At 65.8% G+C, this 54,390-nt stretch carries 57 protein-coding genes and 1 pseudogene (1 of these 58 only partly in view); 40 read left to right on the top strand and 18 right to left on the bottom strand.

The features are described from left to right. Positions 1–286: 286 nt before the first annotated feature. From K2Y42_RS02745 to K2Y42_RS02715, 7 genes and pseudogenes are all read left to right on the top strand, one after another. Complete coding sequence (locus tag K2Y42_RS02745) at positions 287–1,237, top strand: LysR family transcriptional regulator (RefSeq protein ID WP_291148149.1); 951 nt, start codon at positions 287–289, stop codon at positions 1,235–1,237. Between the two features lie 99 nt (positions 1,238–1,336). After that, positions 1,337–1,810, top strand: a complete 474-nt coding sequence (locus K2Y42_RS02740; RefSeq protein ID WP_291150147.1) for a formate dehydrogenase subunit gamma — start codon at positions 1,337–1,339, stop codon at positions 1,808–1,810. Beyond that, on the top strand, positions 1,807–3,387 hold the full coding sequence (locus K2Y42_RS02735) for a formate dehydrogenase beta subunit (RefSeq protein ID WP_291148146.1): 1,581 nt from the start codon (positions 1,807–1,809) through the stop codon (positions 3,385–3,387). Before K2Y42_RS02740 ends, K2Y42_RS02735 begins: the two co-directional genes overlap by 4 nt. A 4-nt stretch (positions 3,388–3,391) precedes the next feature. Next, a complete protein-coding gene (gene fdhF, locus K2Y42_RS02730) occupies positions 3,392–6,268 on the top strand; it encodes a formate dehydrogenase subunit alpha (RefSeq protein ID WP_291148143.1) in 2,877 nt (958 codons plus the stop codon). Positions 6,269–6,272: 4 nt separating this feature from the next. Beyond that, on the top strand, positions 6,273–7,151 hold the full coding sequence (gene fdhD / locus K2Y42_RS02725; protein ID WP_291148142.1) for a formate dehydrogenase accessory sulfurtransferase FdhD: 879 nt from the start codon (positions 6,273–6,275) through the stop codon (positions 7,149–7,151). Continuing rightward, a pseudogene (locus tag K2Y42_RS02720) lies at positions 7,129–7,344 on the top strand (formate dehydrogenase subunit delta); the annotation flags it as partial. The gene fdhD and the pseudogene K2Y42_RS02720, both read left to right, overlap by 23 nt. Before the next feature lie 312 nt (positions 7,345–7,656). Beyond that, entirely contained in the window at positions 7,657–8,127 is a 471-nt protein-coding gene (locus K2Y42_RS02715) for a cupredoxin domain-containing protein (RefSeq protein ID WP_291148141.1), read from the top strand. Between the two features lie 32 nt (positions 8,128–8,159). Here K2Y42_RS02715 and K2Y42_RS02710 read toward each other — a convergent pair whose 3' ends face one another. From K2Y42_RS02710 to adh, 4 genes are all read right to left on the bottom strand, one after another. Beyond that, positions 8,160–8,558: a DUF779 domain-containing protein gene (locus K2Y42_RS02710; RefSeq protein WP_291148139.1), complete on the bottom strand. Its 399-nt coding sequence runs from the start codon at positions 8,556–8,558 to the stop codon at positions 8,160–8,162. A 32-nt stretch (positions 8,559–8,590) separates the two neighbouring features. Further along, positions 8,591–9,196 (bottom strand): cysteine hydrolase family protein, encoded by a 606-nt coding sequence (locus tag K2Y42_RS02705; protein ID WP_291148137.1) that lies wholly within the window; start codon positions 9,194–9,196, stop codon positions 8,591–8,593. Positions 9,197–9,266: 70 nt separating this feature from the next. Beyond that, a complete protein-coding gene (locus tag K2Y42_RS02700) occupies positions 9,267–9,617 on the bottom strand; it encodes a DUF779 domain-containing protein (RefSeq protein WP_291148135.1) in 351 nt (116 codons plus the stop codon). Positions 9,618–9,749: 132 nt separating this feature from the next. Then, the gene (gene adh / locus K2Y42_RS02695) at positions 9,750–11,270 is read right to left on the bottom strand and encodes an aldehyde dehydrogenase (RefSeq protein WP_291148133.1); all 1,521 of its coding nucleotides are present in this window, start codon (positions 11,268–11,270) and stop codon (positions 9,750–9,752) included. Positions 11,271–11,547: 277 nt separating this feature from the next. Between adh and K2Y42_RS02690 the strand changes: the two genes are divergently transcribed. After that, positions 11,548–13,080: a peptide MFS transporter gene (locus tag K2Y42_RS02690; protein WP_291148131.1), complete on the top strand. Its 1,533-nt coding sequence runs from the start codon at positions 11,548–11,550 to the stop codon at positions 13,078–13,080. 15 nt (positions 13,081–13,095) lie between these two features. Here K2Y42_RS02690 and metC read toward each other — a convergent pair whose 3' ends face one another. After that, positions 13,096–14,292, bottom strand: coding sequence for a cystathionine beta-lyase (gene metC, locus K2Y42_RS02685; RefSeq protein ID WP_291148129.1), 1,197 nt, complete (start codon positions 14,290–14,292; stop codon positions 13,096–13,098). A gap of 266 nt (positions 14,293–14,558) precedes the next feature. Here metC and K2Y42_RS02680 point away from each other — a divergent pair, with 266 nt between their 5' ends. Next, positions 14,559–15,623: an amino acid ABC transporter substrate-binding protein gene (locus tag K2Y42_RS02680; protein WP_291148127.1), complete on the top strand. Its 1,065-nt coding sequence runs from the start codon at positions 14,559–14,561 to the stop codon at positions 15,621–15,623. A gap of 12 nt (positions 15,624–15,635) precedes the next feature. Beyond that, complete coding sequence (locus K2Y42_RS02675) at positions 15,636–16,322, top strand: hypothetical protein (protein ID WP_291148125.1); 687 nt, start codon at positions 15,636–15,638, stop codon at positions 16,320–16,322. A gap of 34 nt (positions 16,323–16,356) precedes the next feature. Here K2Y42_RS02675 and K2Y42_RS02670 read toward each other — a convergent pair whose 3' ends face one another. Both K2Y42_RS02670 and K2Y42_RS02665 read right to left on the bottom strand, forming a co-directional pair. Next, positions 16,357–17,322: a hypothetical protein gene (locus K2Y42_RS02670; protein WP_291148123.1), complete on the bottom strand. Its 966-nt coding sequence runs from the start codon at positions 17,320–17,322 to the stop codon at positions 16,357–16,359. A gap of 120 nt (positions 17,323–17,442) precedes the next feature. Further along, the gene (locus K2Y42_RS02665) at positions 17,443–19,431 is read right to left on the bottom strand and encodes a VWA domain-containing protein (protein ID WP_291148121.1); all 1,989 of its coding nucleotides are present in this window, start codon (positions 19,429–19,431) and stop codon (positions 17,443–17,445) included. A gap of 187 nt (positions 19,432–19,618) precedes the next feature. Between K2Y42_RS02665 and K2Y42_RS02660 the strand changes: the two genes are divergently transcribed. Together K2Y42_RS02660 and K2Y42_RS02655 are read left to right on the top strand one after the other, a co-directional pair. Next, positions 19,619–20,191 (top strand): nitroreductase, encoded by a 573-nt coding sequence (locus K2Y42_RS02660; protein ID WP_291148119.1) that lies wholly within the window; start codon positions 19,619–19,621, stop codon positions 20,189–20,191. Between the two features lie 101 nt (positions 20,192–20,292). Then, complete coding sequence (locus tag K2Y42_RS02655) at positions 20,293–21,294, top strand: esterase-like activity of phytase family protein (protein WP_291148117.1); 1,002 nt, start codon at positions 20,293–20,295, stop codon at positions 21,292–21,294. A 4-nt stretch (positions 21,295–21,298) separates the two neighbouring features. On the opposite strand, the gene K2Y42_RS02650 is transcribed toward K2Y42_RS02655, so the two are convergent. Beyond that, positions 21,299–21,832, bottom strand: coding sequence for a Crp/Fnr family transcriptional regulator (locus tag K2Y42_RS02650; protein WP_291148115.1), 534 nt, complete (start codon positions 21,830–21,832; stop codon positions 21,299–21,301). A gap of 296 nt (positions 21,833–22,128) precedes the next feature. Between K2Y42_RS02650 and K2Y42_RS02645 the strand changes: the two genes are divergently transcribed. Then, positions 22,129–22,473, top strand: a complete 345-nt coding sequence (locus K2Y42_RS02645; protein WP_291148113.1) for a hypothetical protein — start codon at positions 22,129–22,131, stop codon at positions 22,471–22,473. A gap of 66 nt (positions 22,474–22,539) precedes the next feature. On the opposite strand, the gene K2Y42_RS02640 is transcribed toward K2Y42_RS02645, so the two are convergent. Further along, a complete protein-coding gene (locus K2Y42_RS02640) occupies positions 22,540–23,322 on the bottom strand; it encodes an NAD kinase (RefSeq protein WP_291148111.1) in 783 nt (260 codons plus the stop codon). A gap of 196 nt (positions 23,323–23,518) precedes the next feature. Here K2Y42_RS02640 and cutA point away from each other — a divergent pair, with 196 nt between their 5' ends. Next, positions 23,519–23,887, top strand: a complete 369-nt coding sequence (gene cutA / locus K2Y42_RS02635) for a divalent-cation tolerance protein CutA (protein ID WP_291148109.1) — start codon at positions 23,519–23,521, stop codon at positions 23,885–23,887. 93 nt (positions 23,888–23,980) lie between these two features. On the opposite strand, the gene K2Y42_RS02630 is transcribed toward cutA, so the two are convergent. Beyond that, positions 23,981–25,195, bottom strand: coding sequence for a hypothetical protein (locus K2Y42_RS02630; protein ID WP_291148107.1), 1,215 nt, complete (start codon positions 25,193–25,195; stop codon positions 23,981–23,983). 719 nt (positions 25,196–25,914) lie between these two features. Here K2Y42_RS02630 and K2Y42_RS02625 point away from each other — a divergent pair. The 4 genes from K2Y42_RS02625 (at position 25,915) to K2Y42_RS02610 (ending at position 29,857) form a co-directional block, all read left to right on the top strand. Then, positions 25,915–27,138: a primase-like DNA-binding domain-containing protein gene (locus K2Y42_RS02625; protein ID WP_291148105.1), complete on the top strand. Its 1,224-nt coding sequence runs from the start codon at positions 25,915–25,917 to the stop codon at positions 27,136–27,138. Between the two features lie 151 nt (positions 27,139–27,289). After that, positions 27,290–28,267: a catalase family peroxidase gene (locus tag K2Y42_RS02620; protein ID WP_291148103.1), complete on the top strand. Its 978-nt coding sequence runs from the start codon at positions 27,290–27,292 to the stop codon at positions 28,265–28,267. A 295-nt stretch (positions 28,268–28,562) separates the two neighbouring features. Continuing rightward, the gene (locus K2Y42_RS02615; RefSeq protein WP_291148101.1) at positions 28,563–29,039 is read left to right on the top strand and encodes a hypothetical protein; all 477 of its coding nucleotides are present in this window, start codon (positions 28,563–28,565) and stop codon (positions 29,037–29,039) included. Between the two features lie 113 nt (positions 29,040–29,152). Next, complete coding sequence (locus K2Y42_RS02610; RefSeq protein ID WP_291148099.1) at positions 29,153–29,857, top strand: NAD-dependent deacylase; 705 nt, start codon at positions 29,153–29,155, stop codon at positions 29,855–29,857. Between the two features lie 10 nt (positions 29,858–29,867). On the opposite strand, the gene K2Y42_RS02605 is transcribed toward K2Y42_RS02610, so the two are convergent. Then, complete coding sequence (locus tag K2Y42_RS02605; RefSeq protein ID WP_291148097.1) at positions 29,868–31,151, bottom strand: pentapeptide repeat-containing protein; 1,284 nt, start codon at positions 31,149–31,151, stop codon at positions 29,868–29,870. A gap of 53 nt (positions 31,152–31,204) precedes the next feature. Next, complete coding sequence (locus K2Y42_RS02600) at positions 31,205–33,346, bottom strand: S9 family peptidase (protein WP_291148095.1); 2,142 nt, start codon at positions 33,344–33,346, stop codon at positions 31,205–31,207. A 581-nt stretch (positions 33,347–33,927) separates the two neighbouring features. On the opposite strand from K2Y42_RS02600, the gene K2Y42_RS02595 reads away from it, so the two are divergent. After that, positions 33,928–34,335 carry a MucR family transcriptional regulator gene (locus tag K2Y42_RS02595; protein ID WP_291148094.1) on the top strand — a complete coding sequence of 136 codons (408 nt, stop codon included), beginning with the start codon at positions 33,928–33,930 and terminating at the stop codon, positions 34,333–34,335. 54 nt (positions 34,336–34,389) lie between these two features. On the opposite strand, the gene K2Y42_RS02590 is transcribed toward K2Y42_RS02595, so the two are convergent. Next, on the bottom strand, positions 34,390–34,752 hold the full coding sequence (locus K2Y42_RS02590; protein ID WP_291148092.1) for a hypothetical protein: 363 nt from the start codon (positions 34,750–34,752) through the stop codon (positions 34,390–34,392). Positions 34,753–34,997: 245 nt separating this feature from the next. Between K2Y42_RS02590 and K2Y42_RS02585 the strand changes: the two genes are divergently transcribed. Together K2Y42_RS02585 and K2Y42_RS02580 are read left to right on the top strand one after the other, a co-directional pair. Next, positions 34,998–35,498: a helix-turn-helix domain-containing protein gene (locus K2Y42_RS02585; protein WP_291148090.1), complete on the top strand. Its 501-nt coding sequence runs from the start codon at positions 34,998–35,000 to the stop codon at positions 35,496–35,498. A 33-nt stretch (positions 35,499–35,531) separates the two neighbouring features. Then, positions 35,532–36,143: a DUF6456 domain-containing protein gene (locus K2Y42_RS02580; RefSeq protein WP_291148088.1), complete on the top strand. Its 612-nt coding sequence runs from the start codon at positions 35,532–35,534 to the stop codon at positions 36,141–36,143. A gap of 33 nt (positions 36,144–36,176) precedes the next feature. Here K2Y42_RS02580 and K2Y42_RS02575 read toward each other — a convergent pair whose 3' ends face one another. Together K2Y42_RS02575 and K2Y42_RS02570 are read right to left on the bottom strand one after the other, a co-directional pair. Beyond that, positions 36,177–36,602: a SufE family protein gene (locus K2Y42_RS02575; RefSeq protein WP_291148086.1), complete on the bottom strand. Its 426-nt coding sequence runs from the start codon at positions 36,600–36,602 to the stop codon at positions 36,177–36,179. Positions 36,603–36,772: 170 nt separating this feature from the next. After that, on the bottom strand, positions 36,773–37,123 hold the full coding sequence (locus K2Y42_RS02570) for a hypothetical protein (protein WP_291148084.1): 351 nt from the start codon (positions 37,121–37,123) through the stop codon (positions 36,773–36,775). Between the two features lie 264 nt (positions 37,124–37,387). On the opposite strand from K2Y42_RS02570, the gene K2Y42_RS02565 reads away from it, so the two are divergent. Further along, positions 37,388–38,074: a peptidoglycan-binding domain-containing protein gene (locus K2Y42_RS02565; protein WP_291148082.1), complete on the top strand. Its 687-nt coding sequence runs from the start codon at positions 37,388–37,390 to the stop codon at positions 38,072–38,074. 136 nt (positions 38,075–38,210) lie between these two features. Further along, complete coding sequence (locus K2Y42_RS02560; protein WP_291148080.1) at positions 38,211–38,558, top strand: DUF1491 family protein; 348 nt, start codon at positions 38,211–38,213, stop codon at positions 38,556–38,558. 440 nt (positions 38,559–38,998) lie between these two features. Here the strand turns inward: K2Y42_RS02560 and K2Y42_RS02555 are convergent, their stop codons facing one another. From K2Y42_RS02555 to K2Y42_RS02545, 3 genes are all read right to left on the bottom strand, one after another. Further along, complete coding sequence (locus K2Y42_RS02555) at positions 38,999–39,580, bottom strand: hypothetical protein (RefSeq protein ID WP_291148079.1); 582 nt, start codon at positions 39,578–39,580, stop codon at positions 38,999–39,001. A gap of 105 nt (positions 39,581–39,685) precedes the next feature. Further along, positions 39,686–40,351, bottom strand: coding sequence for a DUF1214 domain-containing protein (locus K2Y42_RS02550; protein WP_291148077.1), 666 nt, complete (start codon positions 40,349–40,351; stop codon positions 39,686–39,688). 3 nt (positions 40,352–40,354) lie between these two features. After that, positions 40,355–42,643: a PBP1A family penicillin-binding protein gene (locus tag K2Y42_RS02545; RefSeq protein ID WP_291148075.1), complete on the bottom strand. Its 2,289-nt coding sequence runs from the start codon at positions 42,641–42,643 to the stop codon at positions 40,355–40,357. A gap of 511 nt (positions 42,644–43,154) precedes the next feature. Here K2Y42_RS02545 and K2Y42_RS02540 point away from each other — a divergent pair. From K2Y42_RS02540 to K2Y42_RS02455, 17 genes are all read left to right on the top strand, one after another. Next, on the top strand, positions 43,155–43,754 hold the full coding sequence (locus K2Y42_RS02540) for a hypothetical protein (protein ID WP_291148074.1): 600 nt from the start codon (positions 43,155–43,157) through the stop codon (positions 43,752–43,754). Next, a complete protein-coding gene (locus K2Y42_RS02535) occupies positions 43,660–45,012 on the top strand; it encodes a terminase family protein (RefSeq protein ID WP_291148072.1) in 1,353 nt (450 codons plus the stop codon). Before K2Y42_RS02540 ends, K2Y42_RS02535 begins: the two co-directional genes overlap by 95 nt. 99 nt (positions 45,013–45,111) lie before the next feature. Beyond that, complete coding sequence (locus tag K2Y42_RS21245) at positions 45,112–47,037, top strand: phage portal protein (RefSeq protein ID WP_366512330.1); 1,926 nt, start codon at positions 45,112–45,114, stop codon at positions 47,035–47,037. 3 nt (positions 47,038–47,040) lie between these two features. Then, the gene (locus K2Y42_RS02520) at positions 47,041–47,277 is read left to right on the top strand and encodes a hypothetical protein (protein WP_291148070.1); all 237 of its coding nucleotides are present in this window, start codon (positions 47,041–47,043) and stop codon (positions 47,275–47,277) included. 145 nt (positions 47,278–47,422) lie between these two features. Continuing rightward, positions 47,423–47,836 carry a hypothetical protein gene (locus K2Y42_RS02515; RefSeq protein WP_291148068.1) on the top strand — a complete coding sequence of 138 codons (414 nt, stop codon included), beginning with the start codon at positions 47,423–47,425 and terminating at the stop codon, positions 47,834–47,836. A gap of 120 nt (positions 47,837–47,956) precedes the next feature. After that, a complete protein-coding gene (locus K2Y42_RS02510; protein ID WP_291148066.1) occupies positions 47,957–48,331 on the top strand; it encodes a hypothetical protein in 375 nt (124 codons plus the stop codon). Between the two features lie 205 nt (positions 48,332–48,536). Then, the gene (locus tag K2Y42_RS02505; RefSeq protein ID WP_291148064.1) at positions 48,537–49,265 is read left to right on the top strand and encodes an HK97 family phage prohead protease; all 729 of its coding nucleotides are present in this window, start codon (positions 48,537–48,539) and stop codon (positions 49,263–49,265) included. A 28-nt stretch (positions 49,266–49,293) separates the two neighbouring features. Continuing rightward, entirely contained in the window at positions 49,294–50,541 is a 1,248-nt protein-coding gene (locus K2Y42_RS02500) for a phage major capsid protein (protein WP_291148062.1), read from the top strand. A gap of 371 nt (positions 50,542–50,912) precedes the next feature. After that, entirely contained in the window at positions 50,913–51,488 is a 576-nt protein-coding gene (locus K2Y42_RS02495; RefSeq protein WP_291148060.1) for a head-tail connector protein, read from the top strand. Next, positions 51,485–51,811, top strand: a complete 327-nt coding sequence (locus K2Y42_RS02490) for a phage head closure protein (protein WP_291148058.1) — start codon at positions 51,485–51,487, stop codon at positions 51,809–51,811. The genes K2Y42_RS02495 and K2Y42_RS02490 overlap by 4 nt, the downstream gene beginning before the upstream one ends. Then, positions 51,808–52,008: a hypothetical protein gene (locus K2Y42_RS02485; protein WP_291148056.1), complete on the top strand. Its 201-nt coding sequence runs from the start codon at positions 51,808–51,810 to the stop codon at positions 52,006–52,008. The genes K2Y42_RS02490 and K2Y42_RS02485 overlap by 4 nt, the downstream gene beginning before the upstream one ends. Next, on the top strand, positions 52,005–52,415 hold the full coding sequence (locus K2Y42_RS02480) for a DUF3168 domain-containing protein (protein ID WP_291148054.1): 411 nt from the start codon (positions 52,005–52,007) through the stop codon (positions 52,413–52,415). Before K2Y42_RS02485 ends, K2Y42_RS02480 begins: the two co-directional genes overlap by 4 nt. Before the next feature lie 188 nt (positions 52,416–52,603). Then, positions 52,604–53,017 carry a phage major tail protein, TP901-1 family gene (locus tag K2Y42_RS02475; RefSeq protein WP_291148052.1) on the top strand — a complete coding sequence of 138 codons (414 nt, stop codon included), beginning with the start codon at positions 52,604–52,606 and terminating at the stop codon, positions 53,015–53,017. 27 nt (positions 53,018–53,044) lie between these two features. Beyond that, complete coding sequence (locus K2Y42_RS02470) at positions 53,045–53,419, top strand: gene transfer agent family protein (RefSeq protein WP_291148050.1); 375 nt, start codon at positions 53,045–53,047, stop codon at positions 53,417–53,419. Next, the gene (locus tag K2Y42_RS02465; RefSeq protein WP_291148049.1) at positions 53,419–53,607 is read left to right on the top strand and encodes a phage tail assembly chaperone; all 189 of its coding nucleotides are present in this window, start codon (positions 53,419–53,421) and stop codon (positions 53,605–53,607) included. The genes K2Y42_RS02470 and K2Y42_RS02465 overlap by 1 nt, the downstream gene beginning before the upstream one ends. A gap of 6 nt (positions 53,608–53,613) precedes the next feature. Then, positions 53,614–54,201 carry a phage tail tape measure protein gene (locus tag K2Y42_RS02460; protein WP_291148047.1) on the top strand — a complete coding sequence of 196 codons (588 nt, stop codon included), beginning with the start codon at positions 53,614–53,616 and terminating at the stop codon, positions 54,199–54,201. 60 nt (positions 54,202–54,261) lie between these two features. Then, on the top strand, positions 54,262–54,390 hold the 5' portion of the coding sequence (locus K2Y42_RS02455) for a DUF2460 domain-containing protein (RefSeq protein WP_291148045.1). The gene runs 510 nt beyond the window's last position; 129 of the gene's 639 nt are visible here — the first part of the coding sequence; its start codon is at positions 54,262–54,264; its stop codon lies off the right edge, out of view.

Here is a 54,390-nt window from a genome sequence, read left to right as displayed (position 1 = left end):
TCCTCCGTTCGATGGACGTTAGAAGATGGTCTTGTTTTGGACTGAGTTAATTCCTGACGAAGCGGATCGATGGAATTGCACGGATCGGCCTGCCGGACCGGGAGGGATGTCGGCCGTGGGCCATCCCTGATGAGGGCCATTCGAGCGCTGAGCTGGAACGGTAGGCGATACATCTCAGGGCGAGCGTCCGTGGGCCTGGCCAAGCCCGACCGGAGGCCGGGCTCGGACGTGGTGCGTGCCAGCCGTTGCTGCTCTATACTAGGCTGAACGGCGGTTGCTTCAGACCATGATCGACAAACTCGAACTGCTTCTTGCCCTAGCGCGCGAACGTCACTTCGGGCGGGCGGCGGAAGCCATGGGCGTCACCCAGCCGACCCTGTCGTCGGCCCTGAAGAGTGTCGAGGACCAGTTCGGCATTCTGATCGTCGAGCGGGGATCGAGGTTTCGCTGCTTCACCCCGGAAGGGGAGCGCATCCTCGACTGGGCGCGGCGCATCGTCGGCGACGCGCGCGCCATGCGCCAGGAAATCGAGGCGCTCAAGAAGGGCCTGTCGGGCCATCTGAAGCTCGCCGTGATCCCGACATCGCTGCCGTTCCTGACCGAGCTGACCGTCCCCATCTGCGCCCGCTACCCGGACATTCGCCTCACCGTTCTGTCGATGACGTCGGATTCGATCCTGGCCCGGCTGGAAAACCTGGAGGTCGACCTCGGCATTTCCTATGTCGACACGGAGCCCCCGCCGCGGTTCGAAACCGTGCGCATGTACGATGAGCACTATGTGCTGCTGGTGGCGCCGGAAAGCCCGCTCGCCGAGCGCGACCAGGTCACCTGGGCCGAGGCCGGGGAGCTGCCGCTCTGCCTCCTGACGCCGGACATGCAGAACCGGCGCCTGATCGACCTGCATCTGGCCGAGGCCGGCGTGAAGCAGAGCCCGACGCTCGAGAGCAACTCAATGCTCGTTCTCTATGCCCATGTGCAGTCCGGGAGCTGGTCGAGCATCCTGCCGTCCCGGCTCGCCGAGACGCTGGACCGCCCCAGCCGGCTGCGATCGATCCCGCTGATCAAGCCGACCGTCACCCACAAAATCGGGCTGGTCGTGACCAAGCGGGAGCCCCACTCGCCGCTCGTGGCGGCCTTCATTGCGCATGCAAGACGCGTCGCGGGCTTGATCCAGCCCCAGTTCGCCCGCCCGGCCGCCGTCGGGGCTTTAGCGAGCAATATCAAAGACGATATCTGATAGAAAATTTCTATCATGATACGAAAGACGCCTATTGATCTTTCGGTTGCCTACGGCGATCTAGATGAGAATAACTATAAAACTATCTGGAGGACTGCCATGAGCCGTTTCGAGCCATGGAGCGAGGAGCGCACGCTCGAGATCGTCGCGGAGCACGCGACGCTGGAAGGACCTCTCATGGTCATCCTGCATGCTCTCCAGCACGCCTTCGGTCACGTTCCAAAAGAGGCAATTCCTGTGTTGGCACGGGAACTTAACCTCTCGCGCGCCGAAGTCCACGGCGTCGTCACCTTCTATCACGACTTCCGCCCTGAGCTGCCCGGCAAGCACGTCCTCAAGTTGTGCCGCGCCGAGGCCTGCCAGTCGATGGGCTGCGAAAATCTCGTGGAACGCGCCGAATCGAAGCTTGGCGTTTCCTGCGGCAACACCAGCGCCGACGGCCGCGTGACGCTGGAAGCCGTCTACTGCCTCGGCCTGTGCGCCACCGCCCCCTCGGCCATGATCGACGGCCGTGTCGTCGGCCGCCTGGATGCGGGCCGCCTCGACGCCATTATCAAAGAGACCCAGGCATGACCCTGCGCATTTTCATCCCGCGCGACGCCGCGGCAGTCTCCGTCGGGGCCGACGAGGTCGCCTCCCTCATTTCGGCCGCCGCCCGCAAGGCTGGCGCCGACGTCCAGGTCGTGCGCAACGGGTCGCGCGGCATGCTCTGGCTCGAACCCCTCGTTGAGATCGAGCGCGACGGCATTCGCTACGGCTATGGCCCCGTCAACCCGGCCGATGTCCCGGCGCTGATCAAGGCCGGACTGCTCGAAGGCAAGCTCGCAGCCGAGATCAAGAGCCCGCTGTCGATCGGCGTTGTCGACGACCATCCGTACATGAAGCGCCAGACGCGCCTCACGTTCGCGCGCTGCGGCATCACCGATCCGGTCTCGCTCTCCGATTATCGCGATCACGACGGCTACAAGGGCCTCGAACGCGCTCTCGGCATGAAGCCGATAGAAATTGTCGATGAAGTCGCCAAGTCCGGCCTGCGCGGCCGCGGCGGCGCCGGCTTCCCCACCGGCATCAAGTGGAAGACGGTCCACGACACGCCGATGGGCCAGCAGAAGTACATCGTCTGCAACGCCGACGAAGGCGACAGCGGCACCTTTGCCGACCGCATGATCATGGAAGGCGATCCCTTCCTGCTGATCGAGGGCATGACGATTGCGGGCATCGCCGTCGGCGCCACGCGCGGCTACATCTACCTTCGTTCGGAATATCCGCACGCGCAGAAGGCTTTGAACGCCGCCATCGCGGCCGCGCGCAAGGCAGGCTACCTCGGCCCGAACGTCTCGGGATCGGGCCATGCGTTCGAGCTTGAAGTCCGCATGGGCGCCGGCGCCTACGTCTGCGGCGAGGAAACCTCGCTGCTCGAAAGCCTCGAAGGCCGCCGCGGCCTCGTCCGCGCCAAGCCCCCGCTTCCGGCTCATAAGGGCCTGTTCGGCCAGCCGACCGTCATCAACAACGTGCTGTCGCTGTGCGCCGTGCCCTACATCATGGCCGAGGGCGCGAAGGCCTACGCTGACTACGGCATGGGCCGCTCGCGCGGCACGATGCCCATTCAGCTCGCCGGCAACCTGAAGTTCGGCGGCCTGTTCGAAACGGCGTTCGGCATCACGCTCGGAGAGCTGGTTGACGCCATCGGCGGCGGCACGCTCTCGGGCCGTCCCGTGAAAGCCGTTCAGGTCGGTGGCCCGCTTGGCGCCTATTTCCCGCGCAAGCTGTTCGACACGCCGTTCGATTACGAGGCCTTCGCCGCCCGCGACGGTCTCATCGGCCACGCCGGTGTCGTCGTGTTCGACGATACGGCCCAGATGGCCAAGATGGCCCGGTTTGCCTTCGATTTCTGCTCGGTCGAGAGCTGCGGCAAGTGCACGCCCTGCCGCATCGGTTCGACACGTGGCCGTGAGACGATGGACAAGGTCATGGCCGGCCAGAACGTCGAAAAGAACCTCGCCGTGATTGAAGACCTCTGCAACACGATGAAGTTCGGATCACTTTGCGCTTTGGGCGGGTTCACCCCATATCCTGTTACGAGCGCGTTGACACATTTCCCTGAAGATTTCGGCCGGCCGGCGAAGAAGCTGGCCGAGGCAGCGGAGTAGGACCATGGCCCTTATCAAAGAAACCGACTACGGGACCCCGGCTTCCAAATCCGAGAAGCTCGTTACCCTCAAGATCGACGGCGTCGAAGTGACGGTGCCGGAGGGCACGTCCATCATGCGCGCGGCGATGGAGATGGGCACCACGATCCCCAAACTCTGCGCCACCGACATGCTGGACAGCTTCGGCTCCTGTCGCCTCTGCCTTATCGAGATCGAAGGCCGTAACGGCACCCCGGCGTCCTGCACCACGCCCGTCGCCCCCGGCATTTCCGTCAAGACCCAGACCCCGCGTCTGGCCGCCATCCGCAAGGGCGTGATGGAGCTTTACATTTCGGACCATCCGCTCGACTGCCTGACCTGCCCGGCCAACGGCGACTGCGAGCTGGAAGACATGGCCGGCGCCGTCGGCCTGCGCGAAGTGCGCTACGGCTACGAGGGCGACAACCACGTCTTCGCCAAGATGGATGGCGCCGCCAACGATCTCTGGATGGCGAAGGACGAGTCCAACCCGTACTTCACCTATGACCCTTCGAAGTGCATCGTCTGCAACCGCTGCGTCCGCGCCTGCGAAGAAGTGCAGGGCACCTTCGCGCTTACCATTTCCGGCCGCGGTTTCGACAGCCGCGTTTCCGCCGGCATGAGCGAAGACTTCCTCGAGAGCGAATGCGTGTCATGCGGCGCCTGCGTCCAGGCTTGCCCGACTGCAACGCTGAGCGAGAAGGCCCTCATCGAGATCGGCCAGCCCGAGCATTCGGCCATCACCACGTGCGCCTACTGCGGCGTCGGCTGCGCCTTCAAGGCGGAGATGCGCGGTGAAGAAGTCGTGCGCATGGTTCCCTGGAAGGACGGCAAGGCCAACCGCGGCCACTCCTGCGTCAAGGGCCGCTTCGCTTACGGCTACGCCACCCACCCCGACCGCATCATGCTGCCGATGGTGCGCGACAGGATCACCGATCCGTGGCGCGAGACCACGTGGGAAGAGGCCATCGGCCGCGTCGCCTCCGAGTTCAAGCGCATCCAGGACCAGTACGGCCGCACGGCCGTCGGCGGCATCACCTCGTCGCGCTGCACCAACGAGGAAGCCTACCTCGTCCAGAAGATCATTCGTGCGGGCTTCGGCGTGAACAACGTCGACACCTGCGCCCGCGTCTGCCATTCGCCGACCGGCTACGGCCTCAAGACGGCGTTCGGCGAAAGCTCGGGCACGCAGGACTTCGACTCGGTCGAGCACTCGGACGTCATCCTCGTCATCGGCGCCAACCCGCCGGATGCCCATCCCGTGTTCGCGAGCCGCATGAAGAAGCGCATTCGCGAAGGCGCAAAGCTGATCGTCATCGATCCGCGCCGCACCGACCTCGTGAAGTCGCCGCATATCGCAGCCGATTTCCATCTGCCGCTGCAGCCCGGCACCAACGTCGCCATCGTCACGGCGATGGGTCACGTCATTGCGACCGAGGGCCTGATCAACGAGCAGTTCGTCCGCGAACGCTGCGAGCTCGAAGACTTCAACGAGTGGCGCGCATTCGTGTCCGAGGAGCGCAACTCTCCGGAAGCGATGGAGCAGTACACGGGCGTCAAGGCTGAGCTCGTCCGCGGCGCAGCCCGCCTCTATGCGACGGGCGGCAATGCCGCGATCTACTACGGCCTCGGCGTCACGGAGCACTCGCAAGGCTCGACGACCGTCATGGCGATCGCCAACCTCGCGATGGCGACCGGCAACATGAGCCGTCCGGGCGTCGGCGTGAACCCGCTGCGCGGCCAGAACAACGTGCAGGGCTCCTGCGACATGGCCTCGTTCCCGCACGAGCTGACGGGCTACCGTCACATCTCGGACGCCGCGACGCGCGCGATGTTCGAGAAGGAGTGGAACTGCACGCTCGATCCGGAGCCCGGCCTGCGCATTCCGAACATGCTGGACGCGGCCGTCGAAGGCACGTTCAAGGCGCTCTACATCCAGGGCGAGGACATTCTCCAGTCCGACCCGAACACGCATCACGTCGCCGCCGGCCTCGAGCACATGGAATGCGTGGTCGTGCAGGATCTCTTCCTGAACGAGACGGCACGCTACGCTCACGTCTTCCTGCCGGGCTGCACCTTCCTCGAGAAGGACGGCACGTTCACGAACGCAGAGCGCCGCATCCAGATGGTCACCAAGGTCATGCAGCCGAAGAACGGCTTCGGTGACTGGGAGATCACGCAGATGATCGCCCAGAAGCTCGGCATGAACTGGAACTACACCGATCCGGCCCAGATCATGGACGAGATCGCGCGCCTCACGCCGTCGTTCACGGGCGTGTCCTACGAAAAGATCCGGAAGATGGGTTCGGTCCAGTGGCCGTGCAACGAGCAGCACCCCGAAGGCACGCCCATCATGCACGTCGGCACGTTCGACCGCGGCAAGGGCAAGTTCATGATGACGGAGTACATCCCGACCGATGAACGCACCGGCCCTCGCTTCCCCCTGATCCTCACCACGGGCCGCATTCTCTCGCAGTACAACGTCGGCGCTCAGACGCGCCGCACCGAGAACGTCGCCTGGCATCCCGAGGACATCCTCGAGATCAACCCGTTCGACGCCGAGCATCGCGGCATCAAGGACGGCAACTGGGTGATGGTGCGCAGCCGCGCCGGCGAGACCGCATTGCGCGCGCTGATCACCGACCGCGTGGCGGCGGGCGTGGTCTACACCACGTTCCACCATCCGCTCACACAGGCCAACGTCATCACCACCGACTTCTCGGACTGGGCGACGAACTGCCCCGAGTACAAGGTGACGGCGGTCGAGGTTTCGCCTTCGAACGGCCCGTCGACTTACCAGCAGGAGTACGAGGAGTTCTCGGATCTCACGCGTCGCATCGTGCCCGCCGAGGCCGCGGAGTAGGGCTATGGCCGAGACGTCACGCCGCGTGCCGTCGCGCCGGGTTTCGCAACCCGGCGCCGGGCAGGCGGTCGCTGAGGATACGAGCCGTCTCATCCCGGAAGAGGTGCCGGTCGCGCTCGTCTATGACGGCTCGACGCATGCCGTCATGATGGCGACCCCGGCCGACCTCGAGGACTTTGCCGTCGGCTTTTCCATCACCGAAGGCGTAATTGCGGCGCGCTCCGAGATCCACGACTTCGAGGTCGTGGAGCATGAGAAGGGTCTCGAAGCCCGGATGTGGCTCATCCCCGACGCAGGGCGCCAGCATAGCGAGCGCCGCCGACGCATGACCGGCCCCACGGCCTGCGGGCTGTGCGGCGTCGAAAGCCTGGACGCCGCCGTTCCCGCCCCGCGCCATGTCGGCCATACCGCGACCACGACCGCCGCACTCATTCACGAGGCGCTCGCCGCCCTGCCGCCCGCGCAGACGCTCAACGTCGCGACGCGGGCCGTTCACGCTGCCGCCTTCTGGGACGCGAAAGCAGGCGCCATCGCCTTCGTGCGCGAGGACGTCGGCCGCCACAATGCGCTCGACAAGCTCGTCGGCGCCATCGCGAGCGCGGGCCTCGATCCGGCCAAGGGCTTTGTCATTCTCACCAGCCGCATCTCCGTCGAGATGGTCCAGAAGACCGCAATGCTCGGCGCGGAAATCATCGTCGCCGTTTCGGCGCCGACTGCGCTCGCCCTGCGCGTCGCCGAGGAAGCGGGCATCACGCTGGTCGCCATCGCGCGGCCCGACGCCTTCGAGATCTTCACCCACCCCGATCGCATCACGCTGCCCAACGCGCGCGGCGAGGCCATCCGCCAAGAGGTTCACGCACATGCACGATCACTCTCCCACTGACAACCTGGTCCGCATGGCCAACCAGATCGGCAAGTTCTTCGCCGCCCAGGGCGACGAGCGCGGTGTTGCGGGGATCGCCGATCACATCAAGAAGTTCTGGGAACCACGCATGAAGAAGCAGATCTTCGCGTTTCTCGACGAAGGCGGCGCAGGTCTGGATCCCATTACCTTGAAGGGGCTGCAGAAGCTCAAGGCCGACATGCATGGCTTCTCGACGGCGGCAGAGGCGAAGGCCGCAGCCGACGCGCTGGTGGCCCAGGGCAACGTTGCTGCCGCTGAAGCCGCGAAGACCGCCGCCAAGCCTGCCAAGAATGGCGGCAAGGGCGCGCGCCGCTAGGCATCCGTTCGAACACGAAACAGCAAGACCCTGGATCCGCGTCCTGGCAACAGAGACACGCGCCGCCGCGCGAGCATCCCTAAGCGCGCCCATCCCCTAGGTGATGGGCAGCGTTGACCACGCATCCGCGACTGTCGGAGTGTGCAAGAAACACCGGAGAGCATCACGATGACAGCAGCACGGCCGCACGTCCTCGCAGCCCTTGCGTTGAGCGCACTCGCACTCCTTCCCGCCACGAGGCAGGCGTTCGCCGCCGACCGCCACATCTTCGTCACCGCGGTCGAGCCCAAGGGCGGCGCCAATGTCGAGAAGGAGCCGTTTCCCGGGGCGCTACCCGAAGGCGGCGGCTACGTTCTCAAGAAGCCGAATGACGAAGGCCGCTGGGAAGTCGCGGTCTACGTGTTCGAGCCGCGCCAGATCTTCGTGGACGAGGGAGACAACGTGACCCTCGAGTTCGTGGGCATCAATGGCGCGAGCCACCCGATCACGATCGACGCCTACGGCCAAACATTCGAGTTGAAGCGCGGCCACGTCAACAAGGTGACATTCACCGCCGACAAGCCGGGCCGCCACAGCATCGTCTGCTCGGCCCACCTCCCGACCATGACTTCGGAACTGATCGTCGCGCCGAAGAAGTAAGGCCCCGACGCGCTGGGCCGGGGTCTCGACAGCTAAGCCGCCACCGGGCGCTCGACGCCGGTGGGCGGCGGGCCGATCTTGTCGAGCTCGTCGTACTCGGCTTCGGTGTACACGCGCGAGCGCGTCAGGAAGCGCACACCTTCGGGAGCCTCGAGGGAAAAGCCCGAGCCCCGCCCCGGCACGATGTCGATGATGAGATGCATCTGCTTCCAGTAGTCGAACTGGGCAGCTCCCATGTAGAACGGCTGCCCGCCGATCTCGCCCAGGTACACATCCTGTGCGCCGACGCGGAACTCTCCGCGCGGATAGCACATGGGCGCGCTCCCGTCGCAGCACCCGCCCGACTGATGAAACAGCAGCGCGCCGTGCATGCCCGAAAGCTTTTCGATCATCGCCAGCGCGCCCGCCGTTGCCGTTACGCGTTCGACCATTGCAGTGTCCTTTCCAGAACGCCGGCCAGAGATCAGCTCGGAACCTTGTCTTCCGACGGTACCACGATCGCGAAGATGTCCGCAAGCGCGGTCAGCGCGCCGTTGTGCAGCTCCTCCGCCGAGACGACCCCGCCGCCCGCCGGATTGGCGAGCGCGCGCGTCGCCGTGGCGTTGCCGACGACCGTCGCCCGGTAGCCATGATTGAACGCGGCGCGCGCCGTCGAGTTCACACACACGTGCGTCATGAAGCCCGCGATCACCAGGTCTGTCACGCCGAGACGCTTCAATTCCTGGTCGAGATCCGTCTGCTCGAACGAGCTCGGAAACGCTTTCGTGATGATCTTCTCACCCGCAACCGGCGCCACCACGTCCGCGATCGCGCCGATCGGGGCCTTGGTGTCGTAGGGCGTGCCTGCGCCCGCGTCGTGCTGGATGTGGATGACGGGTGCTCCCGCATCGCGCGCCCGCTTGAGCAACGTCGCGCATTGCTTGAGCGCGGGCTCGACGCCTTCGAGCTGCATGATGCCCTCGCGGTAGGTCTGCTGGCAGTCGATCAGCACGAGCGCGGATTTAGACAGCGGCGCAGGCACATCCGGGAGAGCGAGAAGCGAGCGCAGGGTGGGGCGGGCATCAGTCATCGGTGGAGGTCCTCGGTTGGTAAGTGGCTGGCGCGCCTCTGGCCAGAATGGCATCGGCGTCCCAGAGTCTCTAGCGCGGGTCGGCACGCTTGCGCAGCGTGAAGTGAACGCCGCGTGGTCCTTCGAGCGAAAAGCCGGCCGCAACGCCGCGCGCAACGTCGATCACGACAGTGCTGCCCGCCCAGTATTCGACTTCGCTCGTCATGAAGTAAAGCGGGACCGTCTCGGTCTCGCTCAGGCGCACGTCGCCCATGAGCACGTCCCGCGGTCCGATCTTGAGCTCGGAAAGCGTAAGGCAGACGACGCTGACGCCGTAGCTGCCGGAGACGTGCAGGCTGATCGGCCCGTGCTCGGCGTAGAGTGCGCCGACGAGCTCGCGTGCGGCCTCTGTTGCAATGACGGTCGCAGTGATGGCGGTCACCCCATCTGCAAGCCTTCACGCCGGGCCAACGGGCAATGGCCGGCAGAACGCCGGGCGAGAGACACAATGGCCCCTCGCGCGCGGCGGTGAAAATGAAAAAGGCCGGACCGAAGTCCGGCCTTTTCACGAGGCCTAGAAGAAGCCCAGTGCCTTCGGGCTGTAGGAGACCAGCATGTTCTTGGTCTGCTGATAGTGGTCGAGCATCATCTTGTGCGTTTCGCGGCCGATGCCCGACTGCTTGTAGCCACCGAACGCGGCGTGAGCCGGATAGAGGTGGTAGCAGTTGGTCCAGACGCGGCCTGCCTGGATGGCGCGACCGAAGCGATAAGCGCGCGTGCCGTTGCGCGTCCACACACCCGAGCCGAGGCCGTAGAGCGTGTCGTTGGCGATGGCGAGCGCCTCGTCGTCGTCCTTGAACGTCGTGACCGAAACAACCGGTCCGAAGATCTCTTCCTGGAACACGCGCATCTTGTTGTGGCCAGCGAGGATCGTCGGCTTGACGTAGTAGCCTTCGGAGGTTTCACCGGCGATGAGGTTGCGTTCGCCGCCCGTCAGCACCTTGGCGCCTTCGTCACGGCCGATCTGGATGTACGACAGGATCTTCTCGAGCTGGTCGTTCGAGGCCTGAGCGCCGATCATCGTCGAGCTGTCGAGCGGGTGGCCCTGCTTGATAGCCTGGACGCGCTTGACGGCGCGCTCCATGAAGCGGTCGTAGATGCTCTCGTGAACGAGCGCACGCGACGGGCAGGTGCAAACCTCGCCCTGGTTGAGCGCGAACATCGAGAAGCCTTCGAGCGCCTTGTCGAAGAAGTCGTCGTCATGATCGGCGACGTCGGCGAAGAAGATGTTCGGAGACTTGCCGCCGAGTTCGAGTGTGCAGGGGATGATGTTCTCGGAAGCGTACTGCATGATCAGGCGGCCGGTCGTCGTCTCGCCGGTGAACGCGATCTTGGCGATGCGCTTGTTCTGGGCGAGCGGCTTGCCGGCTTCGATGCCGAAGCCGTTGACGACGTTGAGAACGCCCGGCGGCAGCAGGTCGCCGATGAGGTCCATCAGCACCATGATGCTCATGGGCGTCTGCTCGGCGGGCTTCAGCACGACGCAGTTGCCTGCGGCGAGAGCGGGAGCCAGCTTCCAGCAGGCCATCAGCAGCGGGAAGTTCCAGGGGATGATCTGGCCGACGACGCCGAGCGGCTCGTGGAAGTGATAGGCGACCGTGTCATGATCGATCTCGGCGATCGAGCCTTCCTGGGCGCGCAGGCAGCCTGCGAAGTAGCGGAAGTGATCGATGGCGAGCGGGATGTCGGCAGCCATCGTCTCGCGGATCGGCTTGCCGTTGTCGAGGGTTTCCACCATCGCGATCAGCTTGAGATTGCTCTCCATGCGATCGGCGATCTTGAGGAGGACGCCGGCGCGCACGGCCGGAGAGCTGTTGCCCCACTCGGCGCGCACTTTGTGCGCCGCATCGAGCGCGAGTTCGATATCTTCGGCCGACGAGCGGGCGATGTCGCAAAGCGGCTTGCCCGTGACTGGCGTGAGGTTGGTGAAGTACTGCCCCTTGACGGGTGCAACCCACTGTCCGCCGATAAAGTTATCGTAGCGCGGACGAATGCGGATCTGCTGTGAAAGCTCGTTTAAAGCCTGTTGAATCATGGGGTTCCTCCTTGGGGGCTCGGCTGGATCAGGCCGCCGCCAACAGGCTGGCCTGCGTTTTTTCTTATGGTTCGGGTGAAGCTTAATTAGAGAGGCGTACCAACTGCGTCTATACGCCAATGGTCCAAAGTCGAAAGGCAACCGCCAAGGGCGGTCATCGGATTGGCGATAGCCCCCATATTGGACCCTCTGATTGTGAAAACAATGGGTCTGCGCGTGCGCGCCGTTCGCATTTTCGCGACTTGCGCCGAAGCCGGGCGTCGCCGACAGTCTTCGGATGAGGGAACGGACGGACAGCGCGCCCCCGCGCGCCCGCGGATGGTTGACGGACATCGGCCTCGCGGGGCACCCGCCGGGACTGTCCGTGCTGTTCTTCGCAGAGCTGTGGGAGCGCTTCTCCTATTACGGCATGCGGGCCCTGCTCGTGCTGTTCATGATCACGCCTGTGGCGGAGGGCGGGCTCGGCAGGTCCGCCGCTGAGGCGGCGCTCGTCTACGGCAACTACGCGATGGCTGTGTACCTGCTCGCGATCCCCGGCGGACTGGCGGCCGACACTCTGCTCGGCGCCCGGCGCGCGGTGCTGATCGGCGGTGCCGTCATTGCCGCCGGGCACTTCACACTTGCGATCGCCGATCCGGCCGCCTTCTACCTGGGGCTCGCGCTTGTCGCGCTCGGCACGGGACTGTTCAAGCCCAGCATCAGCGCGCTCGTCGGCGCGCTCTACGGCCCGCAGGACACCCGCCGCGACGCCGGATTTTCGCTCTTCTACATGGGCATCAACATCGGCGGCTTCCTGGCTCCGCTCGTGACCGGCTTCCTGGCCCAAAGCCCCGCCATGAAGGGCTGGCTGGCAGCCCAGGGGCTCGATCCGCTGCAGAGCTGGCACTGGGGATTTGCGGCGGCGGGCGCCGGCATGGTCATCGGGCTCGCGATCTTCATCATGTTCGACAAAGCGCGGGGCAGCGCCGAGGGCCCCGTGTCCATGCTCGCGAAGCCCACGGCCGAAGCCGCGCGCCAAACCCTGGTGACGCTCTTTCTCGCGACCCTCGGGACGCTCGGCCTGATGGGCCTCATCGTGCTGTCCGATCGCCCGGGCTTCGAACCGCTGCGCTGGGCGTATGTGCTCGTGCCCGCAGCCGTCGCCGTCTGGTTCGGAGTGTCGCCGAAGGAGGAGCCGCGCCGCTACGGCGCCATGGCCATCCTGCTGATCGGATCGATCCTGTTCTGGGCCATCTTCGAGCAAGCGGGCGTCACCATCGCGCTCTTTGCAGACCAGCTCACGCGGTCGGAAGTCGGCGGCTGGGCGTTTCCGTCCGCGTGGTTCCAGTCTCTCAATCCGCTGTTCGTGATCCTGCTGGCGCCGGTCTTCGCGGCCCTCTGGATGCGTCTCGGCGACAGGCAGCCGTCGAGCCCCGTGAAATTCGGTCTCGCGCTGGCGCTGCTCGCGCTGTCGTTCCTGCTGATGGTTCCCGCTGCGCTGCTGACGGCGGAAGGGCGCATCAGCCCGCTCTGGCTGGTCGGCTTGTTTTTTCTGCAGACCTCCGGCGAGCTGCTGCTGAGCCCGGTCGGCTTGAGCACGATGACGCAACTCGCCCCGCGCCGCGCCGTGGGCTTCGTGCTCGGCATCTGGTTTTTGGGCTTCGCGCTCGGCAGCAAGCTCGCGGGCGTGCTGGGCAGCACCTTCACCGCGACCGATGCCGAGGCTCTGGCCTGGAGCTTCGCCTGGCAGGCGGGCGTCGCCGCGCTGGCAGCACTCGCGTTCTTCGCACTGACGCCTTCGATCAAGCGCCTGATGGGCGGCGTGAGGTGAACGCGCCGCGCCTCATCAGCGCGCCGCGTTGAGCCGCTTGAAGCCCGCTTCGAGATCGGCGATCAGATCGCCGACGTCGTCGAGCCCGATATGCAACCGGAACGCAGGTCCCTCCGCCGTCCAGTCCGTGGCGGTGCGATAGCGCTTCGGATTGAACGGAATGATGAGGCTTTCGAAGCCGCCCCACGAAAATCCCATGCCGAACAGCTCAAGCCCATCGAGCATCGCGGCCAGCGCCTTGCGTGGTGTCGGCGTGAGGATCATCGAGAACAGCCCCGACGCACCCTTGTACTGCGCCTTCCACAACGCATGACCCGGATCGGACGGCAGCGCAGGGTGCAGCAGGCGCGCGACCTCGGGCCGGGCGGACAGCCAGCGGGCCACCTCCAGCGCCGAGCGCTGATGACGGTCGAGCCTGACGCCGAGCGTCCTGAGGCCGCGAAGGCCGAGATAGACTTCCTCGGAACCGGGGCAGCCGCCGAGCGTGGCGCGCGCGTCTTCGACGAGCTTCGCGGCGCGCGCGTTGGACGTGATCGCGCCAAGCATCGCGTCCGCATGGCCGACGATGTATTTCGTGCACGCCAGGATCGAAACGTCGACGCCGAGCGCGAGCGGGCGGAAGTAGTAGGGCGTGGCCCACGTGTTATCCATCAGCACAAAGGCGTCGCGCGCATGCGCCGCCGCGACGATGGCGCCGATGTCCTGCATCTCGAAGGTCAGCGAGCCGGGGCTTTCGGTGAACACCACGCGCATGTTCGGCTGCATCAGGTCGGCGATGCCGGCGCCGATCGCGGGATCGTAGTAGGTGGTGGCCACGCCGAGCCGCGCCAGGATCGTGTCGCAGAATTTCCGGGTCGGCTGGTAAACACTGTCCACCATCAGGATGTGATCGCCGGTCTTGACGAACGCCAGGATCGCGGTGGTCACGGCCTGGTAGCCCGAGGCGGTCAACAGCGTGCGCTCGCCCCCCTCGAGGCGGCACAGGGCGTCTTCTAGGGCGGCCGTCGTGGGCGTGCCGTGGCGTCCGTAGCGGTAGGGCTGATTGTCGTAGTCTTCGATCGCGTCCAGGGTCGGAAACAGCACCGTCGAGCCGCGGTAGGCGGGGGGATTGACGAATCCGTGCTGCGCCGCCGGGTCGCGGCCGCTATGCAGGATTTCTGTGGCCGGATGGCGCGACGTGCCGGTCCCCTTGCCCGTGGGTGCTTTGCTCATGAGGTCGGGTCCTTGGCTGGCGGCATATGGGCTGGCGCAGATGGCCCGGCCGCCCGGAGAGCGCGGTGCCGAGCGCCCTTTGGCGCAACTTCCCACATTGGTCAAGGGCTTGACCATCGTACCGCAACGCGGGATGTGTGACACGCGCGGCATCGGTGTGCGTGAGACGCGATCCGGGACCGTACACGAAATTCGCCGCACACCAAGACACGGTGCGCACGAGCCCTGTGACCAATCACGTTCCTGAAATCTGGAGAGCTAGAGGCGTGACGGCCGTTCGTCCGATTGGCACTTGTTTTGTCCGCGCCCCGATGGCGCGGCTCGGCTGGCTTGCAGGCGCGGCATGGGCCGCAACGCTGGCCGCCATCGCCCCCGCAGGCGCCACCACCCTCGATGACGTGAAGGCCCGCGGTCATCTCGTCTGCGGCGTGACCGAAGGCATGCCGGGCTTCGCCGAGCTGAACGAGCGGGGCAACTGGACCGGCTTCGATATCGATATCTGCGCCGCCGTCGCAACCGCCACGCTGGGCCGCAAGGACGCCGTCAAATATCGCGTCGTGACGCCGGCGAGCGGCTTCCCCGCCTTGATGGCGCGCGAGGTGGATCTGCTGCCGCGCGCCAACGCGCGCACGCTGTCACGCGATACCGAGTACGGCGTTCGCTACGTCGAGACGACCTTTCACGAGGGGCAGGGATTTCTCGTCCGCCGCGGATACGCGGTGGCAAGCGTGCTGGAGCTGTCCGGCGCATCCGTCTGCGTCATGGCGCCGGGCGGCGCGGCGCAGGGCCTCGAAACGTACTTCCAGTCGCGCAACATGCGCTATTCCGTGCTGGCCTCCGAGCATTGGTCCGAGGCCGTGAAGGCCTACGCCGACAGCGCCTGCACTCTGCTGACCGGCGACATCACGGCGCTCGCTGCGGCACGCAGCCGCTTCACCACGCCGTCCGATCACGTCATCCTTCCCGAACTGATCGCCAAGGATAAGCTCGGACCGGTGGTGCGGACCGGCGACGAGCAGTGGTTCTCGATCGTGCGCTGGACCATCGAAGCGCTGGTCGCCGCCGAAGAGCTCGGCATCTCGCAACAGAATATCGACGCCCAGCGGGGATCGGCCAACATCGACGTGCGCCGTTTCCTGGGCGCCGAATCCGATCTCGGTCGCAGCCTGGGCCTCGCCCGCGACTGGAGCTATCAGGTGATCAAGCAGGTGGGATCGTACGGTGAGATCTTCGACCGCAACGTCGGCGCGTCATCCCGCCTTCGGCTGGACCGCGGCGCAAACAACCTCTGGACGAAGGGCGGCCTGTTTTCAGCCGCGCCGCTGCGGTGAGGCAGGGTCATCATGATCGAGATCGAGGGGATTGCCGGCAAGCTTGCCTTGCTGGCGCCGATTGCCGTGCTGGCGGTCGTTGTCTGGCGGACGGGCCGTCGTGCCGCCGCGACCGGGCCGGGTGAGCGGCACATGCTGAAACAGTCCTTCGACGCGCCCTTGGGCGCGCTGTCGCCCGGTGCGCTTGGTGCCCTTGAAGCGGGGGTGCTGGCCGCCGAGGCCGCACGGACGTCCGCCGCCGAAACCGCGCCTGCCGTTCCTGAAATGGCGACGCCCGTTGCCGAAACCACGGTGACGCCTCCCGCCGACGAGCGCACCCTGCCGCCATCGTCGCCGGTAGATTGGCCGACGCTCATCGCCGAGGCCGCCGAGCGCGGCGACAACGCCGCCCTCGCGTCAGCCCATCTCGGATATGCGAAAGCCGAAATCGCCGAGGGTCGCAACGCCCAGGCCGGCAATCAGCTTCGCGCATGCCTCCAGTTCGCTGCCCGCACGCGCAATCGCCCTCTGCAGGCGGAGGCGCGCCTCGAACTCGCGGAGTTGTCGCGCGCCGAGGGCGATCTCACCACGGCCTGCGAGCACTGGCAGATCGCGCGCGCCCTGTTCCACGAACTCTCGAGCAAACGCGAACTCGACGAGACGGAAACGCTCATGCGCACGCACGGCTGCCCGACCGATTGGGTCTTGAACGATTTCTGATCAACTTCCGACTGGCAGCTGCCTACTGCCCAACTCAGTTCATCACCAGCTCGACTTGCGTCGTCTCGCCGTTGGCGAGTGTGATTTCGCGCTGGAACGAGCGCCCCTGAGACTTGGCGAGCACGATGTACTTGCCCGGCGCCAGGATATGCGTCGGCAGCGCGCCGACACTTTCCTTGATCTCTTCGCCTTCGGGCGTCTGGATCGTCCATTGCGTATCGGGCAGCGCCTCGCCGCCCGCGCGGTGCACGAGCTTGAGAGTCGCCTTCGCCGCCGAATGCGTGACGACCGCTTCCGTAAGCTTGCCGGCCTCCACTGTCACGTCGCTGCGCACCACGGCGTTGCAGTCGCCGTAGGTCGACACGATGTGATAGATGCCGGCGTTGAGCCGCACGACCAGATTAGGCCGCGCCGCCGACAGAATGAGCTTGCGGTTGTCGGTCTGGTCGCGATCGGAATAGATGCTGAAGCTCACGGTATTCTGCGGCGCATCCGAGCCGCCCACCTGAGCCTTGATGCGTAGCCCGCCCGCGTTGAGCACGAAGTCCTCGACGACGCCGTCCGTCTGCCCGGGTTTGACGGAGATGCGCCGGGTGATGTGCGCCCGCCCGAACGCGGCATTCACGAGATAGTCGCCGACGTGCAGTTTGAACGTCGGGCGCGCCTGCTGCTGCGTAAAGAGAAGCGCCGTTCCGTTTTCGCCCGAGGGTGAATGTCCGAACACGCGCCAGACGAGTCCCTCTTCGATCTCCTCGCCGTCCGCCGTCAGCCGCGCCGTCATCGGCACCAGAACGACCGCTCCGGGATCGGCGGCCGGTTCCTTGTGTTTCTCGGGCGTTCCGGGCGCCACCTGCTGCTGCAGGCCCGTCAGCCAGTCGGCGGGAGATTGCGCGCCCGCTTCCCCCGCGCGCGCAAACAGGCCCGCAACCGCCATCAGCGCCACGAGAATGAAGGTGCTCGCCCAGGGGCGGCCGGAAGAGGATGCGCGTGCCATAGTCATGTGGGCTGGAATGTCATGTGGGCCGGAATCGATCCCGAGAGATGCGCTCGTGTGCCGGGGATGTCGCCCCGAGACAGTGGTTGAAGTATGGCACGGCACGCGGTCATGGGGCTGGACACCCTAAGGCCCGATGAGGGGGATAGACTGCCGCTCGGCCGCCTTGATGTCGAAGACCCGCTCGGCGCGGTTTCCCTCGACCTCGATCAGCAGCGTGTAGCGGCCGGGAGCGAGGCGCGCCTGTTTCGGCCGCCCGGCCCCGGAATGCATCACCGTTCGCCCCGTCTCGTCCTTGACGCGCCAATAGGCGCCCAGAGCGCCGGCCTCGTCGATGGCCACCTCGCCATGGTCGAGCTTGAGCTGGGTCGTCCCGCCCCGCCCCGTGCTGAGGTCGATGGTGCCGCGCGCAGCGATATTGAGGCCGCTCGCCATCGCCTCGACCCGATAGCGGGCGGGCGGCAGTTGGAACGTCCCGGTGGCGCCGTGGGCCCGCGCGATCTCGCGTGGCGTGGCATCGGCGCTCAGCACCCGGATCAGGATCGGATGCGATGCGTCGGTCGTAGCGTCGGCGGCCTCCCCGGTGATAACGGAAATCGTGATCGGCACGAGATTGAAGCTCGACACGTTCTTGACCACGTCGCCGCTGCCGAGGGCGATGCGCTGGTGAACCTCCGCAACTCCGGAGCGCGCCGACACGTAGTAGGTGCCAGCCGGAAGCGTGAATGAGGCGGCAGGCGCGGCGGAGCGGACGATTTCGCGCCGGCCCTGGGGCGAATCCGGATCGTCCTCCTCGACCGCGTAGGTCACGGCCTGCAACGGCGCGCCGTTCGCCGCCGAAATCGCCGAAAGCTCGAGCCGCCCCGTGCCAAGAACCGGCCGCGCTTCGGTGCTGGTCCCTTCCGCCACGGTGACGTCGGTGGTCTGCTCGGCGAGCCCGTCCTGCACGCGCACGACATAGGTCCCGGCCGGCAGCACTAGGCGCGCGCCCGCGTCGCGTCCGATCCAGATCGGCGCACCGGCCGCGGCCGCCCCGTCCTTGGCGGTGCCCCCGTCCTTCGCTGTCACCGTGATCAGCGGATCAGCCAGCGCCGCCCCGGCCTTGTCTGCGAGCGAATTGAGCTTGAGAAAACCCGCGCCGAGCGAGATCCGCGCCGTCGTCGGGCCTTCCGAGGTGACCTCGATGGTCTGGCGCCGGGACGACTGGCCAAAGCGCGCTTCGACGACATAGGAACCGGGGTCGAGATCGGCGGAAAGCTCCTTTCCGCGCGTGATTTTGAGGGGGGTGCTCTCGTCGCCCGACTTGTAAAGCGTCCACGCAACTGCTGTGGCCAGGGGAGGGCCGTCCGGCGCCAGCGACGCGGTCAGCCGAACACCCGGCGCGCCGGCCGGCGTGGGCGGCTTGGCTGCCTTCGGCACGGGGACCGCAATCCCGGTCGCCGCGTCGACGCGTTCGAGGTTGGCGAGCGTCAGTGCGTCGGAAATCGAATCCGCCAGCGCCGTGGAGCTCTGCGCCTCGATCACGCGCCCGTTGGTGGCTTCAGCCACGCACTGGAGGCGCTGGGCGTCGCCGGGCTCGATGCCGAACCCGATCAGGAAAATGCGGATGTTGGCGTTGGCCTTGGCGATGCCGGCCGCGGCCGCGCACGGATCCTGCCAGCAATTGTCCAGGCCGTCGTGCACGACGATGATGCTGCCGTGCTCTCCGGCCGGAATCTGCTTGGCGGCTTCCGTGAGGGTCAGCGCCAGCGGGCCCTTGCCTTTCGGGCTGAGCTTATCCACGAGGCTGAGCACGCGTTCGGGCGGGCCCGCCTCGGGCGGCAGGATCACCTCGACGTCGCTGCAGTCGGCGCGCCGCCGGTGCCCGAACGACATCAGTCCGAGCCGCACCCGTGGCGAGATGCTGGAGAGGGATTGCCGCAACGCGCCGCGCGCGAGATCGAACTTGGAAGGCTTTTCTGAGCCGACATTGCCCCACATTGACCCCGATCCGTCGAGCACGATGACCGCGGGCCCGTCGGCAGGCGCATCCGCGGCCCGCGCGGGCGCAGCAAGCGGCACCGGGCCGGCTGGGGCTAGCATCAGAAGAGCGGCACAACGGCGAAGCATCTGCATGCGGTTCGGGATCCGACTGATAACCAGGGGCTCAACGCAACGATTGTCACGGCGCCGGACTTGCTTTAGCGAGGCTTGCTTTAGCGAGGCTTGGGCGAGCGAGGCAGGCGCAACCTAGACCAGGATTTGCCCGAATCCCATCATTCTGGCGCGGGAATTCGCGCTCACGAAGGCATGAAAGGCAGCAATGAACGACGCCCTGTTTGAAGCCCTTGCCACCCGCCGGTCGGTCAAGCCGGACCTTCTGGCCGCCCCCGCGCCCTCGGGCGACGAGCTGACCCGCATCCTGACAGTCGCCGCACGCGTGCCGGACCACAAGAAGCTGGTTCCCTGGCGTTTCATGGTGTTCGAGGGCGACGCGCGGGCCGCCGCCGGCGAGATCTTCGCCGCCGCGTGCCTCGCGGAAGAGAACGAGCCCTCGCCCATTCGTCTCGACACGGAGCGCAAGCGCTTCCTGCGCGCGCCCCTCGTCATCGCCGTGGTCTCGCGCGTGTCCAAGCGCCCCGGCGCACCGGAATGGGAACAGATCCTGTCGGCAGGCGCCGCGACGTACAACCTGTGCCTTGCCGCCAACGCGTTGGGCTACGGCACGTCGTGGCTGACGGAATGGGTCGCCTACAGCCCATTCGTGCGCGAGAAGCTCGGGCTTGCCGACAGCGAGCGCATCGCGGGCTTCGTCCACATCGGCACACCGAAAGAAAAGCCCGAGGAGCGCGAGCGCCCGAAACTAGAGGCAATCGTCACGCGTTGGGGGGCGTAGGCACCGCCTCACGCCAGCCGCATCCGCGCGCGAACGTGCCGCGCGGGTCTCGGCGCACAACGCGAGCCTGATCGCGTCGTCCTCGGCGAAAGGGCATCCCCATGTTCGACAATCTGGTCGCGGCTCTGAAGTCGCTCGTCGGCAGTGCGCTCGCGACTTTGGCGGCCACAACGGGGGCTGACGCAACGTGGGACATTCCACCGGCGCGTGGCAGCATCCAGGAGATCGAGATCGGTGATGGGCCGGGCTGGGGGACGCTCTCGGGCCTCACCGCCCATCCCAGCGATCCAAATCGGCTCTACGCCGTGACCGATCAGGATTCGGCTCCCATTCGCATCGTTGAAATCGAGCTGACGGCGCAGGCGGCCAAGGTCGTCCGCCAGATCAGCGTGACCGGTCCCGGAGGCGAGAACCTCGATACGGAAGGCATCGTCGCCAAGCCGGACGGCGGCTTCTGGCTCGCGTCCGAAGGTGGGGCGGGAAACGTACCGGCCAACCGGTTGCTCGAGGTCGACCCGGAAGGAAAAATCCTGCGCACGATCGGCCTGCCGGAAGCGCTGGCGCCGAGCATCGGCAAGAAAGGCTTCGAGGGCGTTGCGCTTGAAAGCGCCGCACCCGGCGCGCGCCTCGTTGTGGCGTTCCAGGCTCCGCTCGATGGAGATCCCTCCGATTGCACGCGGATCGGCGTGGTCGATCCTGCGACCGGGGATTGGAGCTTTTATCTGTACCCGCTCGATCGAACCGGATCGGGCGATCTCACCGGCGTGAGCGAGGTTCTTCATCTCCGCGACAGGACATTCGCGGCGATCGAGAGAGACGGCAAAGGCGGAAAGAAATCGATCAAGTGGATCACCACCTTCGATCTCCCGCCCGCCAGCGCAACGGCCGCGTCCGGCGTCACCGACGGGCAGGCGCTGCCCCGGCTCACCAAGCGCCGCGCGCTGGATCTCGTCCCCATGTTCCTCGACGCGGGTCGAAAAGTGGAGAAGGAGATCGAAGGCCTGGCGCTGGCCGCCGATGGCCAGATCTATGCGGTGACGGACAACGACAACGAACGCCCGACCGTGCTGCTGCGGCTTGGCCCCGTCGACGCTCTGTTCTGATCGGTTAGCACTTCCATTGCCAACCCGCGGCACTCGAACCGCCGGGCGCGGGACTGTACGATGCGCTGCCGTCGGCGCTGGGCGCCGCCATTCTCGCGCCGAACAGGCGACTGTCCGCGTCGCGGAGGCGCCGGCTGACTTCGCGCCCCATGTTCATCTGGATGAGCGCGAACTGCTTCAGGTCCTTCGCGTAGACCTGATAGAGATTGGCCGCGGAAATACGGATCGCGCTGCAATCCTGCGCGGCCCGCACGGAGGCACTCCGCGCGCAGTGGTCCATGACGGCCATCTCCCCGAAGCAGTCGCCCGCATTGAGGGTCTGAAGGAGGTAGTCCTGCCCGCACCACGATTTCAGAACGTCGGCGCGGCCCACCTCTAGGGCGAACATCGAGTCCCCCTGGTCGAACTCGCGGAAGAAAAACTCGCCCGCAGGCATCGATACGACCGGGCACAAGCCGAGCAGGAATTGGAGGATCTCCGACTTGATCCCGCCAAAGATTGGCATTCGCTGCAGAAGTTCGATCCGCGCTTCTTGCATGGCGCACCCAGGAGGCGTCGCGGCTGTGATCTGCCGGATATCAGTTTAGCACGTCCGGCCGGGCGCTCCAGGGTGGTTGAGGGGCCGGCGAGGGGGATTGCGCGCATTCCCTTAACGCGGCGGCGTCCCGCACCGCGCCCGTACGCCAATGCCCGTCAAGCCGCAGCCCGACAAGCCAGGTGGGAACATTTCACAGCGGGCCTGGAACACTTGCACTTGTCTCCCACCTGCGCGCGCGCGAAGGACATGCGGGCGAGCGCGGTCCGAGCGCTCTGCAGCAAGGGATGAGACCGCCGATGTTGCGACGAACGATCATGGCCTTTGTCATCTGCGCCGCGGCGGCACCGGCCTGCGCGGAAGTCTGGATGGTCAGATCGTCCGGCGAGCTCGGATGCGGCGACCGCGAAACGCTGGTCAGCGCCTTCGCGTCGCAAAACGCGTCGGAACGGAGCGCCCGCCCGCCCGCAGGATGCGTCGAGCTTTATGCGGGCGAGAGACTGCTTGATCAGCCCGAAGCAGGCGCCGGCTTCAACGATTACATGCGCGTGCAGCGAGGGGACGGCAGCACGGTCTTCGTGCGCAGCTCGGCCGTCGTTCCCGACCCCGGCATCGGCAGCATGACGGACGATCGCCAGGAGTGATTGGTCCCGCCTAGTACTGGAACCTGAGGCCCGCGCCGGCATGGACGCGGGTATCGACGGCAGTTCTTAGAAGCGGAACTGCTCCGCCAGAATGCGCTCATCGAGGTTGTGGCCGGGGTCGAACATCATGAAGAGATCGATCGTGCGCGCCTGCTCGATCTCGACTTTGACGATGTTGCGCATTTCGGCCGCGTCGGCGACCGCGCTCACGGGACGCTTGTCTTCCTCCAGTGCCGACACCGTGATGCGCGCCTTGTTCGGCAGCAGCGCGCCGCGCCAGCGGCGCGGGCGGAACGGACTGATCGGCGTCAGCGCGAGCAGCGGCGCGTTGATCGGCAGGATCGGTCCATGTGCTGAAAGATTGTAGGCGGTCGAGCCCGCGGGCGTGGCGACCAGCACCCCGTCGCAGATCAGCTCCTCCATGCGCACCGTGCCGTCGATCGAGATCCTGAGCTTCGCCGCCTGGAACGTCTCGCGGAACAGCGACACCTCGTTGATGGCGAGCGCCTTGCTGGCTTTGCCCTGCGCGTCGTAGGCCACCATCGACAGGGGATGCACGCGGCTGATCTCCGCTTCCTGCAGCCGCTCCAAAAGCCCGTCCTCGCGGTACTCGTTCATCAGGAAGCCCACCGAACCGCGGTTCATGCCGTAGATCGGAATGCGATCGTTCATGAACCGGTGCAGCGTCTGCAGCATCAGGCCGTCGCCGCCGAGCGCGACGATCGCCTCAGCCCGTCCCGGCTCCACGGCCCCATAGCGCTCCGTCAGACGCTTGAGTGCATCCTGCGCCTCCGCCACGTCGCTCGCCACGAACGCGATATTGTCGAATTTGTTTTTCGATTTGGCCATGATGCCTAGAGTGTGGGGATGCCGAGCGGCGCCGGGATCGATTGAAAACAGATCGACCGGGAGGTGACCGACCGGGAGTTGACCGACTGGGAGTTCCGGCGGCCGCCGCGGCGAGCGCCGATCGGGGCCCGGATTCAGGCGAGGCGCTGGGGCCCACCTGAGACTCGTGAGGCCCAGAACAGGGAGGCTCGCTTACTTGCAACAAAACGACAAGGCCGTTCTCGTTTACGTTACCTACCCCGGCGTCGAAGCCGCAGAGCAGACGGGCGCGGCCCTGGTCGACATGGGGCTCGCCGCATGCGTGAACATTCTGCCCGGAATGGTATCGATCTACGTCTGGGAGGGCGCGCGACAGCGCGACGCCGAGGCGGTCATGATCGTCAAGACGCGCGCGACCCTGGCCGACCGCGTCGTCGCCGAAACGCTGCGGCGGCATTCTTATGAGACGCCGGCCGTCCTCGTGCTGCCGGTGGAGGGTGGGTCGCCGCGCTATCTCGACTGGATTTTCGGCCAGACCGCCAATCCCGCACCCGTCGATCCCAGCGACCCCTCAGTGAGCGGATAAGCGCGCGAGCCCGGCCAAGACCGGAAGGCTCGTCGTCAAGCGGCAGGGGCCAGCTTCACACAGGGGCCGAAGGGTTCACGAATTCGGCAAGCGTCACAAACTGCCGAGCGGGTGCTGGAACAGCCGCTGCACGTGGCGATACGTGTTGGTGCCACCGCGACGCTGTTGCTGCACGGCACGCTGAGGCGCCTTGGCGCGCGATGCCGTCGCCCGCGCCGGACGCTCGATCACGGCATCGTTGTCGAACGATGTCGGGCGAACCGGCGTCCTGGCCGCAGGGACATCGACGATTGCCGCCTCCTGCGAACTGTCGCTGCCCAGGGCCTCGCGCGGGATGTCGACGGATGCCGCGGTCTGCGGTTCGAGCGCCGCCGTACGTTGCAGCGAGCCAGTTTCCAGCGCCGGAGCTTCGAGAGCAGAAGGTCTGACCGCAGGTGTGGGGGCCGGCACAGGCCCGCCGATGGCCATGCGGCCCTCGAGCGATACGCGACGCGTGGGCTTGGTCTTCACGACCGGAGCCCAAGCCGCGGTGCGCTCCTCGAAAGAGCGATCCGGCTCCTCGTCGATCGCGGTCGTGGCCGAAGTGAGGTCGGCGCGCGCGATGCGCTGCAACCGCTCGCCGCCCCGGTCGTTCTGGGCATGCAGCGTGCTCGGCACGCAGCGTCCGCTGCTGCTCAGGCTCTGGCCTGCCGGGCAAGACGTGCCGCAGACGGCGGCGTCTTCGGCGCGCAGCAGCGACAGCATGAAGACGTCCGGCTCCTGCGTCGGAAGCGAGGCGTTGACGCGGTCCATGAACAGTACGATGGCCTGCTTCGAGGCGCCGCCCCACACGCCGTCGACATCGCCGACATAGCAACCGACGCGCTTCAGCTCGCGCTGGATGTCGCGCGTGAGCGACACGCGTGGCGCAAGCGTGGGCTGCGCCTGCGGCGGCGCGCTGGATTCGTCAGCGAGCACATCGAGCACCACCGCGCTCTTCCATTCGGGCGCGGTCACCGGCTGCTGGGGTACCGCAGGCGTGAACAGCGCGGGCGTAATCGCACCCGACGTCAGCGTGCGCGCGAGATAATCGAGAACCGAGGTTGGCGGGGCTTCATCGGCGACGGCGAACAGCCGCGCATCAGGAGAGAACGACCCGAGCCGGGACATGTCCGGCATTTCGACCTGTACGAAATCGAAGGCGTCGACGGGCGGCGCGGGCTCCGCGGCCGCGACGTGGCGGGGGCGTGCGTGGTCCTGCGGAAGATACGTATGCACGCCGAACACGAGACCGGCGGCGAGAACGGGATAGCTGAAATACCACCGCATAAAATAAGAACTCCCGGACAGGTCGAAAAAGAGCCAGTCCCCGCAATGCCCCGATCATATCAAATTCCGGCGCGCACGGCCACGTGGAACCGCGCCCGCTCAACGTAAATAAGCGCAGAGCGCTGGGCTCGGGTTTAGCAGCGGGCGCAGCGTGTGCGGACGGTTGGGAGGGGTGATCTTGGCGTGACCACCAGTGTCGCAAAGAGCGGCAGATGGGTCTGTGGACAGGCGGGCCATCCTGAGGACAACGCGTGCATAACCTGGGCACGCAATGTGGACGATCTGCGCATGCAAATCTGCAACAGATGATGCAATTTGGCGCGTTTCGGCAACGGCGCGAGCCTACCAAACTGATTCTCTTTAACAAACGGTAGCGGCCTTTCGGTCGAATCGCATTAGCCTCGGCCCCGAGGGATGTGTTCCGCGTACTTCGCTCACGGTTACGACTTGTTGTGCACATCGAGATCGAGCGGCGATACCGCCTGTGCAAAACCAGCATCGAACGTGAGCGGGTTCAGCTCTGTGTGACCGCCGGGGGGCGGCGCCAAATGTCTGATGATCCGCCTTGGGGGGCGGGTCTGCTCAACGGGCATCCAGGTGCGCACCCAATCGGACGCATGTGTCAGCGCTGACCGGTCTTGAACCTCCGAGACCCAAAAGGAACGGGCCTGTTTCGGCTGCCATTGGGCAGTGCGCGCGGGCCGACAATGGAGAGGGCAATGAAGATACGACATGCTCTAGGCGTGTTCGGGATCCTGGCAGCCGGCGTACTACTCGCCGTGTCAGCAGCCATGAACTGGCGTTTCGGGTACAGCTTGGGAAGAACCGAATTCGATGGCTTCATCTACGGTTCGGCAAGCGTGGCAGCGGATTGTTTGAAGGCGCTGATCCCGTTTTTCTTTTTCGCCGCGATTAAAAACAGAATGTGGTCGCAGGCAGCGGCATCCGCCGTCGTCGGCATCGTCGTCACCGCTTACTCGCTGACATCGGCCCTCGGCCATGCAGCGCTGAACCGGTTCGACACCACCGGCCACCGCGCCGTCGAAGCTCAGGTCTACAAGGATCTGCGCGGCGACCTCAAGCGGGCACAGGACCAGCTGTCCTGGATCCCGCAGCACCGTCCTGCCGCGACCGTGCAGGGTGAGATCGAAGGCCTGAAGAACCAGAAGGCTTGGACGTTCACGAGCGCATGCTCGAGCGTGTCCGGCAAGCAGGGCCGCGATTTCTGTCAGAAGTATCATGGACTGACCGCCGAAATGGCCTCTGGCCAGCAGGCGCAAGCGCTCGAAGCCCGTATCGCTGATATTCAGGGCAAGCTGGGCAAGACCGATGCCATGACGGTCATGGGTGAGGCAGATCCGCAGGCCGCGGTGCTGTCGAAGCTTTCGGGACTCGACGTCGAAAAGGTTCAGATGGCGATGACGATTTTCATCGCGCTTCTCCTTGAAGTCGGCTCCGGCTTTGGCATGTACGTCGCGTTCAGCCAGTGGCGCCTTTACGAACGTGAAGCCCCTGCCGCGCCGAAGATGGCGACGGTACAGAGCACCGCTGCGGCAGCGGTGGCGGCCCCGCAACCTGCACCCGCAGTTGCAGCCGTGGCAGTCAAAAAGCCGCGTTTCGGAGCCAACGACAATCGTACGCTGGCGCCGACGAAACTGCTGGTCCCCGAAACGGACGTCCAGCGGTTCTACAAGGAGAGCGTTGACAGCCAGGATGGCCATACCGTCTCCGCAACATCACTTTACGAAGCCTATTGTGTCTGGTGTGAAGAACGACAGAAGGAGCCTCTCGCACTACCGACGTTTGGTCGCGAAATTGCAGAGTTCGGTATCCAGAAAGTCAAAAAGAAGGACGGTGTCCGGTACGTAGGAATTGCACTCAAGTCCGATCTCGACGTCGAGGAGGATAAGAAGTTGCCGGCCTTCCACGCCGAAGCCGCATAGGCAAACAAATTAGAGGGGCCCCTTCGCGGGGCCCTTCGCATTTTTGGAAAGCCGCTCCTCAGGGGGCGGCTTTTTTTTGTCGCGGGGTCGTGATCGCCTGCGAGGCTGAACATCTGATAGTGTCTCCACGCAGTTCTCGGAGGAGTGTTTTATGTCGTTGCGCCGTTATGTTCTGGCATCCGCCATGACCGGATTGCTCGCCACCGTGTCCGCCGTCGATGTACGCGCCGACACCGATCCCGAATCCCTTGTCAACGCGTTGAACGCAGTCTTCGGCAAATACCCCGGCACGCGCTCGGGCCACGCCAACGGCTTCTGCGTCAAAGGCTCGTTCGTGCCGACCGCCGAAGCCGCGGGACTTTCGAAAGCCCCGCATCTTTCGGGCAAGGGACCCTGGCCGGTGATCGGGCGCTTCTCGATGGGCGGAGGCAACCCGAAGGCCTCGAACGCCGACCGGGGCAACGCGCGCGCCCTTGCGGTCCATTTCGACCTCGGCGGCGGGACCGTGACGGATATGGTGTCGATCTCGGCTCCCGTCTTCGTGGCCAAGACGCCGGAGAAATTTCTCGATTTCCTGCAGCGCGTCGCCAGCAAGGACAAGGCGAAGATCGAGGCCTACTTCACCGAAAACCCGGAAGCGAAGGCGCAGGGTGAGTGGTTCAAGTCGCGCCCCATCCCGGCCAGCTACGCAACCGTGAGCTATTACGCCGTGCACACCTTCACGCTGACGAATGCGGAAGGCAAAAGCCAGATCATCAAATGGAAGTGGACGCCTAAGGCCGGCGAGGTTGGCCTGACCGACGAGGAAGCCAAGGCCAAGGATCCCGATTTCTACCGCCCCGAGCTGACCGAGCGTCTGGCCAAGGGACCGGCGGAGTTCGAACTGTCCGCGATCCTCGGCGAGCCGGGTGACGCGACCGACGACCCGACGGCCCTTTGGCCGGAGACGCGCAAGGCGGTCAAGGTCGGTGATCTGGCCATTTCCGCCCTTGAGCCCGACGCGACCTGCGACGCGGGCATCTTCGACCCCACCAACGTGGTTGACGGGATCGCGGGACCAGAGAACGACCGCATCTTCGAGTTCCGCTCGCCGGCCTACGCCATCTCGTTCGGCCGCCGCACCCAGTAAGCGACCGGGTGAGGGCTCGACGAGCTTGATTTCATGACAATAAGCGCTGCGGCGGCGGACCCCGGTTCGCCGCCGCAACCATGTCACTGTTCGGCAACGCCCTCACAATGATCACTTTCCGCCCGAATTCCCCTCGACGACACGCCGCCCTTTTTGCTGCTAGCATCTCCTCGACTGCCGCTGCCGAAGGGCGATTACCGATGGCGCGCGGCTCGATTTTCCAAGCCGGGACAAATTCTAGGGGAGTGACATCATGTTTGGAGTACGTTTGAAGGCAGCTTTCCGGAGCGTGTCGATGGCCGCTACGGGTTTCGCCGTGATCGGTGCAGCGTTGACGTGGGCACCCAGCCAGGCCGCCGCACAGAAGACGCATGACATCACCGTCACCGTGACGCGCTTCAAGGCACTCGACCGTGCCGACGAGCTGTCGCGCGGCGATTTCTTCGCGCGCATCACTGTCGACGGCAAGGCCCAGTCGACGAGCGTGATCAGCGACAAGGAAGAGGTCCATCCGAAGGACTGGATCCTGACTGCCACGGTTCCGGCCGGCGTGCACAAGGTCAAGTTCGAGCTGATCGACAAGGACCTTTCGGTGGACGATCCGATCGACATCAACCGCCTGCCCAACAAGCGCGATCTCGATTTCACCGTCGACACGCGCAGCTGCATCATCGAAGGCTTCGCACAGAACTACAAATGCGGCGCCACGATCACGCGCGGCGGCTCTGAGAATAAGAAGGCCGACATCTCGTTCAAGGTGACGGTGAAGTAACCGAATGGCCCGGATGGCGCATCCGCCATTCATAAAGTGGCTCGGGAGAGGAGCGGCCGCCACGTAGGCGGCCGTTCGCTTTTGGGGGGCGCGCGGGGCCGGGACGGACCGACATGAGCGCACAACGCATCGTCGTCCTGACGGGCGCCGGGTTATCGGCCGAAAGCGGCGTGCCGACCTTTCGCGACAAGACGGGCATCTGGGCAAAGTACGACTACCGCGAGGTCGCGACCCCGGAAGGCTTCGCCCGCAATCCCGATCTCGTGCATGAGTTCTACAACATGCGCCGCCGCGCGCACGCCACCGTCCGCCCCAACGCCGCGCACGCGGCGCTGGCCCGCCTCGAGCGCGAGCACGAAGGCGAGGTGTGGATCGTGACGCAGAATGTCGATGCGCTGCATGAGCAGGCCGGCAGCCGCAATCTCATTCACATGCACGGCGAGATCTTCAGCGCGCTGTGCGCGGGGTGCGGCGCGCGCAGCCCTTGGGATCAGGACCTCGCGCTCGCGACTATCTGCGGGGCCTGCGGCGAGCCCCGCGGCATGCGCCCGGACGTCGTCTGGTTCGGCGAGATGCCCCATCACATGGATCGCATTCGCGAGCTGGTGGGCGCGGCCGATCTCTTTCTCTCGATCGGCACCAGCGGCAACGTCTATCCCGCCGCGGGGCTGGTCGCCGAGGCGCGCAGCCACGGCGCCCACACCGTCGAGCTCAACCTTGAGCCGTCCGAGGGCCGGCGAATGTTCGCCGAAGCGATCCACGGCCCCGCCACGCGCGTGGTGCCGGTCTACGTCGAGAAGCTTCTCGCGAGCCAGTAAAGGGGCGCGATCAGCGGTCCCGGCCGCACGGGATCCGCTCGATGCCCGTGCTGGTTTCGATCGGCAACGGCGTATCGCCCGCGCAAAGTCGCGCGCCATCCAGCAACACGCCCTGCGTAAAGACGCCGGCCAGGCGCGCGAACGAAAGGTCCGCGCCCTGCATGCGCACGCGCACAAGCTTGGCGTTCTCGAGGTTGGCGTCGACGAAGCTCGCCCCCTTGAGCGACGAGTCCGTGAGATCCGCCCGGTGCATGTCGGAGCGGTCGAAATTCGCGAAGTTGAGGTCGCGCCCGCGCAGCGAGAGGCTCGTCTCGCCGCTGGACGTCTCCTGGTCACGCACGAGATCCTCGTCCATCACGATCAGGTTGCGCGAAAAGAGGCTGGTCCGCCGCCGCGTCCAGTCGTCGACCTCGCCCTCGAAGAGAAATGCGGTCGGCGCGAAGGCCGTCCGGCCGCGCGCGCCCGGCGGCGGCGTGTGGGTGACGTTGCCGAGCCCCTGGTAGGGCACGGGCGCGGCGACCGCCTCGACGGAGCCGAGCAGGCGGTCGATCCATTCGCCGGGAATGGTCGCGATCGCGACCGAGAACACCATCACCGCCGTGGCCGCAAAGCCCGCCGCGAACTTGCGCAACACCGAGTCCCGCGTCAGCGTCTCGCTGCCCGGATAGACTTTGTCGAGCCCGGCCAGGAACGAGGATGCGCCCGCTACCATAAGCAAGCTGACCAGCACGTAGAAGCGGTGCCAGCCGGTGATTTCGAGGTCGTGCGAGGGCAGGTAGGTGATCTGGAAGGCGAGCAGCAGGCCCACCGGCACCAGCCGCAGGAACAGCCAGTCCATGGCGCGGAAGCAGCCGCGTAGCACGAGGTTCGTCTCGGGCCCGGCTTCGATCTGCGAAAAGTAGTAGCTGTTCACGCGCAGCCGGCCCGGATGCGACAGCGCCGGAAACTCGTTGGCGGCGAACAAGGCGTCGAGCGCCTTGAGCTTGCGCGCCAGGATGATGTGCTGCTGCAGCACGCCGGCCTGCATGGCCAGCAGCACCACCGGTCCGAACAGAATGAACGAGCGCAGCGGGATCGAGACCTGCAGGATGGGCTGGGCGACCGGCGTGTTGAGCAGAAGGTCGCGATGGCTGATGCCCGCCAGCGCGATGAGGAAGTAGGCTTCAAGCGCGATCAGCAGGATCCAGGCGCTGCGCGCCGACGCGCTGGACGCGTTGACCTCGGCGAGCAGCAGCTCGATGTCGGTCTCCCGTTTCTGGACCGCGGCTTCCGTCAGCGATTTACTTCCGAACATCTTCTCTCCTGTACGCGACAAGCCGTGAGTGTGTCACTGAAGGGAGTGGCCCCTCAAGCTTTCGGTGATGGCACGGCCGCGTTCGCCAATCCCGCAACCTCGAGCGCGAACGCATAATCCAGCGCCACCTCGCGCAGGCGCTCGAACCGGCCGGACGCACCCCCGTGGCCCGCTTCCATGTTGGTCTTCAGCAGCACGAGGTTGTCGCTGGTGTTGAGCGCGCGCATCTTGGCGATCCACTTCGCGGGCTCCCAGTAGGTCACGCGCGGATCGGTCAGCCCGCCATAGGCGAAGATGTGCGGATAACGCTTCGCTTCGACGTTGTCGTAGGGGCTGTAGGAGCGAATGATCGCGAAGTCGCGCTCGCTCTCGATCGGGTTGCCCCACTCCGGCCACTCGGGCGGCGTGAGGGGGAGATCCTTGTCGAGCATGGTGTTTAGGACGTCCACGAACGGCACGTCCGCGATGATGCCGAGGAAGAGTTCCGGCGCGAGGTTCGCGACCACGCCCATCAGCATGCCGCCCGCCGAGCCGCCGTTGGCGACGATGCGCCCGCGCTGCGTCAAGCCCTGCCGCACGAGGTGCTCGCCCGCCGCGATGAAGTCGGTGAACGTATTGAGCTTCTTCTCGTGCTTGCCGTCCTTGTACCAGCGATAGCCTTTGTCCTTGCCACCGCGGATGTGGGCGATGGCGAAAATGAATCCGCGATCGACCAGCGACAGCCGCGCCGACGAGAATGAGGCGGGGATGGAGATGCCGTAGGATCCGTAGCCGTAGAGGAACAGCGGCGCCGATCCGTCGAGCGGCGTGTCACGGCGATAGAGCAGGGAAACGGGCACGGTCTCGCCGTCGGAGGCGGGCGCGAGCACGCGGCGCGTGACGTAGTCGCCGGGATTGTGTCCGGAGGGGATCTCCTGGCGTTTGCGCAGCACGCGGTCGCGCGTCACGAGATCGTAGTCGAACGTCTCGGCCGGCGTCGTCATGGACGAATAGGTGAAGCGCAACGTCGTCGTGTCGAACTCGTAGCCGTCCGACATGCCGAGAGCGTACGCGTCCTCGTCGAACGCAATCGCATGCTCCGCCCCGTCGGAGAGCACGCGCACGATGATGCGCGGCAGGCTGTCCTCGCGTTCGAGGCGCACGAGGTGATTGGCGAACACGACGGTGTCGATGATCAGGCGGCCGGGTTTGTGCGCTACGAGTTCCGTCCAATTGTCTAGGCCGCGCGCCGTGATGGGTGTCGAGCAGATGCGGAAGTCTTCCGCGCCGCCCGAGTTCGTGGTCAGGATCAGCCGGTCGCCGTGATGGCTCACCTGGTATTCATGGCCCGTCACGCGCGGCGTCACGAGCAGGGCGTCGCCCGTCGGCGCATCGGCATCGATCAGGCGCACTTCGCTCGTCTGGTGATCGTGCACGTCGATCAGGATGAACTTCGACGACAGCGTCTTGTTGAGCGAGACGTAGAACCCCGTGTCCTCTTCGGCATAAACAAGTGCGTCGTCGGTTTCCGGCGTGCCGAGGCGGTGGCGATGGACGAACAGGGGGCGGTGGTTGTCGTCGAGGCGGATGAAGAAAATCGTCTGGCTGTCGTTGGCCCAGACGATCTCGCCGCGTGTGTCCGCGAGCACGTCGGGAAGATCCTGGCCGGTCGCGAGATCGCGGATTCGGATCGTGTAGAGTTCCGATCCTTTCTCATCGACGGAGTAGGCCAGCAGCTTGTGGTCGGGGCTGTGCGCCTTGGCGCCGAGATCCCAGTAGGGCTTGCCGGCGGCTTCCACGTTGCCGTCGAGCAGCACCTGGATCTCGCCGCCGCCGCGCGGCTGGCGGCAGAGCCGCGGGTACTGCCCGCCGGCGACGAAATCGGAGAAGTAGTCGAAGGCGCCATCCGGCGAGGGCACGCCGCTGTCGTCCGGCTTGAGCCGCGCCTTCATCTCGGAGAACAGCGCCTCCTGCAGCGGCTTGGTCGGCGCGAGCACGGCTTCGGTGTAGGCGTTTTCGGCTTCGAGGTAGGCCCGGATCTCAGGATCGAGCAGCGCCGGATCGCGCATCACGTCCTGCCAGTTCTCCGCTCTCAGCCACCCGTAGTTATCGACCAGCTTGACGTGGTGATGCGTGGTGACGACCGGACGGCGGGACGCGACAGGCGGCGCGAAAGAAGGTTGCGTGAGCGGCGCGCGCGAGGGGGTGTCGTCCATGGCGGATCCTTCCGGGTGCGAGAGGCGGCAGCGGGCGCCATGTTTCCGCAATTGCGATCAACTTTGTCAAATGCTGCCGCAGCTTACAGCCGGTTGCCAGGGACCCGCGCCGGTCATTTCAGCGTCACCCGCACTCCGCGTGTTTGCCCGGGCAATCGGGCAAGGTAGCGGCGTGCGTCGCATCAGCAACTAAAGTCGAAATTGGCTCATCCCCGGGTGAACTGACGCACCCCACTACTCGGACGAGGCAATCGAACTAAGAATTAAACTTAGTTCTGCCTAAGGCGTGATCAACAAGATCAGTTCAGACACGCCTTGGTTGGTCTACAGGCCCGCGCGTTGCAATTAGGCATAGAATAAGAACTGATGGACCGCCGTTGACATCTAGGGGGTAATGCTGTCCAAAGACCTCGACGGTCTAGTCGTCGGCAACCGGATCGCCCCTTTGTGTCTTGGGCTGGTCGATATTGATCTCAGCTTGTCGGGCTGAAATAGAAAATCGGCTAGCCTTGAGTTTGACTTGCTCAACGGGTAACCACTGTTTGGGGAGCGCTTCAGAAGTGTCTGAAAGGGTTGTAATGATGGATGACGGTTCCCAGCCGGAACTGGTCGAACTCACAGCGAGGATCGTGTCTGCGTTCGTGAGCAATAATACGATTGGCGCCGAAAACCTCCCGCAGTTGATCAACGACACGCACGCCGCGTTGAGCCGCGCCACCGGATCGGCGCCGCTGCCGGAGCGCGAGGAGCTTAAGCCGAAAGTTCCCGTCAAGAAATCCGTAATGCCGGATCACATCGTCTGTCTGGAAGACGGCAAGAAATTCAAGTCGCTGAAGCGCCATCTGCGCACCCACTACAATCTCTCGCCGGAAGAGTACCGCGAGAAGTGGGGCCTCGCGCACGACTACCCGATGGTCGCGCCGAACTATGCGCGCGCACGCTCCGACCTGGCCAAGAAGATGGGCCTCGGCACGCGCCGGGAAAAGTAAGCGGCACGAAAACGAGATCGAATGCGCCGCCCTCCGCGAAGGAGGGCCGCGAAACTACCGAGGGTGCTGGCCGCGTGGCCGGCGCCCTTTTTCGTGTCCGGCATCTTTGTGGGTTCGTATCAGCGCGTCGAGGGCTGCGCGCTCCCGCCGCCATGCGGCGAGCAATGCGCCGTGCCGCGCAAGATCGTAGGTCCAATGTCCCGCCCGCCCGCGCCGCCGCTCGGCAAGGAGCGCGCGTTCCAGGATGCCGACGAGACGCCGGCGCCCCGGCACCGAGAGATCGTCGATCTCGGCGGGCCACATCGGCACGAGGCGCACAAGCGCGAGCCGCCGTTCGTCTGCGGAAAGGGGCGGCGGCGGCGCGCCCGGAGGTGTGCGGCGCGCGGCACGGCCGGCCCTGCGATCGGGAGTGTTCATGGACGAGCGACCCTCGTTGTGAGGGGGCGAGTGTCGGGCCGCACCGCGCCGCGGGGATTGGTTGATGGCCGCGGGGATTGGTTGATGGATGCGATGCGCCGCCCATCCGCCGCGTCCCCGCCAGTCGGACCCGGCCGACTTATCCTCGCCGTTCACCGCTCCAGTAGTTTCGAGACGAGCTTCACCGCATCCCGGCTTATCTTCCGCAAGGACACGGTGACGTTGGCACGATCGAGGGCAGGCGCATGACCACCACCAGGGAACTTGATCGAGCCCGGCTTGCAGGCCCGGGCAGTGCAATGGGGGCAGGAGGCCAAGTCGCCCTGATGTTCGATCTCTCGCGCGCGTCCGATTTGGACCGGAGCATGGACCGGCACGAGCAGACGGCGCGGCGCTCCTTTGCTCTGCCGGATCGCGAGGCGCTGCGGATGCGAACCGTGATCGAAGCCGCCGTCGCCGAAGTGTTTGCCGTTTCGCGCACAGATCTCGGCCGCCCGACGCGCGGCAAAGCCCCGATCGCGCTCGCGCGTCAGGTCGCCATGTATCTCGCGCACGTCTCGTGTGGCTTGAGCCTGACCGACGTCGGCCACATCTTTGCGCGCGACCGGACCACCGTCGCGCACGCCTGCGCCGTTATCGAGGATCGCCGCGACGACGCCGTGTTCGACCGCGCCCTCGAACTGATGGAATGGATCGTCCCGTCGCTCGTGCTCTGGAACGGACTCCACGCGACGAGCGCAGGCTAACCCCGGCCAGACCGAACCCCGGAGATTTCCGACATGACACAAACGTCCTCGTCGCGAGGCCGCGCGTCCGCGCGCGCGCGAAAGCCGCGCCAGGCCCGCCCCGCGCCCAGCCAGCCGACGCGCAACCACGCAGAGAGCCCCATCGCCTGGCTGTTCAGCAGGCGCGACGCCGCCGGCAATCCGCTGATCACCGAAGCCCAGTTCAGCGCCGGAGAACGGCTCAGGCGCGACTTCTCGTTCGCGCAGATGTCTCCGAGCATCACGCAGAGCTGGAGCGCGGCCGGTGGCGCGGGGGGAGGCAAGCGCGGCGCACCGGGGGCGGGCGTCGACATGACGGATCGCGCCATTGCGGCATCCGATCGTGTCCGCCACGCGCTGGAAGCCGTCGGTCCCGAGCTGTCGGGCATTCTGCTCGACGTCTGCTGCTTCCTGAAGGGGCTTGAAGATGCGGAGCGGAAGGCCGGCTGGCCGCAGCGCTCGGGCAAGATCGTGCTGGGCGTGGCGCTCTCGGCTCTCGCGCGCCACTACGGCTTCACGCGCACACCTGACGCGTGCCCACGCGTCGCGCGTGTCCGTCATTGGGGCGCGGACGGCTACCGCCCCGGCATCGACGCAGGGGACGAAACCGAAACCGAAGGCGCGTGAACGCTTGTGCCGCGAGCAGCGGCGTAGACGAGACTAGGCGTCGAGCGCGGCGCGCGCGTCGGCGCGGATCCGCTCGACCATCGATGCGAGCCCGTTCGAGCGCTGCGGCGAGAGATGGTCTTTGAGGCCGAGCGACAAGAACACGGTCTCCGGCTCGATTGCCAGGATCTCCTTGGCTGACTTGCCGTCGTAGAGCGCGAAGATGATGGCGACGAGCCCGCGCACGATGTGCGCATCGCTGTCGCCCTGGAAATGCAGCACCGGGCCATTATCGCCCGAGCCCGCGCGGGTCTCGCTCGCGAGCCACACCTGGCTGGTGCAGCCGCGCACTTTCGTCGCCTCGGTCCGGAGTGCGTCCGGCAGCGGCTTCAGCGTTCGCCCGAGCTCGATGATGTAGCGATACCGATCTTCCCAGTCGTCCAGGAGCTCGAAATCGGACTGGAGACGAGCAATCGTCATAAAGTGTCCTCGCGCCGGGGAGCCCGGATTGGCCCCTCGTCGGACATATAGGAGGCTACGGCGGGATTGTCGCGCTGGTGATGCAACGCGGACGGCGGCGAAACCGCGCGTTTCGCCGCCGAGGTAGGTCGGAGATGACCGGGATGATCCGGAAACGCGAGTGCCGGCGATCAGGCGCCGTTTTCGCGCTCGAGGCCGCGCCAGCCCGGGGCGAGGTCGGTCGGCTGCAGCGTTCCGCGCGCCTTGTCCGAGATCGTCTGCGTGCGCGGCTCCAGGCCGTCCTCCATCGTCGAACGCAGCGCGACGTCATAGGCGAGCTTGCCCGCGAACTGCGCCTTACGCATGAACGCGTCCCACAAACCGCCCGCCGCTTCGCACTGTTGGGCGTTGCGATCGCAGTAGGTGATGGTCCAATGCGCGGCGGTGGCCGCACGCTCGTAAAGGGCGTCCTGCTGCTGCTGATCGGATGGCATCACGGCGACGCCAAGCGACAGAACGACGGCGATCCTGAACAAGGACATGATGGTGCAACTCCGGTCGATACGAATTGGCCTTGGAAGGCCTCGATGGACCGAAGCTACGGGAGAAGGTTTGAGGAAGGCCGGCTCGCAGCGTGACAATTTAAGACGTCATTGAAGCGAGTTAGCCGAAAAAGCGCGTAAAATTTTATGCGTTCGCGGGGCTCGGATTGGAGGGTGGGACAGGCGGGGTTAACGCGATGTTAACAGCCGCTCCACGATACTCTCCCCTCCCGGGGGTGCGAGCAAGAGCAGGCCGACCAAGAGATGACGCCGCTGACAGCGAGGTTCTCGTTCCTGCTTTTCGCAGTCCTGACGGGGGCGATGCTCACGAACCTGTTCGTGCTGCAGCCGCCGGGCCGCATGGCGGCGACCGAGCAGGCTCGCGCACGCACGTCTCCCCAGTCCGGATCCAGCGTCGCGACGGCCGATCAGGCTGTTACGCGCTCAGCCATTGTGCCGCCGATTGAAACCGGAGCGGTGAAGCCACTGCCCGAGACCGCCGACAAAACCGATCTGACGCGCGCCATCCAGCGCGAGCTAAAGGAAAAGGGCTACGAAGCCGGCGCCGTGGACGGCGTGGCCGGCCTCGTGACCCGCGGCGCCATCATGGCCTACGAGGCGGATGCGGGATTGCCGCTGACGGGCGAGCCGCGCCCGGCTCTGTTGCAGCATCTCGTGCTCGGCTCGGCCGATGCAGGATCGTCTGGCGGCGGCGACCGGCAGGCGCCCAGCCCTGAGGCCGAACAGGTGATCCGCGCCGTTCAGAGCGCCTTCCGCCAGCTCGGCTACCTGACGACCGTTCCCGATGGACGCTTGAACGACGCGACGAGACGTGCGATCCGGAAGTTCGAGCTGGACCGGAAACTGAAGGAAACGGGGCGGATCTCGGGCGAGCTGCTGGCCAAACTGGCGAGCGTGGCCGGGGATGCCCTGCGCACAGCGCAGCACTAACAACGCGCACAGCGCAGCACTAACAACGCGCACAGCGCAGCACGGAAGATGCGCACGGGGCAGCATCGCGTGTGCAGCGCCGCCACCCGCTAACGCGTCTCGCGCTGTGCGCGAAGCCATCCAACAAGAAGGCAGAATGCGGCTCAAATCCGAAATCTGGGTCAAGGCTTACGTGCGCCGGATGTCGGCCGGGGGACACCCGTCCTACGTCATCCGCCATGGCGACGACGACGCGGGCGCAATCTACATCCGCATCAATCGTCTCGATGGAACGTCCGCTCTGTTCGGCCCCGCCCCAAGCGGCCTCTCCGGCACCGAGACCGACCGGCGCTGGGTGATGCACTTCAAGGGCGAGCTTCGACCCGATAGCGAAGTGGACAACTATCTCGAGCGCGAGCACCGCACCGACCCGGATCTCTGGCTCGTCGAAGTCGAAAGCCGCGACGGCCAGCACGGCCTCGAAGGCTGGCTCTCGGAAGACTGATCCGCCGCCTGCGCGGCGCGTTCCACCGGCATCGAGCGTGTTGTTCCGGACACGCACATCCGCGCCTCGGTCTGCAGACAGCGGACAGTTAACCTTTCGTTAACCAAAGCAGCAGCGAATTGATGGCACTGCAAGGCGTGCATGTTCCCGTCGTTCGCCGGGCGTGAACCGCGAACGGAAGCCAGGCTTGAGGGAGCCGCAGAGATGGCAAGTGTCGTGGAATTCAAACGGGTCGGGCTGCAAGCACGGCCATCGAGTAGATCTCCGCAAGGGTCGGCGGAAATCGTTCTGTTTCCGGGCGTGCGTTACGAGCGGACAGTCGAGGAAACCTCGCGCTGCAGATCGCGCCGCCGGTCGCGCCAGCGCGATCATCTCGATTTCGAGGACTGAAGCGCTTCTGACATCGAAGCGCCGGCAAAAATCACAACGAGCGCCTGAAACTACCGCGCGGCGGTGCGCCGGTAATGGCACTTCGCGCGCTTGAGCTGAGCGAGCGCACGCGTGCTGTAGGCTTCGCCGCGATCCGGCGCACGCAGCACGGCGAGCCCTTCGTTGGCATGCAGCGTGAGCGCCGTCCCTTCGAGGTTTGCGTCCGGCTGGACGGCGGGACGCCAGGCGGATTCGCCCGGCACAATCAGCAACGACACTTCCGGCCTGCGGCCCGGACCGGCCACGGACGTGAAGAAGTTGTCGCCTGCCGGTGAGTAGAGCGCGAGCACCCAGCCCGGATCGGGAAGCACGGCCGTGATGCTGACGGCCCCATCGGTGGTGTCGAACCGGCACATCGCATAGCGCGCGTCCGACGACATGAACGGCAGCGGCTGCGTGTCCGGCGTGATGTCCGGCAGGAGTTCCATGGAGTTTTCCGGCAGATCCCCGGCCAGGCGGCCATAGGCGGACGTCGGCGTCAGCATCGGCGTCGCGAGCGTCGCCAGGATGTGGAGGATGCCGCTCGCGAACACCGCGGCGGCGGCCAGCGGCACGTTGATCGAGGTGATGCGGGTCCAGAGGCGCTTCAGCATGGCGAGTGTCCTGCCTCCGAAGCGCGCGGCTGTTGCCGGCACACGCAGGAGCAAGCTTCGCTCGGAACCTGGGTGCTCGATGGGGCGAATGTCTCGATCATGGCGCTAGCACGCCTTCCGCACGATGGTCGGCGCGAGCTGGTCGATTTCGCCGTCCTGCGAGATCGTGCGCGTGTCGAGATCGATGACCGTGAACACCAGCACGAGCTTGCCCGCGCCGCCGACGGGGAGCCAGTTGCCTGGATTGGCGTCGCGCGACAGCGCCACGAGATAGCTGCCGTCTGAATTGACGGCGACCGTGTCGCTCGTGAACGCAAAGCGTCCGAGCGTGTTCGGGATCATGCGCCCCTGCGCGTCGTAGACAGCGAGGCTCCACCAGAAGCCGGTCGCCTCGTGCCCTTCGACCGCATAGTGGCAGGACGAATGCAGCGCGCGGCCTTCGTCATCCACGCGCGCGACGTAGGTCTGCGAAACGGCGGTGGTGAGCGGCATGATGCCGAGGCGCGCGGCGTTGGCGCGCGTATAGGGATCGGCGTCCGGCCGCCCCGCCGACGTCCAGGAGACCCACGGCCCGACCGTGACTGTGGTCAGCGAGGATCCGCGCTCCACCATGTACCAGCTCGACCCGAGCCCGAGGATCAGCACGACACCGATGAAGAGCGCCCAGTCGGTGGTGTAGGCGACCAATGCGGCAACGCGCTTGCGCAGCCGGTGGAGCGCGAAGGACAGAGCGTTGAACGTGATGCGCGATCGAAGCGTGGAGGTTGCCATGGATCAGGGAACGCCCGCGGGTGAGAGCGGCGATCGCGCGCCGGATTGAGACGCGAGAGCGGCCGGCTTGCCGCGCGTGTCGAGTTCGGCGCGGTCGCCGCGCGGCGGCGTAGCGGGGCCGGCGGGCCGCCCGTCGATCGGGGTGTGTTGCGGCGCGGTGGTCGGTTCGGCGACACCGGCGGCTTTGCGCAACGCGGTCGTGATGCGCTTCAACGCGTCGCGCGCCTGCGCGGTCATCGTCGGTGAAACACCTTTCGAGCCGTCCCCATCGGCCGCCGCCGTCGGGTTTGCACGCTTGAACTCGGCGATCCGCTGCGCTTCGGCGACTTGCACCGGATGCGGCTCGAGGCCGGGAATGTTGGGAATGTTCATGTCGCGATGCGCGACCGACATGAACGAGTGCCACAGCGGCGCGGCAAGCTGGCCGCCCGTGTTGCCGCCCGCCATGGGCCGGTTGTCGTCGTTACCCAGCCAGACCGATCCGACATACTTGCCGGTGGCGCCGACGAACCAGACGTCCTTGGGACCGGAGCTCGTACCCGTCTTGCCGACGACGTTGGTGAAGTCGAGCGAGGCTTTCTGCGCGGTGCCGTCCGTCACGACGCGCCGCATCATCTGGTTCATGCCTTCGGCCACGTTGACGGGCACGATCTGCGCGGGCTCGGGCTCGTCCGTCTCGCGGCTGTAGACCATCTCGCCCCGCGAGTTGACCACGTCGAGGATGGCGAACGGGCGCGCGCTCTTGCCGCCGTTGATGAACGTGGCGAGGCCGCCCGTGTGCTCGAGCGGCGTGATGCCATAGTCACCGAGCGCCATCGAGCAGGTCTTGCGGATGCCGGTGATGCCGAGCCGCTGCGTCATCTCGATCACCTTCTCGCGCCCGACGGCGAAGGACAGCTCGGCCGCGACCGTGTTGAGCGATTTCGCGAGCGCCATCCAGAGCGGCATGCGTCCCCCGCCGCCATGGCTGCCGCCATAGTTCTGGGGGTGCCACCGGCCGCAGGTGCGCGACGCATCGCGCACGACGGTGTCCGGCTTGTATCCGTTTTCGAGTGCGGCGGCGTAGACGTAGATCTTGAACGACGAGCCCGGCTGGCGGCGCGCATGCGTGGCGCGGTTGAACTGGCTCTCGCCGTAGTCCGGGCCGCCGACGAGCGCGCGCACGGCGCCGTCCGGTTCCATGGCGACGAGGGCGCCGGAGTTGATGCGCAGGCTGCGGCCGCGCTGCTTAAGGAAGGTGACGAGCGCTTCGTCGGCCTGCTTCTGGAGCGTGAGATCGACAGTCGTGCGCGCGGTCAGAACGTACTGGTTCTTGCCTTCCGTGAGGCGCTGCACCTCCTCGTACGCCCAGTCGAGGAACCAGTCCGGACTGGTGGTCGCGCGCGTCTCGACGATCTGCGCGGGGTGGAGACGCGCTTCGTGAACCTGCGCGGCCGTGTAGAAGCCCGCCTCGACCAGGTTCTGCAGCACTTCGTTTGTGCGCGCGCGCGAAGCCGGCAGGTTGACGTGCGGGGCATACTTCGTGGGGGCTTTGTAGAGGCCCGCCATCATGGCGGCTTCGGCGAGGTTCACCTCGCGCACCGACTTGCCGAAGTAAAACTGCGCCGCCGCTTCGACACCGAACGCGCCGCCGCCGAGATAGGCGCGGTCGAGATAGAGCTTCAGGATCTCGCGCTTGGTGAACCGTGTCTCGAGTAGGAGCGCGAGAAACGCTTCCTTGATCTTGCGGTCGATCGAGCGCTCCGACGAGAGGAACAGGTTCTTGGCGAGCTGCTGCGACAGCGACGAGCCGCCCTGCACCACGTCGTTGGCGCGCAGGTTCTCGACGAGCGCGCGCGCCGTGCCGAGCACGTCGATGCCGAAATGCTCGAAGAAGCGCCGGTCTTCGGTTGCGAGCGTGGCCTTGATGATGGCGTCGGGAATTTCCTCGAGCGGCACCGCATCGTTATGCAGAATGCCGCGCTGGCCGATCTCGTTGCCGGCCGCGTCGAGAAACTTCACGCTGTACTGGCCGGTGAGAAAGCGCCCTTCGTCGAAATCGAGGAAGGCGGGGAGCGCGAGCGCGTAGAGAACGAAGAAGCCACCCACCGCAAGCGTCAGGCACTCGGAGGCTGCTTCGCTGGCGAGGCGTTTGCCGCCCGTGAGCTTGAAGCGCGCAAAGAAGCTCGAGCCCGCGTCCCAGATATCCTTGGCGCGCGACCAGAACTCGGACACGGAGGAATCGAGGCGCGAGTCGAGCGCCATCCAGTCGATGCCGTCGCGTCGTCCGCGCTTGAAGAACCAGTCGCTCAAGCCTGCCGCCCCGTTTTGCCGATCGAACACGCCGGTCAAAAAACACACCGGAGACGAAACACCATGAGCGCCGCAGGCTCCGGTGCCGCGGCGGGACTCAAATCATCGCCCCGCATTATGGTTATTTATGCGCCCACCGGAAGGCGGCGCAGCGCAAACATCGCGCTCCGACGCTTGGATTCGCACGGGATTTTTGCGTGGCGCCTGAAAGATATCCCCGCGGCAAGACACCGATCTATTCTGGCGTGTTGAGTAATCGAAGTAGTTATTCTGATAAAAAGAAGACCAGGCAAATAAAACGTGCGCATGTCGCCAAAAGTATTTGACAGCGCAACGGTCGTTATGTAGTATTTTGGCATGGTCGAACTTGTGTCTGGCGCGAAGTTGCGCGGGATCATGTGTCGGCATCTCGCATCGGGACGGCTTACGTCCGCGAAGGCCCAGATTTCGCGCTTGAACAGCGCTCCTCTCCTGAAAATTTGAACACGAAACCAAGCGGTGTGGCGGCGGCATGCAGGTCGGCGACGAAACGTGGGCCGAGGTGCGCCTCGCGTACGCCGACGGCTCGGTGCCCCTCAAGGACATCGCCGCTCGCTTCGGCCTGACACCGCAACGCATCGGCGCGAAAGCCAAGAAGGAGGGTTGGGCGCGGTCCCCTGGGCCCAAACCGGGCAGGCGTAGCAAGGCCTCAACGCCAGGCGTGGCCGCTCCGGCCCAGCCTGAGAGCGCATCCGCCGCCCTCGCAACACCGTCAAACGCCGCCAAGCCGCGCGGCGCGCTGCCGACCAAGACCGCGCAGAGGGCCGTCATCGCGCGCCTCTATCGCGCCATCACAGTGAAGCTCGAGCATATGGAGAAACGCATGGCGAGCGGTGAGGACCGTTCGGCCCAGGACGAGGAGCGCGAAAGCCGCGCCCTCGCGACCCTTATCAGCAACTTCGAGAAGGTCACGGAGGCCGTCGCTGAATTGGAAGACAACCGGGGAGCAAGCCGCGCCAGAAGCGCGGCCGGAACCGATGCGGAGCGCATGCGCCGCGAAATTGCGGAGCGTCTTGAACGCCTCGGCGGAGGCGGGCCGATTGCCCGAGGTCCTGGCGGGTCTCGATCTTGAGACGCTCGCGTTCATTCTCGGCGACTGGCAGGTCTGGGCGCGCGATGATCAGCTTCCCCCGCGCAACGCTGCCGGTGGCGGCGACTGGCGCGTCTGGCTGATCCTCGGCGGGCGCGGCGCGGGCAAGACGCGGGCGGGCGCCGAGTGGGTGCGCGCCAAGGCGCTCGGCATCGCCCCGCTCGGAGCGGAGCCTGCGCGCCGCATCGCCCTGATCGGCGAAACGCTGGGCGATGTGCGGCGCGTGATGATCGATGGCGTCTCGGGCCTGCTCGCGATCCATGCCGATGGCGAGCGCCCCGAGCTTGAGATTACGAAGGCCCAGCTCGTCTGGCCGAACGGGAGCATCGCGCAGATGTTCTCGGCCGAGGATCCGGACAGTCTGCGCGGGCCGCAATTCGATGCGGCATGGTGCGATGAGCTCGCCAAGTGGCGTCGCGCCGAGGAGACCTGGGACATGCTTCAGTTCGGCATGCGTCTCGGATCGTCCCCGTCGATCGCGGTGACGACGACGCCGCGCCCGCTGCCGATGTTGAAGGCGATCATGGCTGATCCCGCGACCGTCATCACGCGCGCGGCCACAGTCGCCAACGCCGCGCATCTGGCGCCGGCCTTCATTGCGGAAATGGAGCGGCGCTATGCGGGCACCGCGCTCGGCCGGCAGGAGCTGATGGGCGAGATCGTCGACGAGCAGTCCGGCAGCCTGTGGCGCCGCGACTGGATTGAGCGCCATCGCGTCAAGGAATGTCCGGAGCTGACGAGCATCGTCGTCGCCGTCGATCCGCCGGTGACTGCGACCGCCAACTCGGACGCGTGCGGAATTGTCGTGGCCGGGCTCGGCGCGGACGGGCGCGCCTACATCGCGGCCGACCGTTCATTGCAGGGCCGCGAGCCGCACGTCTGGGCACGCGCCGCCGTGCGGGCCTATCAGGAGTTCATGGCCGATCGCGTCGTGGCCGAGGTCAACCAGGGCGGCGATCTCGTGATCGCAATACTTCGCCAGATCGACGAGACGGTCGCGGTGCGCACCGTGCGCGCCACGCGCGGCAAGTGGCTGCGCGCCGAGCCGGTGGCCGCGCTCTACGCCGAGGGCCGCATCGCGCATGTGGGCCTGCACGCGACACTCGAAGAACAGATGCTCGCCTTCGGCGCCGACGGATTGTCTCGCGGCCGCAGCCCCGACCGCGTCGATGCGCTGGTCTGGGCCATTACGGATCTGATGCTCGACCGCGCCGCCGCACCGTCCATCCGGCAACTTTGAAGTAGGCAACGGGCAGCAGGCAACAGGCAGCCGGAAATCGCGATTGCTCTGCTGCCCGCTGCCGGCTGCCCTGCTGCCCATCTCACGAAGGACTCCTGCATGCCGCGTATTCTTGAGACGCTGGCGGGACTTTGGTCTCGCCCGGCGATGCCAGATGCTGCCTTGCGCAGCGCCGTCGCGCACGAAGAGAAGGCCAGCGCCACCGGTCCGCTCATCCTGCTCGAAACGCTCGGCCGCCCGGTGTGGACGCCGCGCGACTACGAGGCCTTCGCCCGCGAAGGCTTCATGCAGAACGCCATCGTCTACCGCGCCGTGCGCATGATCGCAGAGGCCGCCGCCTCCGTGCCGCTCCTCCTCTATGAAGGCGACGACGAGCAGGAGCATCATCCGCTGCTCGATCTCCTTGCGCGCCCGAGCCTCGACCAGACCGGCACGGATTTTCTCGAAGCCTGGTATGGCTACCTGCTCGTCGCCGGCAATGCCTATGTGGAAGCGGTCGCACTCGACGGCAAGCTCCGTGAGCTGCACGCACTGCGCCCCGACCGCATGAAGGTGGTGCCCGGCGCCGAGGGATGGCCCGAGGCCTACGAGTACACGTGCGGCGGGCGCACGATCCACTTCGAGGAGGAGCCGGTTTCGGGCGTGCGCGCGATCCTGCACGTGCGCCTGTTCCATCCGGTCAACGACCACTACGGTATGAGCCCCATCGAGGCCGCGGCGCAGGCCATCGACATCCACAACACGGCCGGCCGCTGGAACAAGGCGCTGCTCGACAATTCCGCGCGGCCCTCGGGCGCGCTCGTCTACGGCGGCGCTGACGGGCGCATGTCGCCTGAGCAGTTCGAGCGTCTGAAGGCCGAGCTGGAGGATGGCTTCCAGGGCCCGAAGCGCGCCGGGCGTCCGCTGCTCTTGGAGGGCGGTCTCGACTGGAAGCCGCTGTCGCTCTCGCCCAAGGACATGGACTTCATCGCGGCGCGCAACGGGGCCGCGCGCGAGATCGCGTTGGCGTTTGGCGTGCCCCCGATGCTGCTCGGCATCCCGGGCGACAACACGTTTTCCAACTACCAGGAAGCGCAGCGCGCCTTCTGGAGAAGTACCGTGCTGCCTCTCGTCACGCGTACGGCGAAGGCGCTGGCGTCGTGGCTGGCGCCTGCTTGGAATACGTCGCTAGAGTTGCGTCCCGACCTCGACCAGATCGAGGCGCTGACGAGCGAGCGTGAGGCCTTGTGGGCTCGCATCGAAAAGGTGAGCTTCCTCACCTTGAACGAGAAGCGCGCGGCAGTCGGCTACACGCCCCTCGAAGAGCCGCCGCCCGCTGCGACGGAAAGCGAACAATCGTCCGTTTTAAGAAAGTATCGCCCCGACCAAGCCCGCGCGCCTCGCGGCGACGCCGACGGCGGCCAGTGGGTGGACGAGGGCGGCGGATCAGGTGGTGGAAGCGGCAGTCGCCTCGGCACGAGCGTCGCGAGCGGCGTCGGCGCGCCGCGAAGAAAGAAGCCAACCGAAGCGGGAACTCAAGTCGCCAATAGAGCTAAGCTTCTTCAGGAATTGGCGCGTCGTCTTTTGGCAGCCAAACCGAAGGTTCCGGAAAAGCTCCCTGACTTTCTTACGAAGAAGCCTACGCCGGGAAAAATCACTGGCAAGCTGGACGACGTGACCCCAGACGAGCGGCGCTTCTTCGAGGAGATGCGCGACCTCGGCAACGAAGTGGAGATTGTACCGAGAGGCGCTGGGCGGACACCGGATGTGAAACTGAACGGCAAGCCCCATGAGCTAAAAACGGTATCGGGTGTCAAGAGAACGGATGAAGAGGGATTATCATCTGCAATATCGAGTCGAATCCTGGACGCACGCGGTCAGGCGCGAGACATTGTCGTCAACGCCAGAGATCAGGCGGGAATGACACGTGATGTGGCAGAGCGGGCCATTAAGCGCGCGTTCGGTGTCGATGCCCAAAAAGGCGGAATAGATAGTATTACGATATTCACCCCCCAAGGACCTATATCAACAGTGAGGAAACCGTGAGTCATGGCAAGCGTCCCGACTAAAGAGGAAATGCTGAGCCGCATTTCCATCCACCTCAGGCGTCGCAGTAACAGCGACACAGTCACTCTTCTCTGGAAAGGTTATCTCGCGGCATTGATGGAGTGGGGCTTTTTTGAGCCGCACGAATATGACGAACTGAGCAATCAGCTCGGTGACTTGGGTAATGAGGAGCTTCGAGAAGTATTTCTGGGGTTCCCCGATGAGTATGAAAGCGACTAGTCACGCCCCGACCTCGATCAGATCGAAGCGCTGACGAGCGAACGCGAAGTGTCCTGCCGGAGGCAGGCATCCCAAACGACAAGCGTGCGACACCAATGACGTGTTCGGGTGTTCGAGCCTTCAATGCTGGAGCGAGTATCCTGCAATGATTGAGATGAAGCGCAGTCGTCGCGATGCACCTGAGGATACCGTCTCGAATTATATCGAAACGATATCTTACTACATCGATAGCGACGGTGAGAGCCTTTGGCGAATAGTTCCCGGCGGCCGAACATTCGGCTTCGATGGGGACGAGCTTGCGGAGTTCGTGCGGCTATGCGTATTGCGCCTCCTCGAAGCTGGTGCGGTTGCCGTGCGCCATGCCGACGAAGGTCCTCTCAATTGGGTCGAGCAAACGCAATACGGCTCGTCGAACGAGGAGGTCGCGGATGCGATTGTCGCGGAATGGCTAGAGGCGGGCGGTGGTGATCCAGAGTGGCATTGGCTTTGGTTCGTGACGCGTGGCGTGTTGGAAACTGATCGTCGTGAGCCGGCGGATATCCCAAATCGGGCTGAGTAGCCGAGACGTCGCCCGATGCTGCATATGCGAGCCGCCGGCTGCGGGTCTCCATTGGAAACCGCTGTCGCTCTCGCCGAAGGACATGGACTTCATCGCGGCCCGGAATGAGGATCCACTGCGATGATTGATCTCAGCCGTTCTCATTCCAGGTATTCAGCAAGACAATATTTGCAGTGGCTGCCGAACGAAATCGACGGGGATGGTGAGTCGTGGTTCAGGATTGCAAACGCTGCGCAGCATCTAGGGTATGAGCGTGAGGAGTTGCAGGAGTTCCTGCGGCTCTGCATGTTGAGACTTCTGGACTCGGGGGCGGTCCCGGTTCTGTTCGCTGCCGAGGGCCCGTTGACTTGGGTCGAACAGATCAACTATGGCTCGACCAATGAGGAACGTGCAGCCGCGATTGTAGCGGAGTGGGTCGCGAAGGGTTCGCCACGTCCAGAATGGGACGATCTCTGGTTTGTGACGCGCCGCGTCCTCGAAACCAGTCGCCGCTGACAGGCAGGTCCCGCAAAGTCAGAGTGACCAGATCGAGGCGCTGACGAGCGATTTTCATGCTCATTAGAAACCGTCTGGAACATCCGCCGAACCGAACGCGCCAATGAGCGCCCGCTGAAAGCCCGAGCCCCGCTCGGGCTTTTTTGTTTGGCGGGCCGCTGGGCGTAACCGCACGAAACTCGAAAACAATCCGGAGATGAACCGCATGGCCATTCGCGCATGGGAACGGGCAGGATTTGCGATGCCGCCTTCCGAGCATCTTCCCGTGCCCGAGGTGAAGTTCACGTCCCTCGACTTCAAGCGGGCGGATATCGACGGCACGTTCGAAGGCTATGCGAGCCTCTTCAATCGCGAAGATCTCGGCCGCGACGTCGTACTGCCGGGCGCCTTCCGCGAGAGCCTCGCGCAACGCGGCGCACGCGGTGTGAAGCTGCTCTACCAGCACGACGCAAACCAGCCGATCGGCATCTGGACGACGCTGCAGGAGGACAGCCGCGGGCTCTATGCCCAGGGCCGCCTGATGCGCGATGTGGCCCGCGCGCGTGAGGTGATGGCGCTGATGCGAGTGGGTGCGCTGGACGGCCTCTCCATCGGCTTCAAGGCGGCGCGCGCGCGGCGCGATCGCGTGACCGGAGTGCGCCGCCTCGAAAAAATCGACCTCTGGGAAATCTCGATCGTGACCTTTCCGCTGCTGCCGGACGCGCGGATCACGTCGGCCAAACAGACACCGTTCTCGGCGGCTCCCCCGACCGAGCGGGAATTCGAACGCTGGCTCACGCGGGATGCTGGGCTGACGAGAAGCGAGGCGCGCGCGGTGCTCCGCGGCGGCCTCGCGGGCCTCAAGGCTTTGCGGGATGCGAGCTCGGGCCAATCGGACGAGGCGCGTCTCGCGGTCCGTATACGCGACGCCGCGCGCGCTCTCTTCAAGCAATGATCTCAATCGCATCCAAGAGGAAGAAATCATGACAGACCCCACCCAACTCGAAACGAAGTCCGGCGGCAGTGTCGGCGCGGCGTTCGAGGAGTTCATGCGCGCCTTCGAGAGCTACAAGGACGCAAACGACGAGCGCCTGGCCGATCTCGAGCGCCGCTCCGCCTCCGATCCGCTGATCGACGACAAGCTCGCCCGCCTCGACCGGGCCCTCGACGAAACCAAGCGCGTCGCCGACGCCCTGGCCGTCAAGGCGCAGCGCCCGCATCTCGGCGGCGCGAGCACGCTCGAGACGACGGCGGTGCGCGACCATCGGCGCGCCTTCAACGACTACGTGCGCAAAGGCGAGACCGCGAACCTGTCGCGCCTCGAAGCCAAGGCGCTCGCCGTCTCGACGAATGCGGGCGCAGACGGCGGCTATCTCGTACCGGACGAGACCGAGCGCGCCGTCATTTCGGCGCTGAAGGATATCTCTCCGATCCGCTCCATCGCCTCGGTGCGGCAGGTGTCGGGCTCCGTGTACAAGAAGCCCTTCGCCATCACGGGTGCGGTCACGGGCTGGGTCGCGGAGACGGCGGCGCGCACGCAGACGGCCACCCCGACGCTCGATGAGCTGACCTTCCCGACCATGGAGCTCTATGCCATGCCGGCGGCCACCTCGACGCTCCTCGACGACAGCGCCGTCAACATCGACGAGTGGATCGCCGAGGAGGTGCGCGACACCTTCGCCCAGCAGGAAGGCACGGCGTTCGTCTCGGGTAACGGCAGCGCCAAGCCGAGGGGCTTTCTCGACTACACCAAGGTCGCCAACGGCTCCTGGGCTTGGGAGAACATCGGCTACATCACGACCGGCGTCGACGGGGCGTTTCCGGCCAGCAATCCGGCCGACAAGCTGATCGACCTCATCTACACGGTGAAGGCAGGCTACCGCGGCAACGGCACGTTCGTGTTCAATCGCGGCACGCAGGCGGCGATCCGCAAGATGAAGGACGGCGACGGCCACTACGTGTGGCAGCCGGCGGCCAGCGCGGGCGAGCCGTCGCTGCTGTTGGGCTATCCGGTCGTCGAGTCCGAGGATATGCCGGCGATGGCCGAGGACAGCTACTCGGTGGCGTTCGGCGATTTTCGGCGCGGCTATCTGATCGTCGACCGCGTCGGCATCCGCGTGCTGCGCGATCCGTTCTCGTCGAAGCCGTACGTGCTCTTCTACACGACCAAGCGCGTCGGCGGCGGCGTACAGGACTTCAACGCCATCAAGCTCCTGAAGTTCGAAGCGTAGCAGAAGCGAGTCTTCACCTCCCCCTGTGTGGGGGAGGTGGGGATTGCGTACCAACAGCCGTTGGGGTTCCACCCACCCCGGCCCTCCCCACGAGGGGGAGGGAGAAGTGAGTGTAACCCACACGGCGGAGCGCCTACTGCGCGTGAGCGCAGGTTTGTCTCAGCCCCGAAGGGGCCGGGAGCGTCTTGGCGAAGCCAAGCTTCGCTTGGATGCGACCCGGCCGAAGGCCGCCCCCGCGGAGCGCCTACTGCGCGTGAGCGCACAACCAACTCCCGGCGGGCCTCCTCCCTCCCGCCGGGCCAGAGCGAAGCCGCCGGTTCCCCCTCCGGCGGCTTCGCTCGTTAGAGGCCCGAAAAAAGAAAGACGCCAGCATGTCCCTCGCTTTGACGAGCGGGCCCGCCGTGGAGCCGGTTACGGTCTCCGAGGCGAAGGCCCATCTGCGCCTCGATGGTTCCGCTGAAGACATTCTGATCGCGAGCCTGATCGTCACCTCGCGTCTGCACGTCGAAGCCGCGCTGGGGCTCGCGCTGATCACGCAAGGCTGGCGGCTGACGCTGGATCAATGGCCGCCGGGCCGCGAGCCGGTGCGTTTTCCATTGCGCCCCATTGCGGCGGTGACGTCCGTCACGCTCTACGACGCGAACGGCGACGCAACGCTCATCACGAGCGATCGCTACTTGCTCGACGGCCAGGCCTTGTCGCCGCGCCTGATCCCGAACGGCGGATGGACGGCGCCGGGACGGGCGCACGCCGGAATTGAAATCGAGTTCGAGGCCGGCATCGGGGCAATCGCCGCCGATGTTCCCGCACCGATCCGCCACGCCATCCTGCTGCTCGTGGCGCACTGGTACGAGCACCGCGATCCGCTCGAAATCGGCCAGGCCGCCGCTCTGATCCCGGCAGCCGTTTCGGATCTGCTCAAGCCCTATCGCGAGGTGCGGCTATGAGCGTGACCATCGGAGACATGCGTCATCGCCTGCAGCTCGAAGCGCCCCTGACAAGCGCGGATGGCGGCGGTGGCGTGACGCGCACGTGGTCGCTCGTTGCGGAAGTCTGGGCCGCGCTCCAGCCGGTTTCGGGCAACGAGGTGAGCGAGGCGGACGGCGTCTCGGGACGCGTCAGCCATGAGATTTGGATCAGGTATCGCACGGGCGTGCTGCCCGAGATGCGCTTCAGGCTCGGCACGCGGGTGTTCGAGATTCGGAGCGTGATCGACACGGGCGAAAGGCATCGGTTCCTGCGCTGCCTGGCCGAGGAGCGCATCGCATGAAGATATCCGCCGACGTCGTGGGGCTCGGCTTTGCCCATGTGGCGAGCCGCGTCGAGGACATTCGCCGCCGCGCCATCGCGCGCCGGGAGGCAGAACGCGCCGCGCGGGAAGCGCGAGCCGCGATGAGGCGCGACGTGCGCCTGATGACCGAGCGGCGCGCGCAGGAGTTGGCCGACGGCAAGCGAGGCAGCCCATGAGCAGTCCCGCTTGGGAGTTACAGAAGGCAATCTTTGCCGCGCTCATAGCAGACGCGCCCTTGCTGGCGCTGCTCGGCGGCGCGCGTGTTTACGACGACGTGCCGCGCGGGGCAGCGCTTCCGTACGTTTCGTTTGGGCCGAGCACCACGCGCGACTGGAGCACCGGCACGGAAACCGGCAGCGAGCACGTCGTGACGCTCCGCGTCTGGTCGAAAGCCGGCGGAGAGAAGCAGGTGCATCTCGTGCTCGAAGCCATTCGGACGGCATTGCACGACGCGTCGCTTGTGCTGGCGGGCCACCGCCTCATCAGCTTGCGACACGAATTGAGCGACGCGGCGCGTGGATCGGACGGCGAGATTTACGCTGGCGTCGCGCGCTTCCGCGCCGTCACCGAACCGACGGCCTGATGCGAAGCGCGCGACCACGCGCGTGAGCGAACAACCACGTTGCGGCAACGCAGCCCGGGAGCGTCTTGGCGAAGCCAAGCTCCGCTTGGACGCGACCCGGCGCGAGTGCGCCGCCCCAGCGGAGCGCAAGCGCGCCGTCTTTGACGGCGCGCGACCAGGCGCGTGAGCGACAATAAAGGAGACCAAACATGGCGGCACAGAAAGGCAAAGACCTTCTCCTGAAGGTCGACAGCAACGGCGCGGGCAGCTTCACGACGGTTGCGGGATTGCGATCGCGCGCGGTGGCGTTCAACGCCGAAAGCGTGGACATCACGCACCAGGAAAGTGTGGGGCAGTGGCGTGAGCTTCTGGCGGGCGCGGGCGTGCGATCGGCCCGGATCTCGGGGTCGGGCATTTTCAAGGATGCCGCGTCGGATGCGCTCATCCGCAGTTACGTATTCGATGGCACCATCCGCGACTGGCAGGTGGTCGTGCCCGATTTCGGAACGGTCGAGGGCGCGTTCCAGATTTCATCGTTCGAGCTGACCGGCAGGCACGACGGCGAGGTGAGCTTCGAGCTTTCCCTCGAATCCGCTGGCGAGCTGACGTTCGCCGCCGCGTAGCTGCAGCAACGAACTAAGGAGGACAGCATGCCAAACCGGCACCGGGGCGAGATCGACGCCGTGCTCGACGGCAAGACGTATCAGCTCTGCCTCACGCTGGGCGCGCTCGCCAATCTCGAGGCGGCGTTCGGCGAGGAGGACATGCTTGCGCTCGCCACGCGCTTCGAGAAGGGGCGCATTTCGGCGCGCGACTGCCAGCGCATTATCGGCGCGGGCCTGCGCGGCGGAGGCTTCGACGTCACGGATCAGGCCGTGGCCGCCATGCGCACGGAGGGCGGGGCGGCGGGATACGTCGACATCGTTGCGCGTCTGCTGGCCGCGACGTTCTCGGCAGCACCCGGAACGGAACCGGGTGAAGCCGCGAGGGGAGAGGCAAACGGCCCTTTCCCTGGGACGACGTGATGGCGGTCGGCTTCGGTCTGCTGGGGCTGGAGCCGCGCGCGTTCTGGAGCTTCACACTGGCCGAGCTCAACGCGGCCGTTCGCGGACGCTTCGGCACGGCGTCGATCGAGCGGCCCCTGTCACGCCGGGATCTGAGCGCGCTCGAACAGCGCTACCCCGATACGCAACGCCCAACAATCGAAGGATAAGCGCGCATGGATGCCAACCAGCCGGTTGAAACGTGGACGGTCGCCATCAACGCCGACACGACGGCGCTGCAGACGGAGCTGCGCCAGGCCGCGAGCATGGGGCGGCAGTTTTCGAGTGCGCTGATCGGCGCCTTCGAGGGGATCGCCATCAAAGGCAAGAACGTCGGCGACGTGCTGCGCACCCTCGCACTGCGTCTTTCCGACATCGTGCTCAAGGCCGCATTGAAACCGCTGGAGCAGGGGTTTGGAAACCTAGTGTCCGGGCTTGTCTCGGGCGGCCTCGGCTTTGCCAAGGGCGGCGCGTTCCAGGGCGGGATGCCAGTGCCGTTCGCCTCGGGCGGCGTGATCCAGAGCCCGATTGCATTTCCACTCGCGGGCGGCCGCTACGGCATCGCGGGCGAGCGCGGCGCGGAAGCCATCATGCCGCTCTCGCGCGGCCCGGACGGCCGTCTCGGTATCGCATCGCGCGGCGGCGGAGGCGTGCAGGTCACCGTCAACGTCCAAGCCCAGGACGCGCAGAGCTTCTTGAAATCGGAAACGCAGGTTGCCGCCATGCTGAGCCGCGCCGTCTCGCTCGGTCAACGCAATCTGTAGGCAGCAGGCACTTCCCGACGACCGACTGCCTCACTGCCTACTGCCAATCCGGAGGATCCCATGTCCTTTCACGAGATCCGCTTTCCGACCGCGATTTCGCGCGGGGCGCAGGGCGGTCCGGAGCGTCGCACGGACGTCGTCGTGCTCGGCTCCGGCTACGAGGAGCGCAACAGCCGCTGGGCCAACTCG

This window comes from Hyphomicrobium sp., from assembly GCF_019744875.1.
Taxonomy (GTDB): domain Bacteria; phylum Pseudomonadota; class Alphaproteobacteria; order Rhizobiales; family Hyphomicrobiaceae; genus Hyphomicrobium_C.
Note: the sequence above shows the minus strand (reverse complement) of the source record. Positions and strands in the feature narration are given on the sequence as shown.

What these genes read in the sequence shown, in the direction of transcription:
- K2Y42_RS02745 (WP_291148149.1), top strand. Translation starts at nt 287, where the DNA reads ATGATCGACAAACTCGAACTGCTTCTTGCCCTAGCGCGCGAACGTCAC.
- K2Y42_RS02740 (WP_291150147.1), top strand. Translation starts at nt 1,337, where the DNA reads ATGAGCCGTTTCGAGCCATGGAGCGAGGAGCGCACGCTCGAGATCGTC.
- K2Y42_RS02735 (WP_291148146.1), top strand. Translation starts at nt 1,807, where the DNA reads ATGACCCTGCGCATTTTCATCCCGCGCGACGCCGCGGCAGTCTCCGTC.
- fdhF (WP_291148143.1), top strand. Translation starts at nt 3,392, where the DNA reads ATGGCCCTTATCAAAGAAACCGACTACGGGACCCCGGCTTCCAAATCC.
- fdhD (WP_291148142.1), top strand. Translation starts at nt 6,273, where the DNA reads ATGGCCGAGACGTCACGCCGCGTGCCGTCGCGCCGGGTTTCGCAACCC.
- K2Y42_RS02715 (WP_291148141.1), top strand. Translation starts at nt 7,657, where the DNA reads ATGACAGCAGCACGGCCGCACGTCCTCGCAGCCCTTGCGTTGAGCGCA.
- K2Y42_RS02710 (WP_291148139.1), bottom strand. Translation starts at nt 8,558, where the DNA reads ATGGTCGAACGCGTAACGGCAACGGCGGGCGCGCTGGCGATGATCGAA.
- K2Y42_RS02705 (WP_291148137.1), bottom strand. Translation starts at nt 9,196, where the DNA reads ATGACTGATGCCCGCCCCACCCTGCGCTCGCTTCTCGCTCTCCCGGAT.
- adh (WP_291148133.1), bottom strand. Translation starts at nt 11,270, where the DNA reads ATGATTCAACAGGCTTTAAACGAGCTTTCACAGCAGATCCGCATTCGT.
- K2Y42_RS02690 (WP_291148131.1), top strand. Translation starts at nt 11,548, where the DNA reads ATGAGGGAACGGACGGACAGCGCGCCCCCGCGCGCCCGCGGATGGTTG.
- metC (WP_291148129.1), bottom strand. Translation starts at nt 14,292, where the DNA reads ATGAGCAAAGCACCCACGGGCAAGGGGACCGGCACGTCGCGCCATCCG.
- K2Y42_RS02675 (WP_291148125.1), top strand. Translation starts at nt 15,636, where the DNA reads ATGATCGAGATCGAGGGGATTGCCGGCAAGCTTGCCTTGCTGGCGCCG.
- K2Y42_RS02670 (WP_291148123.1), bottom strand. Translation starts at nt 17,322, where the DNA reads ATGACTATGGCACGCGCATCCTCTTCCGGCCGCCCCTGGGCGAGCACC.
- K2Y42_RS02665 (WP_291148121.1), bottom strand. Translation starts at nt 19,431, where the DNA reads ATGCAGATGCTTCGCCGTTGTGCCGCTCTTCTGATGCTAGCCCCAGCC.
- K2Y42_RS02660 (WP_291148119.1), top strand. Translation starts at nt 19,619, where the DNA reads ATGAACGACGCCCTGTTTGAAGCCCTTGCCACCCGCCGGTCGGTCAAG.
- K2Y42_RS02655 (WP_291148117.1), top strand. Translation starts at nt 20,293, where the DNA reads ATGTTCGACAATCTGGTCGCGGCTCTGAAGTCGCTCGTCGGCAGTGCG.
- K2Y42_RS02650 (WP_291148115.1), bottom strand. Translation starts at nt 21,832, where the DNA reads ATGCAAGAAGCGCGGATCGAACTTCTGCAGCGAATGCCAATCTTTGGC.
- K2Y42_RS02645 (WP_291148113.1), top strand. Translation starts at nt 22,129, where the DNA reads ATGTTGCGACGAACGATCATGGCCTTTGTCATCTGCGCCGCGGCGGCA.
- K2Y42_RS02640 (WP_291148111.1), bottom strand. Translation starts at nt 23,322, where the DNA reads ATGGCCAAATCGAAAAACAAATTCGACAATATCGCGTTCGTGGCGAGC.
- K2Y42_RS02630 (WP_291148107.1), bottom strand. Translation starts at nt 25,195, where the DNA reads ATGCGGTGGTATTTCAGCTATCCCGTTCTCGCCGCCGGTCTCGTGTTC.
- K2Y42_RS02625 (WP_291148105.1), top strand. Translation starts at nt 25,915, where the DNA reads ATGAAGATACGACATGCTCTAGGCGTGTTCGGGATCCTGGCAGCCGGC.
- K2Y42_RS02620 (WP_291148103.1), top strand. Translation starts at nt 27,290, where the DNA reads ATGTCGTTGCGCCGTTATGTTCTGGCATCCGCCATGACCGGATTGCTC.
- K2Y42_RS02615 (WP_291148101.1), top strand. Translation starts at nt 28,563, where the DNA reads ATGGCCGCTACGGGTTTCGCCGTGATCGGTGCAGCGTTGACGTGGGCA.
- K2Y42_RS02610 (WP_291148099.1), top strand. Translation starts at nt 29,153, where the DNA reads ATGAGCGCACAACGCATCGTCGTCCTGACGGGCGCCGGGTTATCGGCC.
- K2Y42_RS02605 (WP_291148097.1), bottom strand. Translation starts at nt 31,151, where the DNA reads ATGTTCGGAAGTAAATCGCTGACGGAAGCCGCGGTCCAGAAACGGGAG.
- K2Y42_RS02600 (WP_291148095.1), bottom strand. Translation starts at nt 33,346, where the DNA reads ATGGACGACACCCCCTCGCGCGCGCCGCTCACGCAACCTTCTTTCGCG.
- K2Y42_RS02595 (WP_291148094.1), top strand. Translation starts at nt 33,928, where the DNA reads ATGGATGACGGTTCCCAGCCGGAACTGGTCGAACTCACAGCGAGGATC.
- K2Y42_RS02590 (WP_291148092.1), bottom strand. Translation starts at nt 34,752, where the DNA reads ATGAACACTCCCGATCGCAGGGCCGGCCGTGCCGCGCGCCGCACACCT.
- K2Y42_RS02585 (WP_291148090.1), top strand. Translation starts at nt 34,998, where the DNA reads ATGACCACCACCAGGGAACTTGATCGAGCCCGGCTTGCAGGCCCGGGC.
- K2Y42_RS02580 (WP_291148088.1), top strand. Translation starts at nt 35,532, where the DNA reads ATGACACAAACGTCCTCGTCGCGAGGCCGCGCGTCCGCGCGCGCGCGA.
- K2Y42_RS02575 (WP_291148086.1), bottom strand. Translation starts at nt 36,602, where the DNA reads ATGACGATTGCTCGTCTCCAGTCCGATTTCGAGCTCCTGGACGACTGG.
- K2Y42_RS02570 (WP_291148084.1), bottom strand. Translation starts at nt 37,123, where the DNA reads ATGTCCTTGTTCAGGATCGCCGTCGTTCTGTCGCTTGGCGTCGCCGTG.
- K2Y42_RS02565 (WP_291148082.1), top strand. Translation starts at nt 37,388, where the DNA reads ATGACGCCGCTGACAGCGAGGTTCTCGTTCCTGCTTTTCGCAGTCCTG.
- K2Y42_RS02560 (WP_291148080.1), top strand. Translation starts at nt 38,211, where the DNA reads ATGCGGCTCAAATCCGAAATCTGGGTCAAGGCTTACGTGCGCCGGATG.
- K2Y42_RS02555 (WP_291148079.1), bottom strand. Translation starts at nt 39,580, where the DNA reads ATGCTGAAGCGCCTCTGGACCCGCATCACCTCGATCAACGTGCCGCTG.
- K2Y42_RS02550 (WP_291148077.1), bottom strand. Translation starts at nt 40,351, where the DNA reads ATGGCAACCTCCACGCTTCGATCGCGCATCACGTTCAACGCTCTGTCC.
- K2Y42_RS02540 (WP_291148074.1), top strand. Translation starts at nt 43,155, where the DNA reads ATGCAGGTCGGCGACGAAACGTGGGCCGAGGTGCGCCTCGCGTACGCC.
- K2Y42_RS02535 (WP_291148072.1), top strand. Translation starts at nt 43,660, where the DNA reads ATGCGGAGCGCATGCGCCGCGAAATTGCGGAGCGTCTTGAACGCCTCG.
- K2Y42_RS21245 (WP_366512330.1), top strand. Translation starts at nt 45,112, where the DNA reads ATGCCGCGTATTCTTGAGACGCTGGCGGGACTTTGGTCTCGCCCGGCG.
- K2Y42_RS02520 (WP_291148070.1), top strand. Translation starts at nt 47,041, where the DNA reads ATGGCAAGCGTCCCGACTAAAGAGGAAATGCTGAGCCGCATTTCCATC.
- K2Y42_RS02515 (WP_291148068.1), top strand. Translation starts at nt 47,423, where the DNA reads ATGATTGAGATGAAGCGCAGTCGTCGCGATGCACCTGAGGATACCGTC.
- K2Y42_RS02510 (WP_291148066.1), top strand. Translation starts at nt 47,957, where the DNA reads ATGATTGATCTCAGCCGTTCTCATTCCAGGTATTCAGCAAGACAATAT.
- K2Y42_RS02505 (WP_291148064.1), top strand. Translation starts at nt 48,537, where the DNA reads ATGGCCATTCGCGCATGGGAACGGGCAGGATTTGCGATGCCGCCTTCC.
- K2Y42_RS02500 (WP_291148062.1), top strand. Translation starts at nt 49,294, where the DNA reads ATGACAGACCCCACCCAACTCGAAACGAAGTCCGGCGGCAGTGTCGGC.
- K2Y42_RS02495 (WP_291148060.1), top strand. Translation starts at nt 50,913, where the DNA reads ATGTCCCTCGCTTTGACGAGCGGGCCCGCCGTGGAGCCGGTTACGGTC.
- K2Y42_RS02490 (WP_291148058.1), top strand. Translation starts at nt 51,485, where the DNA reads ATGAGCGTGACCATCGGAGACATGCGTCATCGCCTGCAGCTCGAAGCG.
- K2Y42_RS02485 (WP_291148056.1), top strand. Translation starts at nt 51,808, where the DNA reads ATGAAGATATCCGCCGACGTCGTGGGGCTCGGCTTTGCCCATGTGGCG.
- K2Y42_RS02480 (WP_291148054.1), top strand. Translation starts at nt 52,005, where the DNA reads ATGAGCAGTCCCGCTTGGGAGTTACAGAAGGCAATCTTTGCCGCGCTC.
- K2Y42_RS02475 (WP_291148052.1), top strand. Translation starts at nt 52,604, where the DNA reads ATGGCGGCACAGAAAGGCAAAGACCTTCTCCTGAAGGTCGACAGCAAC.
- K2Y42_RS02470 (WP_291148050.1), top strand. Translation starts at nt 53,045, where the DNA reads ATGCCAAACCGGCACCGGGGCGAGATCGACGCCGTGCTCGACGGCAAG.
- K2Y42_RS02465 (WP_291148049.1), top strand. Translation starts at nt 53,419, where the DNA reads ATGGCGGTCGGCTTCGGTCTGCTGGGGCTGGAGCCGCGCGCGTTCTGG.
- K2Y42_RS02460 (WP_291148047.1), top strand. Translation starts at nt 53,614, where the DNA reads ATGGATGCCAACCAGCCGGTTGAAACGTGGACGGTCGCCATCAACGCC.